This window comes from Corynebacterium sp. HMSC074A09 (genome assembly GCF_001811545.1).
Taxonomy (GTDB): domain Bacteria; phylum Actinomycetota; class Actinomycetes; order Mycobacteriales; family Mycobacteriaceae; genus Corynebacterium; species Corynebacterium hiratae.
Genome location: NZ_KV805175.1, coordinates 1 through 56,279, shown reverse-complemented (window position 1 = coordinate 56,279; position 56,279 = coordinate 1). Strand labels below are relative to the sequence as shown.

Below are 56,279 nucleotides of genomic sequence, written 5' to 3'. Positions count from 1 at the left end.
TCGTCCCGATTGACTTTGACGCGGTCGTCAAACCGGAAGGGCCGGTTTGACCCTCTTTGAGAAACTTCACGGACACCTCACGTGCGGTGAGGTCATCGACTAGGCGGTGGAGGTCGATAAGGGAGCGTGCCAGTCTGTCCATGCTTGTGATGGTGAGTTGGTCACCAGGGCGCAGGTAGTTGAGTGTCCCGTCGAGGCCGGGGCGGTGCGTGGAGGAGTCACTAGCAGTGTCGGTGAAGCAGCGAAAGACTTTTTCTTTTTCAATGCCGCTATTTGTCGCTCTAGGTTTTGGTCTTTGGAGCCCAGTTTAGGTAGGTATTTCGGCGCGACAAGGGTAATACGCTAAGAATGGTCGCTGCTTCAGAAGGACCTAGTTCTCGCTGCAATAGTTTCATGAGTGCCCCTTGATAGCTGAGAGTACCGGCAGGAGGGGGGCTTGATGCGCGAAGATCTCAAACACGCACCGCGTATCGAATACGAAGTCCCCCCCGAACTTTTGGGCTTCAGAATACCTGATAAGTCGGGAGGGTGAGTGGGATCATTCGTAGCGCAGCGCCTCAATCGGATCCAGCTTCGCGGCCTTGCCCGCGGGGTAGTAACCAAAGAAAAGGCCAATAGCCAGCGAGAAGAGCAGCGAGAGGATGACCGCCCACAGCGGCGGTGCCACGAGTGAGCCGATGGCGGCCGCGCCCGCCATGCCGGCGGCGGTGCCGATGGCGATGCCGATGAGACCGCCGATGAGGCAGACCACGATGGCCTCCGTGATGAACTGGATGCGGATATCACGGCGGCGTGCGCCAAGCGCCTTACGGATGCCAATCTCGCGGGTGCGCTCGGTAACGGTGATAAGCATAATGTTCATCACGCCGATGCCGCCGACGAGCAGCGAGATGCCGCCGATGGCCGCGAGAACCAAGCTCATCGTGGTGAAGATCTGGTTCAAGGACGCGAGGTCATCGCTGAAGTCAGACACCTTCACCATGTAGTCAGGGTTGTCTTTGTAGTAGCTATCGAAGACGCGCTGCAAGTTGCTGGCCACCGCGGCCTTGTCCAAGTCCGGGTTGCCGCGAACGGTGACCTCGCTGAACGCGGTGCCGGCACCGGGGGAATCGGAGAACTCGGCCTCCAGCGGGTAAGGAACGAAGGCGGTTTGGCTGGGGCCACCGCCCACCAGAGGTCCGGTTTGGGGCTCTTCAAAGACACCGATGACGGCGAGCTCAATCGGAGTGGCCTCCTGGCTTTCAAAGCTCACGTATTGGCCAATGGCGTCTTCAGGAGCGCCGAAAAGCTTGGTGGCTGTTTCCTTATCCAGCATCGTTACTGCCCGGCTGGAGTCGATATCATCCTCGCTGAGGAAGCGCCCGGCCACGATGGAATAGGACGAGCCTGAGACATAGTCCGGGTTGGTGGGGCGGACGAGGAGGTTGGCGGTCTCCTCTTGTTCGGCGCCTTCGGCGACGAACGCGCCGGAATAAGAGTTGTACTCGCCGATATTGATGCCGGCGATCTGATCCCCCATGACCTCCTTGGCGCGGTCTAGCATGTCCGGGGTGAGCATGGAGGACTCGTCCTCGACAAAGCCGCCGCCCATGAAGGGATCATCGGCTTCTTCCTCTTCGCCCTCCTCAGGGCGCTCCTTGACCTGGACGGTGAAGTTGTTCGCGCCGACCTTGTCCAAGTCCTTCTGCACGGAGGACTGCAAGGAGCTGCCCAGCGTGACGATGGCGATGACCGCGGCGATGCCGATGATGACGCCCAAGAGCGTTAGCGCCGAGCGCATCTTGTTGGTGCGCAGGCTGGTCAGCGCCATCTTGGTGGATTCAGCGAAATTCATGACAGCACACCGTCCTTCATCGTGACGGTGCGGCTGCACTCATCAGCCAATTCCGGGTTGTGGGTAATAAACAAGATGGTCTTTCCATGCGTGCGGTGCAGTTCGTGGAAGAGGTCCATGACCATGCGGCCGGTCTGCGAATCCAGCGCGCCGGTGGGCTCGTCCGCTAGGAGAATCTCCGGCTGGTTGGCCAAGGCGCGGGCCACCGCCACGCGCTGCTTCTGACCACCGGAGAGCTCATTGGGCAGGTGGTTCATGCGGTCGCTCATACCGACCATCTCCAGAAGCTCTTCCGCGCGCTGGGTGCGCTCGTGGGCCGAAACGCCCGCATAGACCATGGGCATCTCCACGTTCTTCAGCGCGGACATGCGGCCGATCAGGTTGAAGTTCTGGAAGATGAAACCAATTTTTTGGCCGCGGAAGGAGGCTAGTTTGTCGTCGCCAAGCGCCAGCGCATCCACGCCTGCCAGCTGGTATTCGCCGGAGGTGGGACGGTCGAGCAAGCCGATGATGTTCATCAGCGTGGATTTGCCGGATCCGGACTGGCCAACGACGGCCACGAACTCGCCCTCCTCCACGCTGAAGTCGAGGCCCGGGATGACGGTCAGCTCGCTGTCGAGGCCCTCGTTGAAGCGTTTGACGATTCCCCGCATCTCAATGAGGCGGCTCATGCGTTCTCTTCCGCAGCATTGGAGCCATCGACGGAGGCGGACATGCCGACCATGTCCTTGTGCGTATCCGCCTGGCTGATGACGGTCTCGCCCTCCTTGAGACCGGAGGAGATGGCGGCGGAGAAATCAGATTCGCTGGCGACCTTGACCTCGCGCGCCTGGATCGTGCCGTTGTCGACGACGAGGACGTTCTTCTTGCCGCTTTCTTCATAGATGGCGGAGAGCGGCACGGTGATGACGTTCTTATCCTTCTTCGTAATGATCTTCACTTTCGTGGTGGAACCGAGGCGCAGCCCCTCGCGGTTGCCATCGACACGGATGTGCACTGGGAATTCGGGCTTGGAGGAGCCAGTTGGTTTGCCGGAGCCGCCGCCTGCGCCAGCCTCGACATCGGGCTGCTCAGCGGTGGGGGAGATGAAGGTGACCTTGCCTTTGTATTCCTTGCCGGGGCTCGACGGCGAGGTGAACGAAACTTCATCGCCGACCTTGATGCGGGCGATATCGCCCTCCTTGACCGTGGATTTCACCAACAGGGAGGAGTCATCCGCCACGGTGAGGATGGGGCCTTCGGCGGGCATGCCGGCTTCGCCATTGACGGCGGTAATGACTCCCGCCAGCGGGGAGCGCAGGTCGGCCTGGGAGAGCCGGTACTCCAGTGGCCCATTTTCCTTGGCGTTGTTCGCGCTTGCCGACGCCGCCGATTCCACCGCGTGGTTCACCGCCTGGGACTGGGAGGAAATCTGCTGTTCGATGGCGAGGTTGCTGGCTTGCAGCGCGCGTTCGGCATCGGCAACCGCTTGGTAGGAGGCGGCGGTGGCGCGCTGTTGTTCGCCTAGCTCGCGGTCGATGCCGCGGAGGACGCGACCATAGGATTCCTCGGACTGCTTGAGCTGGCGCTCGGAGTCCTGCACGGCCTCATCGGAATCGAGGTATCTCAAGAAAGCGCTGGCGGTGTTGATTCCGGAAGGATCCTCGGTGGCGGTGCCGAGGGAGGCCAGTGCGGACTGGAAAGACTTGGACTCAGCATCGCGCACCCCGGAGCGTGCTTGTTCGACGGCGGCGCGGGCTTCGGCAATTTCGGGGCGGTCGCCCTTGGCGGCGAGGGCATCGTCGAGCTTGCGCTGTGCCTCGGCGTACTCGGTCTGCGCCGAGTTCACGGCGGACTGGGCGCTATTGACCTCGGGGTTGAGGCCTTGGTCGAGGGAATCCTGAAGCTGACGCAGCTGGAGCTGGGCATCCTCGATTTGGTGGACGGCCTCGAGCTTGCTGGCCTCCTGGGAGGTGCGCTGGGCCTCGAGCTCGCGCTCGGTTTCGGTGGTGTCCATGCGGCCGAGCAACTGTTGGGCTTCGACGCGGTCGCCCACCTTCGCGTCCAAGGACTGGATGGGGCCGGTCAGCGAGGTGGTCAGTGAGAGTTCGCGCTCGGCAGAAACCGTTCCGGAGGCGGAGACGGAACTGATCAGGTCTTCTTTGGTGGTTTTCGTGACATCGGTTGCGGTGAGCTGAATATCGGAAGACCCACTGGTTAGTGCGTACATTCCACCGCCGCCTGCGAGGAGAACCGCAGCGATAGCGCCAGCAGTGATGCCGAGAGCTTTCTTATTCATGAATCCCTTACTGTCAGGTTAACGCCGTCATTGAAATCGGGTTCAGATTAACTCTCGGGCATGTGTCTTGTCATGCGCAGTGGGGGGAATATAGGAGGTAGATCAGGGTCTACCCTTAGATGGTGCGAGGCTATGAGGTCTGGTGACGTTTCGATCAATTAAGGTCCCGAAAATGGGTGATTTTCTGCCACTATTTGATCGAAACGTATGTGGCATCTGACTTTTAGAAGGGCACATCGATGTAGATCTCCTCCGCCTTCGGCAAAGGCGGCAGTTTGGGTAGCTGATCGAGACCCTCCTGGACTTCCGGCGGGAGGGGAATCTGCGGAGGCTCGGGCAGTTCTAGCTTGGGTTTGGGCCGCTGCGGTGGGGCCGGGCGTGGCGCCGGTGCTGGTGCGGGCGCTGGCGCGCGGACGGTGACGGTTTCTACTTCGACGCGTGGCGTGGGTGTTTCGGCTACTACGGGTGCGGGAGCTGGTGCTTCGGCCGTAGGTTCCGGTTCAGCCGGAGCTGGCGCGATGGAGGTGGTGTCACCCAAGCGGTTGACCGGCTGGGGTACCGCATCAGGCTTCCAGGAAGGCAGCTGGGCCGAGGTGGTGGGGTTGGGCTCGGCTCGCGGAGCAGGTTCTGCCTGCGTGGCAGCGCAGGCAGAAAGCGGAAGGCAAGCAAAAATGACAAGAATACGGCGCGATGCCATGGGAATCCCCCTTAAGTAGTGCCTCCCACAGCGCACCCCAGCGCTTAATTAAAGAAAGGCAGAATCAACAGTGTGCTGCCAGCATAGCGTTCCCATGGCGGGTGCGCAGCGCGAGCGCGCTCAGGGTGCTCGCGAGGTGGTGGAGAGGAGGCTGCAAGACACGAGGGGACTCCAACTTTTGTATAGGGCTAAAACCGATACAATGTGGGCTATGCCTAACTCCAGCCAGCTAAACCAGCAGAATACGTCCCAGTCCGCCGAGTGGTTCGAGCGCGCCACCAAGGTCACCCCGGGCGGTGTGAATTCCCCGGTCCGCGCCTTCGGATCCGTGGGCGGCCAAGCCCGCGTTATCGCTCGCGGTGAGGGCTCCCGCCTGTGGGATATCGACGGCAACGAGTACGTCGACCTGGTCAGCTCCTATGGCCCGATGATCCACGGCAATGCCCACCCGGCCATCGTGGAGGCAGTGCAGAAGGCGGCTGCCGACGGCCTCTCCTTCGGTACCCCGACCGAGGGCGAGACGCTGTTGGCGGAGCACATCGTCAAGCGCACCGCTGTGGAGCAGGTGCGCCTGGTCAACTCCGGTACCGAGGCCACCATGTCCGCCGTGCGTCTGGCCCGCGGTTTCACCGGTCGTGCCAAGGTCCTGAAGTTTGAAGGCTGCTACCACGGCCACGTGGACGCGCTGTTGGCATCGGCTGGCTCCGGCGTGGCCACCTTCGCGCTCCCGGATTCCCCGGGCGTGACCGGCGCTTCGGCCGCAGATACCATCGTCGTCCCGTACAACGATCTAGATGCTGTCCGCGAGGCCTTTGCCGCGCACCCGGGAGAGATCGCCTGCATCATCGCGGAAGCTGCCGCCGGCAACATGGGCACCGTGGCCCCGGAGGAGGGCTTCAATGCCGCGCTCAAGGAGATCGCGCATGCCGACGGCGCCCTTCTCATCCTCGATGAAGTCATGACCGGCTTCCGTACCTCCTACAAGGGCTGGTTCGGCGTCGATGGGGTAGCGGGTGACCTGGTGACCTTCGGCAAGGTGGTCTCCGGTGGCCTGCCGGCCGCTGCCTTCGGTGGTCGCGCCGACGTGATGGCTTCGCTGGCACCGTCGGGCCCCGTCTACCAGGCGGGCACGCTGTCCGGTAACCCGGTAGCGATGGCCTCCGGTCTAGCATCACTGGAGCTCGCAAACGAAGAGCTGTACCCGCGCCTGCAGGCCAACGCGGACCGCCTGACCGGCCTGATAACGGCGGCGCTTGATGCCGCCGGCGTGGCACACCACATCCAGCGCGCAGAGACGATGTTCTCCATCCGCTTCGCCGAGGGCCAGGGTCGCAACTTTGCCGATATGCAGGCCGCCGATACCTGGCGTTTCGCCCCCTTCTTCCACGCACTGCTGGAGGGCGGCGTGTACGTCCCGCCGTCAGCCTTCGAGACCTGGTTTGTGTCTGACGCGCTCACGGACAAAGATTTTGAGGTAATCGAGGCAGCTCTCAAGCCTGCCGCCCAGGCCGCTGCCAGCGCGCAGCGCCCGCACTAAACCAACCATGTTGAGGGGATAGACACAGGCATATGTCCACCACCATCGTCCACTTCGTCCGCCACGGAGAGGTTTATAACCCGGATAAGATCCTCTATGGGCGCATCCCGGGCTATCACTTGTCCTCCCGTGGGCATTCCATGGCCGCACGCACGGCGAAAGCCTTCGAAGGCCATGACGTGACCTACCTGGCGGCCTCGCCGCTGCAGCGTGCGCAGGAAACCGCGATGCCGATTGCGAAGGTGACGGGCTTGGAGGTGGACGTCGATAAGGGCGTCATCGAGTCCGGCAACCGGTTCGAAGGCCTGCGCACCAAGGGCTGGAACTCGCAGCTGTGGAACCCGCAGCGCTGGCCGCTCATGGTCAACCCACTCAAGCCCTCGTGGGGCGAGCCTTTCGAGGAGATCGCCGCGCGCATGATGGATGCCGCTGAGCGCGCCCGCGCTAAGGCTGAGGGACACGAGGCCATCGTGGTGTCCCACCAGCTGCCCATCGTCATGGTGCAGCGCACCGTGCTGGGCAAGCGCCTGGCCCACGCGCCGTGGGACCGCGAATGCGACTTGGCCTCGGTGACCTCGCTGGTCTACCGCGACCGCGAGATCATCGATATCTTCTACTCCGAACCGGCGCAGGACATCTAATGGGACGCAGAACTATCCGCGCCGCCGCGGCCGGTGTCCTTGCTGTGTTTGCCTTGGCAGGCTGTGCGCAAAGCGAGGAAAACGCGCAGAACGCCGTGGCTTCCGGCGGCACCTTCGAGTTCATCTCGCCCGGCGGGCAGACCACCATCCGCTATGCGGAGGAAGACCGCAAGCCGCTCAAGGATTTCTCCGGTGAGGACCTGCGGGATGAGTCCACGACGATCAAGCTTTCGGATTTCAAAGACCAGATCGTCGTCCTCAACTCCTGGGGTCAGTGGTGCGCGCCGTGCCGCTCCGAATCGGATGACCTCCAGGCCATCCACGCGGAGCTGCAAAAGCGCAAGGTCGGCACCGTACTGGGTATTAACGTCAAGGACTTCAACCCGGAGATCTCCCGGGACTTTATGGCCGATAACGGCCTAGAGTACCCCTCCATCTACGACCCGCCCTTCAAGACGGCTGCGGCCCTCGGCGGCGTGCCCACCTCCGTGGTGCCCACCACCATTGTTCTGGATAAGCAGCACCGCCCCGCCGCGGTCTTCCTGACCGAGATCACGGAAAAGGATGTCCTCGAGGTCGTCGACGAACTGGAGAAAGAACAGTGATCCTTGCCGCTGACGGTATGGGGCAAAGCTTCGCCGATGCCGCCGTGTCCGGCCCGCTCCTGATCGGAGTGCTCGCCGCGGCCGTGGCCGGATTGGTCTCCTTCGCCTCACCCTGTGTGGTTCCACTGGTTCCTGGCTATATCTCTTACCTCGCCTCCGTGGTCGGCGGTGAGGTGAGCTATGACGAGGAGTTGGGGGTGGGCGTCGGCAAGCGCCGGCGTTGGGCCGTCGTCGGTGCCGCAGCACTCTTCGTGCTGGGCTTTACCGTCGTTTTCGTCCTAGCCACCGTGTCAGTCTTCGGCGCCATTTCGGCGCTGACGCTCAACGCGGATACCCTCATGCGCGCCGGCGGTGTCATCACCATCCTCATGGGTGTGGTGTTCATGGGCGTGGTGCCGGTACTACAGAAGGACACGCGCATGGCGCCGCGGCGCTGGACCACGTGGCTGGGCGCGCCGCTGCTCGGCGGGGTTTTCGCCCTGGGCTGGACCCCGTGCTTGGGCCCCACGCTGGCTGCCATCCTGTCTGTCTCCGCCGGCACCGAGGGAACCACCGCGCTGCGCGGCACCATCCTCATTATTGGCTACTGCCTGGGCCTGGGCCTGCCCTTCTTGCTCGTGGCACTGGGCTCCGCTAAGGCCATGCGCACCGTGACCTGGATGCGGGAGCACTCCCGGACCATCCAGATTCTCGGGGGCATCGCCATGATCCTCGTCGGCCTGGCGCTGCTGACCGGGCTGTGGGGAGATTTCATCAACGCCATCCGCCAGTGGACCGTGTCCTATGGCGCGACGCTGCTGTAAAGGAGATTTTTCGTGAGATATATCCGCAAGGCCTGGCACTGGCTGACCAGCATGCGCACCGCGCTGGCGCTGCTCTTCTTGCTGGCCATCGCCGCCATTCCCGGATCGCTCCTGCCGCAGCGCTCGCTCAATGAATCTAACGTCAACGACTTCATTGAGACCAACGGCAAGGTGGCGGAGATCTACGACAAGCTGCAGCTTTTCGACGTCTTCTCCTCCGTCTGGTTCCAGGCCATCTACGTCCTGCTCATGATTTCTCTGGTGGGCTGCATCATCCCGCGCTCCTGGGATCACTACAAGGCCTACCGCACACCGCCGACGCGCGCGCCGAAGTATCTGGAAAAGATGCCGCTCAACGCCACCGGGCATTCGGAAAAGTCCCCGGAGGAGATCGCAGCGGCCACCACAACCATGCTGAAGAAGTGGCGGGTCTCCGAGGTCTCGCCCGAGAAGGACCGCGCGGGTGCGCAATCCTTCTCCGCGGAGCGCGGCTATGCCCGCGAGCTGTGCAACCTCATCTTCCACATCGCGTTGGTGGCAATCTTGCTCACCATGGCAGCCGGGCGCCTGGTGCACTACGAGGGACAGGTCATCGTGGTCACGGAGAAGAACTCCCAGGGGCAGACCCAAGAGCAGGCGCAATCCACGGAGTTCTGCAACACCTCCACCTCCGTCTATGACTCCTTCCGCGCCGGCCCGCTATTCGACGGCACCGGCCTGCACCCCTTCTGCTTCTTGGCCCACGACTTCACCGCGGACTACCTGCCCAATGGCCAGGCGGAGATGTTCACCTCGAACGTGTCCTATGCCGCCGGCGACGACATCTTCACGGACCCGGAGACCTGGGAGGACTACCAGCTGCAGGTCAATCACCCGCTGCGCATTGACAAAAACCGCGTTTACCTGCAGGGCCACGGTTTTGCGCCGACCATGACGGTGGAGTGGCCTAACGGTGAGAAGCGCACGCAGACCATCCAATTTCAGCCCACTGACACCACGTTCTTCCTCTCGTCGGGAGTGATGCGCTTCGACCCGCCGGCGGGCATGTACCCGGACCTGTTTGAGCGCCGCCAGAACCAGATCGCCATCCAGGGCCTGTTTGCCCCGACCGCCGAGTGGTCCGGCGAGAGCGGCAAGCTGTTGCAGTCTTCCTACCCGGCGATGCTGGATCCGGCCGTGGCTATCGATATCTACCGCGGCGATGCCGGCCTGGACACGGGTACCCCGCAGTCCCTCTTCTCCCTCGATTCCAACCTGGTCCACACGGGCCAGCTGCAGAAGATCGACCGCGTCAACCTGAACCAGGGTGAATCGGTCACGCTGGACGACGGCACGAAGATCACCTTCGACGGTGCCTCCGAGTTTGCGAACTACCAGGTTTCCTATGACCCCTTCCAGAGCTGGGTTCTCGTGTCCGCGCTGGTCATGCTGGTATCCCTGGTTGGCTCGCTGGTGATCAAGCGCCGCCGCGTGTGGGTGCGCATCCGGCCGGGGGCCAATGGTGGCACCGATATTGAGATGGGCGGTCTTGCCCGCACCGACCGCGCGGGCTGGTCTGAGGAATTCCACAAGCTGCACCGCGAGCTCCTGGAACTGCCGGATCCCGATGAGGTGGAGGAGGACGAACTCTACTCCGCCGACTAAAGGTGAGAAAGCTATCCGTCAAAAGTTGGATACTCCCGCTGAAGGGGGGTACTCTGATGAGCACCATAAATCTCTCCGCTCATGCAGCCTCGTGCGTGAAGCACGGTGTAGGCACGATTGTGAAGGCAAGGTTTCCCACTCATGCAGGTTGATCAAAATCTGTCCAACTTTTCCGACATCGCGGTGCAAACCGCGTTCGTCGTTTATGCTCTCGCCTTGGTGTTGTCCCTGGTCTACTACGGCCGGATGCACAGCATCATCGAGGCGATGCGCTCCCGCACGACTGCTGTGGCGCAGCAGCGCGAACTCGCTAGCGTGGGGGCCTCGGCAGACAGTGCCGCGCTTGGCGACGTCCCCCCGACAGCCAGCACTGGCCCCGATGCTGACCTAGACGCGGATCTGTCGAAGAAGCGGGAGAACGCCGACAAGCTCGGCGGCATGACGCAGATGCTCCTGTGGTTGGGTATCGCCTTACACTTGGCGGCCATTGTGCTGCGCGGCCTGGCCACGGGGCGTTTCCCGTTTGGCAACCTCTACGAGTACGTGCTCATGGTGACCGCCGGCGCCATGGTGGTGGCGACCATCGCCATGCAGCGCAAGGAATGGCGCACTCTGTGGCCGTGGCTGCTCACGCCGATTCTGGCGCTGATGTTCTACGGCTCCACCAAGCTCTATGCGGAATCCGCTCCGGTGGTTCCGGCACTCCAGTCTCACTGGCTGCCCATCCACGTCACTGTGGTCTCGTTGGGTGCGTCCATCGGCGTGGTCTCCGGTATCGCTTCTTTGCTCAGCGTGCTGCGTGAGTTCCAGCCGAAGGGCAGTGAGTCCGGTTTCTTTGGTGCGCTTGCCCGCCCGCTTCCTTCTGCTAAGAAGTTGGACCGCTTGGCCTACCGCTTGGGCGTGGTGACGCTGCCGACTCTGGGCCTGGGTATTGTACTGGGCGCTATTTGGGCCGAGTCCACATGGGGACGCTACTGGGGCTGGGACCCGAAGGAGACCGTATCCTTCGCCACCTGGATCCTCTACGCCGCCTACCTGCACGCCCGCGCGACGCCGGCCTTCCGCAAGGCCGCGCCGTATATCAACATCGCGGCGATGCTGCTCATGATCTTCAACCTGTTCTTCATCAACATGGTTGTCTCCGGCCTGCACTCCTATGCGGGGCTGAACTAAATGGCGGATACCCCTAAGCCGCGGCACAAACAGGGCAAGCCGGCGGGCGATAACCCGCAGCTCATCGCTCTCGGTGAGGGCTTTGCGCAGCGCCGCCGAGAACTCGGTATCTTGCAGCAGGAGCTGGCTGAGAAGGCCGGGATTTCGCGCTCCACGCTGCACACCATCGAGCACGGCGGCTCTGGCGTGCGCTGGGAAAAGGTGATTGCGGTGGCTGAGGCCCTCGGCCTTGAGATGACCTTCGAGCCGAAGGCTTAGGCTTCGTCGGCTTTATTGTCTTTGTCCTCGGGGGCCTTGGGTTTCTGGGAACCTTGTGAACCCTGTGAGCGACGGCGGCGCTCTTCTTCTTGGCGCTCTGCCTCCCGCTCCCTGGCGCGGCGCTCTTTGAAGCGCTGCTTCTCTAGGTTCCACAGGAACTCTTCGTCATCGTCTGGGCCCTTGATTGCGGGGCGCTGCGGCTGCTGTGTCTGCTGCACCTTCTTATTCCAACTCGACGGACCAAAGGCCTTCCATACGAGGACCGCCGCGAGGACAAACAAGAGTAGTAGTATCAATCGACCCATGCGTTGTATTCTACGGAATGCCCGCAAAGCAAAAGTGAGAATTATGAGTCAGACAGAAAACACCACCAACGCCTCCCAGAACTCCGAACCGCCCCAGCCGGACCCGGCGCTCAAGCGCCGCTCCCGCGTCGCTTTGTGGAAGTACGGGGCTGCCCGCGTGGTGCTGTTCATTGTGCTCACCGCGGTGATTCAGCTGCTGGCCATGGCGGTTCTCGGGACCTTTCCGCTGCTGGTCTCCGCCCTGTTGGCGTTGTTTGTGGCGCTGCCGCTGTCCATGCTGATCTTCTCCACGTGGCGCATGGAAGCCACTCAGACGCTGGCGGAGTACTCCGCGCAGCGCAAGGCCCACAAGAAGTGGGTCCAAGAGGAGCTGGCTGGCCGCTAAATCGGTGGTTAAACCAGAGCCAGCGCTACAGCGTTGATAACCGCCCACACCAGCATCGCGCGGCCGGCCATGCCAAGTACTGGGATGAGTTTCGGGCCGCGTGCGCCGCGGTTGACGGTGCGGATAGCACCCAGCGCGAGAGGGAAGTAGAGCAGCGAAGCGAGCGCGGCCCAGGAATCGAAGGCTAGGCCGATGGTGAGTAGTACCGGCAGCAGCAAGAGGGTCATGAATAGCGTGCGGGACTTTTTATCACCCAGGCGCACCGCCAAAGTGATCTTGCCGGTGGCCTTATCGGAGGGGATGTCCCGGATGTTATTGGCCAGGTTTACCGCCGCACTCATACCGCCGATACCCACGGCTAAGGCAAGGCCTGTCCACGTGATGCGGCCGGCCTGTGTGTACTCGGTACCTAGGACCGCGACGAGTCCGAAGAACACGAAAACGGCGATTTCCCCGAACCCGCGGTAGCCGTAGGGGTTCTTGCCACCGGTGTAGAACCAGGCACCGGCGATACACACGGCGCCGACGAGGATGAACGAGGCGGCGTTGGCAGCTAGGGAGAGTGAGATGCCCGCGATAGCCGCCACGCCGAAGGAGGCGAAGGCGGCGAACTTGACGTGTTGCGGTTTGGCCAGCCCGCCGCCGGTAAGCCGCTGGGGGCCGGTGCGGTCATCATCGGTGCCGCGGATGCCATCGGAGTAGTCGTTGGCGTAGTTCACGCCGATGATAAGAGCCCAGGCCACGATGAGTGCCAGCAATGCGCGTCCCCAGTGCAGACCGTGGGCCGCGGCGGCGGCACCGGTACCAGCGATAACAGGAGCAAAAGCATTGGCCCAGGTGTGCGGGCGAGCACCCTGGAGCCAATCGGCAGGAGTGGCGGAATAGGCAGACATGCTCACTATTGTGCCACTGGTGTGGTGTGCTGCGGCAATGAGCTGGTGCGTTGGCGAAAGCGGTAGATGATGAGCACTGCAACGAAAATAACGGCATTGGTGACTGTCATTGCGGCAGAGGTAGCCGCGTCAAGGACATAGGCAACCCAAAATCCCACGACCGCGCTGATAGCGGCAACGCCACAGGCGGTCAACACCAGCGTGGGCACGCGCTGAGTAAGCAGCCGCGCGGTCATCGTCGGGAATACCATGAGAGCGATGACCAGCATGGCACCGGCAGCGTGAAAGGCGGCGGTGGCGGTGCAGGCAACCACGGTCATAAATATGATGTGAAGAACGCGCGTGGGCACCCCGCGTGCGGCACAAAAATCGGCGTCAAAAGTCGTGGCGGATAAACGCGGCAGTGTAAGGGCGAGGAAGAGAGCATTGATACCCAGCACTGCGGCCATGATGTAGCAATAGTTGGGATTGGAGAAGGCCGCGAGGTTGAGATCACCGACGAGAACGGCGTGGACATCAAGGTGCACGTGGCTCATGTGCGTAGAAATCAGGATGACTCCGGCGGCAAACAGGGCGGGAAAGACCAATCCGAGGGCGGAATCAGCAGTCACCAGCGGGCTGCGCTGTAGTGCGTCAGTTCCCAACGCCACCACCAAGGCGCCAGCGGCCGCGGTAACGAGCAAGATGGGTGAATCTAGATCTGCGGTAAAGAGGTAGCCGACGGCAATTCCGGGAAGGACGGCATGGCCGATGCCGTCGATAAGCATGGCCTGGCCTTTGAGGACAACAAAGGTGCCGGGGATAGCACAGGCCAAGGCCGTCAGAACGGCAAGGAGACAAGCGGTCGCGGCGAGGGTCATGAGGCTAGCTTTCTACTGGTGAGGCTGATAGTGACGAGCGCCGCCTGAGCCAGGACGATGACCGGACCGGTGGGCAGCGGGCCGTGCGCAATGGAGACATAGCAGCCGAGAGCAGCGGTGGCCGCGCCGAAGAACCCGGAGAGCGCGATGAAAGGTAGCAAGCGCGTGGTCCAGGGGCGGGCAGCGGCGGCAGGGCTGATGACCACGGCGACCATGAGCACTACGCCGACGACTTTGACGCCGAGCACCGTGATGGCGGTGAGGGCGAAGAAACTAGCCGCGTTGAGGAACGAGGTGCGGATGCCGGCTACCTGGGCAAAACTTGAATCAAAAGTGACTGCGGCCTGCCGGGTGTGAATGAGGAAAAGAAAAAGCAGCACGCAGCCACCGATGATGAGTGTGGACCGTACATCCGCGCGAGTGAGCGTGGAGGCATTTCCCAGCAAATAATCCTGGATTCCGGCCTTGCCAGGCAATGGTCGGCGGGAAATATACTGCATGAGCAGCATGCCCACCGAGAAAAATGTGGTTAGCGTGGCCGCCATCGCAGTGGTTTGCCCCAGGGGAGTTAACCGCGGGATGAGGTGAATGCACCCCACCGCGAGGGTTCCGGTGAGCAGGGCGCCGCAAGAAAGAAGCCAGACATTTCGCCCGTCCCAGCCAATGGCGGTGGCCACGAGGAAGGCGGTGAGCAGTCCAGGCAGGGAAGAATGCGAGATGGCATCGGCCAGCAGGCTGGTGCGGCGAACATATACCAGTGGGCCTAGCGCGCCAGCGCAGCCACCGATGAGCACGGTGCCCAGGAGTGCCTGGGTATAGGTGTAGTTCTGAAGAAGCTCGAGTGGGTTCATGATGGCAGGGAAAACATGTCGGCAATGGCGGACTCGGTAAGTACCTGCTCGGTGGGGCCAGCAGCAATGAGCCGGCCGTGGCCGACCATGAGGACCTCATCGCAAAAGTCGGCGACCTCCGCCAGGTTGTGATGCACCAGCAGGATGGTCACGCCGTTCTCGCGCAGTTCCTTGAGTACATCCATGATGGCGCGCTGACTCGCGGCATCGACACCAGCGAAGGGCTCGTCGAGGATGATGAATTCCGGCTCGCTAACGAGCGTGCGCGCCAACAACACGCGCTGGCGCTGACCACCAGACAGGGCGGAAATCGGCAGCTGCGCGTGTGCCTGCATTCCGGTGCGCGCAAGTGCTGCGTGGGCGGCGTCTTTGTCAGCGCGGCTGGGCCACTGCCACCAGCGCAGCCCGGCGGTGCGGCCCATCAGGGCGATGTCGAAGGCGGTGGCAGGGTAATTCCAGTCGATATCCGCATGTTGTGGCATATATCCGAGCCGCTGCCGAAAATGTGCCAGATCGACGCCATCGAAGGTCATCGACCCGCAGGCTAGAGGCGGAAGGAGCCCTACCAGCGTGCGGACCAGAGTAGACTTTCCCGACCCGTTCGCACCCACCAGCCCGGTGATAGTCGCGGGGGTGAGGGTGAAGGAGGCGTCGTGAAGCACCGGCGTGCGGGGATAGCCGGCGGTGAGGTTTCCTACGCTGAGCATTAGCTTAGTGCTTTCGCCACGGCGCTAGCGTTATGTTCGAAGGCTCCGAGGTAGGTATCGGTTGGGGCTTCCGGGCCGAGGGTATCGGCAAAGAGCTCTTCATCCGAGATGGTGACGGTCCAGTTGCGGGTTTCTACGGCTTCCTTGAGAGAAGTGATGGCCTGTGGGTTCGCCTGGTTATCTTGGAAGATAACGGGGACCTTCTTCTCCGCGATCGTATCCGCGAGCTCGGAGATCTCAGTGGCGGACTTGGTGGCTTCGGTGGTCACGAAGTCGGTGGCTTGGACTTCAAAGTCGAAGGTCTTGCCGAAGTAGTTGAAGGCGTCATGGCCGGTGATAAGAACGCGCGGGGAGGCGCTTTCGAGTTCCTTAGCGGCCTTGTCGTGCGCGGCTGCAATCTTGTCTTCATAAGCATCGGCGGCCGCGGCATAGTCTTCGGCATTGTCAGAGTCGATTTCGCCGAGTTTGGTGCCGATATGATCGACGACCTGGCTCCACAGCTCGGGGCTATTCCAGATGTGCGGGTCGTAGAGCTTTTCGCCCTTGTCACCTTGCTCGGGCCACGGCAGAAGGTCAGCAGTATCGAGCTGTTCGCCGACAGCTAGCTGCTTTTCACCGAGGGAGGAGAGCTGGTCCACCATTTGCGCCTCGAGGTGAAGGCCATTCCAGAGGACGAGGTCGGCATCCTGCATCTTTTCAATATCGCGCGTGGTGGGCTGGTAGGTGTGTGGATCGCCGCCGGGGCCGACCATGGTGGTGATGTCGGCGTCCGGGGCGATATTGGCGGCCGCATCAGCCAAGTAACCGGTCGTGGCGAAGATCGTCAGGTTATCGTTCTGGGCTTCGGTGGAGTCGCTGCTGGTGCAGGCGCTCAGCGTGCTTGCGACCACGAGGGAAGCGAGGGGAAGCGCAATAAGTTTCTTCACGGGAAACCTCTCTTATTAAAAGTGAATGTCGATGTTCAATGGATTGAACTTGAAAGAGCATAAGTGCTGAAACCGTTGGAAGCAATAGGCTGAACTACGATGGGGGTATGCACATCAGCGAGCTGCCCGAACGCACCCAGGATTACCTCAAGATCCTCTGGACCTATGAGGAGAAAGAGGGCGCTAATACCGCGATGCCGCTGGGGGACCTAGCTAAAGCGGCGGGGCAGAAGCTGCCCACCACGTCGGAGGCGGTCAAGCGCCTGGCCGCGAAGGGGCTGGTGGAACACGAACGCTACTTTGGTGTTCGGCTTGTTGAGGAAGGCCGGCGGCTGGCTGTGGCAATGGTGCGCCGGCATCGACTCCTGGAAACCTTCCTCGTGCGCACTCTGGGCTATACCTGGGATGAGGTGCACGATGAGGCGGAAATGCTAGAGCACGCGACGTCCGACAGGCTCGTTGAACGCCTCGATTCTTTCCTGGGCAACCCCGCCCGCGATCCGCATGGTGATCCCATACCTGCCCCGGATGGCACTGCCGAGCCGGTCTCGCGCATTACGCTTATCGACGTCCCCGCGCAGACCCCCGTCACCGTGGAGCAGGTCACTGACGCGGATGGCGAATTTCTGCGCTACCTGGATAAAAATGGAGTGCGGCCGGGAGTGGAATTGTCCGTCGTTGCCCCCTCGGTTGCGGGTGTGCTCGAGGTTGCCGTCGACGGCGGTGCGCACTTCCCCCTCGGGGAATCCGCTGCGCGCGGCATTGCCGTACGCAGCTTTGGCGAAGCGGAGGCTTAGCTGCCCCACGTGCGGGCGACGGCGAGGCGGTCAACCTTGCCGGGGCCGGTGGTGGGGAGTTCAGGCAGGCGCTTGAAATCCTTGGGGATGTGCCACCGGGGAAGGCCAACGTCATCGAGAGCCACGAGGATATCGCCGACATCCGCCCATCCGGTATAGGCGGCAACGATCATCTGCCCCAAGCGTGGGTGGGGGATGCCAACCACGCACACGCTCTCCACTCCCGGCACGCGCAGGATGTGCTGCTCGAGCTGCTCCGGGTGGAGCTTGAGCCCGCCGGTGTTCAGGATGTTGTCGAGGCGCCCGGTGACGGTGAGGTGGCCGTCGTGAAGCGCGCCGGCGTCGGAGGTAGCAAACCACGAGGTGCCGGATTCATCCACCATAAAGGCGTCTGAGTCCACGTTTCGGTAGCCCTGCGCAATCATGGGCCCGCCGAGGTAGATGCGGTTTTCCTCGCCGATGCGAACAAGAGCGCTATCGAGGGGACGGCCGTCGTAGACGCATCCACCGGAAGTTTCTGAGGAACCGTAGGTGGTGACGATATTGATGCGCAGCTTCTTCGCCGAATCCAATAGTTGCGGGTGGGTGGCAGCGCCCCCGACGAGGATGGCATCAAAGGTGCGCAGTGCCTCGATTCCCTCGAGAGAATCCATGGCCTTGGCCAGCTGCATGGGGGTCAGTCCCGTGTATGAGCGATCCCCGGTGGCGGCCAGCTCGTGCGCGGCGCGGGCGAAATTGGGGATGGAAAAACCTTCCGACAGGTCAAGGCAGAGCGGCTCTACACCCGCGACGAGCGAGCGCACCAATACCTGGATGCCGGCGATGTGGGAGGCGGGCATGGCGAGCAGCCATTGGCCGGTGCCGCCGAGAGCGCGGTGCGTGGCATCGGCGCTGGAGACCAGGTTGGCGGCGGTGAGCTGCGCGCCTTTCGGCGTGCCCGTGGACCCGGAGGTGGCCACGACCAGCGCTATCGAGGAGTCGATGGGTTCTCCTGCGTGCATGTGGTTGCGCAGCAGCTGCGCGCGTGTGCGGTCCTCTGCCGGGACGGGCAGGAACGTTGCCTGCCCGGCGATGGCCGCCTCCAAATCGGGCAGGATGGCGGCGGGGTCATGTGGATTGACGGGCAGGGGAGAGAGGATAGTCACGGTTAGCTAGGTTACCGCCCGCGGTGCTCATAGGGGTTGATGAGCTCATCCTCCTGATCGAAGGGGCGCTCGCCGTCCCTCTGAGCCTGCTGGATGCGGCGCAACATCCACACTCGCGACGCAATGACGGCAATGAGCGCGATGGCAGCGAGGGTAATGGCGAAATACAGCACTGTGGATCCTCCTCGAGGAATGACGATTAGTAGTAGTACGGGAAGTCATCCCAGTTGGGCTCGCGTTTTTCCAAGAAGGATTCCTTGCCCTCGACGGCTTCGTCGGTCATGTAGGCCAAGCGGGTGGCTTCTCCAGCGAAGACCTGCTGGCCCATGAGGCCATCATCGGTGAGGTTGAAGGCGAACTTGAGCATGCGCTGGGCGGTGGGGGACTTCATGTTGATTTCGCGCCCCATCTTGATGGCGGCGTCCTCCAGATCGGCGTGGTCAACCACCTCGTTGACCGCACCCATCTCGTACATGCGCTGTGCATCGTAGGTGCGGCCTAAGAAGAAGATCTCGCGGGCGTACTTTTGGCCCACCATCTTGGCCAGGTAAGCCGAGCCATAGCCGGCGTCGAAGGAACCGACGTCGGCGTCGGTCTGCTTGAAGCGGGCCTCCTGGCGGGAGGCAATGGTCATATCGCACACCACGTGCAGGGAGTGCCCGCCGCCGGCGGCCCAGCCGTTAACCACGGCGATGACCACTTTGGGCATGGTGCGGATGAGGCGCTGGACCTCCAGGATGTGCAGGCGGCCGCCCTCGACTTTCTCGCGGGCAGTGTCCACGGTGGATTCGTCGGCAGTTGCGTCATCATGCGCGTGCTCCGTGGCATAGCGGTAGCCGGAGCGGCCGCGGATGCGCTGGTCACCGCCGGAGCAAAACGCCCAGCCGCCGTCCTTCTGGGAAGGCCCGTTGCCGGTGAGAAGTACTGTTCCTACATCCGGCGTGCGGCGCGCGTGGTCCAGCGCGCGGTAAAGCTCATCCACCGTGTGTGGGCGAAACGCATTGCGCACCTCGGGGCGGTCGAAGGCGATGCGGACGATGCCGTCCTTGCGCTGGGGCTTTGGACCGTCACTGATGAGCCGGTGGTAAGTGATGTCCGTGAGATCCTCAAAGCCCTTGACGGGCTGCCAGAGCTCCGGCTTGAAAGGATTATCGGTGCTGTAGTTCTTCTGCTCGCTCATGGCACACCAGCTTAATTGGAAAGCGGTGCGCCGGAAGTATAGTCCCCATTCCCAACCCTCACCCACACTCTCCGCCCAGCGCGGCGGTGATAAACAATAAACAATACTGCGGGATTATCCCCGTCAATGTGCACGTGTACTCCGTACCAGCGCGGTACACCATACAGTGGGACGGAATCGAACCTCCCTGCCTTCTTGCGCTACGAAGGCGCCTGAGAAGCACTGGACTTTTCCCTGCCCAGAAGGGGTGCGCTCGCTGCGAAAAGTGTGGGCTACCGTCGCGCGCGTGGCGCGCGACATGACGTGCCGCAAAAATGCGACACAAAGCGAAAGCGCCGCAAGAATGCGGCACAACTAGCGGCAGACCTTATTTAGTTATCAGTTCCGTATTCCAGTTTAGCTGCTGGATGCGGGTATCCAGTTCGCGGTACTGGCGGGCCAGATCGTCGGCGCGCTCGCGCAGCTTCGGCACGGGCACGGTGGCCACGAACTTGATCTCCGAGCGGGAGTAGCGGTCCTGGCGCGCACCCGCGCGCTCGGCCAATCCCTGGTAGATGCGGCGCTTGCGCAGCAGACCATCACGCAGCGCCAGCGCTTCCATGAGCGTGATCTCATCGTCGAACGCGGTGGCCGTGTTCGTGGCGTTGATGGCGATGACGAGCTCGTCGATGCGCTTGGTCACGCCCTCGAGTTCGCGGAGGAGATCCGTGGGGTTCTCATCCGGTTCGTCGCCTTCCTGTATGCGGACCGTCGCCGCGAGGCGGTCACTCAGCGAGTTGAGGCGCTCCTGCGCCTGGGCGCGCTCGGCCAAGGCTTCAGCAAGTAGCATGGTTGCTCCTTCACCCTTGATGGGATTCATTGTCTAAGCAATTGTACGGCAGTCAGTAGGCTCCGCCTTAGAGCCGTGACGGTTCTAACAAATAGGGCCCCAAAACTTCGATGATCTGGGGCCTTATTTGATCGTTGTGTACGTTGCGCACGGTTGGTTGGTACGTTTTCGTAAATATGCCCGCAGTTTTTCGGATTTGGGGGACCTTATTTACCAAAACGTACCGCAGGCTCCGTGATTAACGTTGAGCCCGCGCGGAAACCGCTACCCAATAAACATGAACGCAAACAGCGTGTTGAGCACCGTCGCCACGATCATGGGTACAGAGGTGCGCTTGACCAGTTGGATGGGGTTGACCTTGATAGCGCCGGAGACAATGAGCACCGCGGCGTTGACCGGGGAGACCTGGCGCATCAGGTTGGAGGTACCCCAGATGGCGGTGAGCATCTGCGGGGCGTGGATGGAGGTCTGCGAAGCCAGATTGGGCACCACCTCAGAGAAGGCGAAGTAGGGCGCGGTACCGGAACCGGTGAGTGCGGCCATCGCGGCGGTGGCAGCGACGAAGACGAGGACGATGAGGACGGCGGCGCCGGAGGAGCCCTCGGCGGCGTCGATGAGCATGTCGATGACACCCATCTGCGTAATACCCTCCACCAGGACAGCAGCAGCCACCAGCAGGGCCACGACGCCCGCAGCACCTTCGCCCATGCCCTTGAAGAAGCTGGAGATGGAATCCACAGCACCGGTGACGGTGCGCTTGCGGATGGACTCGATGATCATCGCGATGAACAGGGAGACCACGGTCACCGGGAGGATGCCGCCCTCAAAGGGGATGACACCCAAACGGTTAAGAATGGCGGAGATAATGATGAGCAGCAACGGCATGAGCGGGAGCACGGCGTAGTAACCCGGCAGGGAGGCTGCGCGGGCGATGGCTTCCTCGGTAGCGTCATCGTGCATCGAATCGGCGCTGATCTCGCCGGAGCTTTCCGCCTTGCGGGCATCCGCCTTGTCGCAGTGGCGTTGCCACCACATGTGTACGAAGGCCGTGATGAGGAGCGTGGGCACCGTGGCGTAGGCAACGGCGCCGTAGACGAACTCGGTTGGCGTCATGTTGGTGAGATCGGCGCCCTGAATGAGGCCGGCCTCAAGCGGTGTGGGGACGATGGTGGAGGAGGTTACCACGATGGCGCCCACGGTCAGGGGCGTCAGGCCCGCGGCGATGAGCGCTGGCAGGAGAGTGGCCACGAGCAATAGGGATAGCGCTGCGGCCGAGGGGATCACCAGCGAGAGCAGCGTGCCCAGGATGAAGCCCACCGGAACCAGCCAGTAGGAGCCTTTGAAGCGCTTGAGCGGTGCGGAGAGCACCACGACCGTCTTGGCGTCCGCACCGATGTGCCGCATATAGGACACGAAGCCGAAGAGCACCATGATCGCCATGCCGATGCCGGAGAAGCGTGCTTTGAATAGCGCGTCCACGACGAGCAGCTGGTCATAGAAGGCATTGCCCGTGGCTTCGATTTCGGTGGTGCGGAAATCCGCGCGCCCGGTGAGAGCGGCGAGCATGAGCAGGACTACGCCAACGGCGAAGATGGAGGCCGCGGCGTGGACTTTCTTATAGATGAGATAGACAACTGCGGCGATGGCCAGCAGTGCGATGAGAAGGTAAAGCATCTGAGGATCCTTCTTCTGGTTATATCCACTTACCGTTATAACCTAACACCGGCTATGACAGGTGTCGCGCTGAGCCCCCCACACGTACGATGAACCTCATGCATATTGATGACGTCCTCGACCGCGCCCACGTGGTATCCCTTCCACTCGCCGTGAAATTCCGCGGCATTACTACCCGGGAGGCGCTGCTTATCGACGGCCCCGCGGGTTGGGGCGAGTTCGCCCCCTTCCTGGAGTACGGGGCGGAGGAATCCGCCCGCTGGCTCGCCGCCGGACTGGAGGCGGCTTACGAGGGCTTTCCGACACCCGTGCGCGAGTGGGTAGAAGTCAACGGCACTATCCCCGCGGTCCCCGCCGAGCAGGTGCCCGAGGTCATGGCGCGCTACCCCGGTTGCCGCACCTTCAAGATCAAGGTGGCGGAGAAAGGGCAGAGCTTGGAGGATGACATCACCCGCGTGGCTGCCGTCCGCGCCCATATCGAAGCTCAGGGCCGCGTGCCGGTTCTGCGTGTCGACGCCAACTGTGGATGGAGCGTCGAAGAAGCTGTTACAGCGGCAAAGGAAATGATGCCGCTGGATTACATGGAGCAGCCGTGCCAGACCGTGGAGGAGCTCAAGGAGGTGCGCACCCAGCTCATGCGCGCCGGGATTTTCGTGCGTGTGGCGGCAGATGAGTCCATCCGCAAGGTCAGCGACCCCTACCGTGTGGCGGAATTGCAGGCGGCGGACGTCGCCGTGGTCAAGCCCGCGCCGCTGGGTGGTGTGCGTAAGGTGCTCGAGGTGGCCTCCCACCTGCGCGAGCGCCACATGGACATCACGGTGGCCTCCGCCCTGGACACCTCGGTGGGCATCTCGATGGGCTTGGCCGCGGTGGCGGCACTGCCGCAGATCTATGACGACGAGGACATCGACGTCACCCCGGCCGCCGCGGGGCTGGCCACGGGGTCGCTGTTCCTGGAGGACGTGACGGAGCCACGCGAGCTTGTCGACGGTTTCTTGCGCGCCGAAGCCCTCGCCCCCGCCCCGGATCGCCTCAGCGCACTGGCGGCACCGGCGGCGCGGCGCGACTGGTGGTTCGAGCGTGTGCGCCAGTGCTGGCCGCACCTTTAAAAATACAGCTCACGGTCCATGTCCGGGGTGCAGCGTAGGCTGGCGGGCATGACCATTTCCGTGAGAGACGCGCACCTGCACAACCTTCGCAACGTCGACGTGGACCTCCCGCGCGGCCAGCTCGTGGCCGTGACCGGGGTGTCCGGCTCCGGCAAGTCCTCTCTTGCCTTCGGCACCATTCATGGCGAAGGGCAGCGCCGCTATCTGGAGTCCGTCGCGCCTTTCGCCCGCCGCCTCATCGCCTCAGCGGTGGACCCGCAGGTCGGCCGCATCGAGGGGCTGCCGCCGACGGTGGCGTTGCAGCAGTCGGCGTCGGCAAGCAGCGCGCGCTCCACGGTGGGCACGATCTCCGCCATGTCCAATTCCGTGCGTCTGCTCTACTCGCGCTGCGGTGACAACCCGGAGGGCCTGTACTCCGATTCCTTTTCACCCAATACCCCGGAGGGCATGTGCCCGGAGTGCCAGGGCACCGGCGTGGTGCATGAGCCCACGGAGGCCTCCATGGTGCCGGACCCCAGCTTGAGCATCGAGGATGGGGCGATTGCCGCCTGGCCCGGGGCCTGGGCGGGCAAGAATTTCCACGACATCCTCCAGGAGCTGGGCTATGACCTGGACTCGCCGTGGGAGCAGCTGCCGAAGAAGGACCGCGAGTGGATCCTCTTCACTGAGGAACGCCCGGTAGTAACCGTCAAGCCGCACCGCGGGGCGGATCAGATCCAGCGCAACTACGAGGGCACGTGGCGCTCCGTGGCTAGCTACCTGACCAAGACTTATGCGGAGACGAAGTCGGATACGCTTCGCGCCCGCGTCTTGAGTTTCATGGAAACCCGCCGCTGCGATGTTTGCGATGGGCGGCGGCTGACGGCGAAGGCGCTCAAGGTGACCTATGCCGGGCTGCCTATCGACCGTTTCAATGCCCTCCCGCTCAGCGAAACCTTCGAGCTCCTCAAAGCCCAGAAACCGCAACCGAATGACGCTGAGGACCTGCTCCTCAAGGCCCTCCTGCCGGCTTTCGAATCGGCCTTGGAACTCGGACTTGGGCACCTCAGCCTGGATAGGCCGACGGACACGCTCTCGGGCGGTGAGGTGCAGCGCCTGCGCCTGGCAGCGCAGCTGCGCTCCGGGCTCTATGGCGTGACCTATGTCCTGGATGAGCCCTCTGCGGGCTTGCATCCGGTGGAGCGGGGCGCGGTGCTCGACATGTGCCGTCGCTTCATCGCGGAGGGCAATTCGGTGCTGCTGGTGGAGCACGATATGGAGCTGGTCAAGCACGCCGATTGGATCGTGGACGTCGGCCCGCTCGCCGGTGAGCGCGGCGGCCAGGTGGTGTACTCGGGTCCTGTTGCTGACTACATTGCGGCCGCGGACTCCGCCGATACCCCGACTGCGCGTGCCTTGGCCCGCCCACGCCCCACGCCCAAGGCCGAAGCGCGCTCGGCTCACGGGGATATCGCGCTGCGCCAGGTGCACTCGCACACCATCGACGGCCTCGACGTGGACTTTGGGCTTGGCCAGTTCACGGCTATTACTGGGCTCTCGGGTTCCGGTAAATCCACGTTGCTGGCCGCGCTTCATGACACGCTCACGGGGCCAGAGTGTCCGGAGCAGGTCAAGCGCGTGGTCTCCATTACCCAAAAGCCAATCGGCCGAACCCCGCGCTCCACGGTGGCGACGTACACCAACCTCTTCGACAATGTCCGCAAGCTCTTCGCCGCCACGCCGGAGGCCAAGAAGAAGAAATGGACGGTCTCGCGCTTTTCCTACAACGTCAAACAGGGCCAGTGCCATACCTGCGGCGGTGCCGGCCAGATCGAGGTCGAGCTGGTTTTCCTGCCCGGCTCCTATACCCAGTGCCCGGACTGCCAGGGACAGCGTTATAACGATGACACCTTGTCCATCCGCTGGCAGGGCCGGACCATCGCGGACATCCTGGACCTCACGGTGGAAGAAGCCCTAGAGGTCTTTGCAGATGAAGCGCCGATCCTCCACGCGCTGCAAACCCTGGAAGCGGTAGGTCTGGGTTACCTGCGCCTAGGCCAGGGTGCACCGGAGCTCTCCGGCGGTGAGGCACAGCGCATCAAGCTCGCCACGGAGCTTCAGCGCTCCCGCAATTCGCACCGGGGCCATACCGTCTACCTGCTGGATGAGCCCACTGTGGGCCTGCACCCGGCCGATATTGACCTGCTCATTACTGAGCTGCACTCGCTGGTGGATGCCTCGCATAGCGTCGTGGTGGCAGACCACGACCGTCACCTCATCGCTGGCGCTGACCGCGTCATCGAGATGGGCCCGGGCTCAGGCGCGGAGGGCGGACAGATCGTGGCGGATGGTACACCGGCTCAGGTTGCGGCGGGTGAGACGCCCACCGGCCGGGTGCTAAGTGGCGCGGGTGCACGATAAGGTAAATCCCATGACCAACAACAACGGCGACAACGAGACGCGGCAGTTCGGCCGCGTCAACGGTGAGAACGAAACCCGCCAGTTCGGCGCGCCCCAGCAGCAGCCGCCACAGCGTCCCCAACAGCACTTCCCGGAGCCTGGCTCCCAGAACACGCAGGCTTTCGGCCAGCCTTATCAACAGGGCTATGACCAGAACTATCAGCAGCCGCAGTATGACCCGGTTCCGTCGAGCTACCAGGTGGAGGAGCCGAAGAAGGGTGGGGGAGCCCTGTCCTATGTCTTCGCGGCCATCGCCGCTATCGCCGTCGTTTTCGCCGGCGTGCTGTTCTTCCTCTGGTGCGGTGCGGCCGCGGATGCCAACAAACCCGCCCCGGAGCCGGTCACCGAGACCGTGACCACCGAAGTCCCCACTACGGTGACCACCACGAAGGAATCTCCGCGGGATCGCCTCCCCACTGAGATTCCTACTGAGCTGCCACCGGAGGTCCCGACGGAGCTGCCGCCGAGCATCCAAGATCAGCTGGATCAGGGCGGGTCTGACCTAGAGAGCTTGCTCAACGATCTCTTCGGTGAATTAGAGTCGGGCAACGGTGAGCCCGGTGCGGGCGGTGCAGAGAATGCCTAATACGCCTAATACACAGCCCGCGGAGTCTTCGCAGCCGGAGTCGATGCAGCTGGCTGAAGCACTAGCAGCTCAGCTCTCGCGGCACCTCACCGACGTCGTCCTCTGCCCCGGCTCACGCAACGCGCCGCTGTCTCTGGCGCTGCTCGCGCGCAGCGATATTCGCGTGCATACCCGCCTCGATGAGCGCTCCGCTGCCTTCGCTGCCCTCGGCCTCGCCCGCGTCCAGCGCCGGCACGTCGGTATCGTCATGACCTCCGGCACCGCGGTGGCCAACGCCTTGCCCGCGATGGTGGAGGCGCATTACTCGCATACCCCGCTGGCCGTCATCAGCGCGGACCGCCCGGCCCGCCTGGTGGGCACGGGGGCCTCTCAGACCATCGAGCAGCCAGGCATCTTCGGCGTGTACGCAGAGACCACCCAGGTGGAGAGCACGGGTGATATCCCGCGCGTCGCTGAGCGCTTTTTGAATGACCGCCAGGTGCACATCAACGTGGCTCTCGATGCCCCGCTGGTAGGGGAGGAACTGCCCGGAACCCCGACGGATTACACGCAGCACCGCGCGCGTACCCCGCGGTGGTCGAATCACGGTGAGGTGGCCGTTGATCTCAGCCGCAACACGCTCGTCATCGCGGGCGATGAGGCCTGGGAAGTCGAAGGCCTAGAGGATGTCCCCACCATCGCCGAGCCCACGGCACCCGCGCCCTATCACCCGGTGCACCCGGCCGCGGCCCACCTGTTCCGCCGCGCTCAGGTGTCCGCCAATGACTACGTGGTTAACACCAAGGTGGAGCAGGTCATCGTCGTGGGCCACCCCACCCTGCACCGCGGTGTGCTGGCACTGCTGAGTGATCCCGATATTGACCTCATCTGCCTGTCCCGCACGGAAGATTTCACCAACCCGCGCGGTGAGGCCGCGCAGCTGGGTACCACCGTCAAAACCAGCGGCGAGCCCACGCGCGAGTGGATGAAGATCTGCGAAGGCGCGGCACAGATGGCGGCCGACGGCGTTCGCGAAGTCCTAGCGGAGACCGCCGGTGAGGATGCCACGAAGCCCGAGATCGGCTTTACCGGCCTCCACGTCGCCGCCGCGGTGGGGGATACCCTGGCCGTCGGCGATACCCTTGTCCTGGGCGCCTCCAACGCGGTGCGGGATGCTTCCTTCATCGGCTTGCCCTTCGACGGGGTGGAGACCTACTCCCCGCGCGGGGCTGCCGGCATCGACGGCACCATCGCGCAGGCCATCGGTATCGCGCTGGCTACCCAGTCCCGTGAGGCTGATGCGCCCCGCGCCCCACGCATAGTGGCGCTCATGGGGGATGTCACCTTCCTCCACGACGCCACCTCGCTCATCCTCCCCGAGGACAACCCGCGTCCGGAGAACCTCACCATCGTCGTCTCAAACGACGACGGCGGCGGCATCTTCGAGGTGCTGGAACAAGGCCGCGAACCTTTGCGCGACTCCTTCGAGAAGGCGTTTGGAACGCCGCATGGGGTGGGCGTCGCCAAGCTGGCGGAAGCTTGCGGTGCTGAGCACCGAGAGGTGAGCTCGGCGCAGGAGCTGCTCGACGTTTTAGCAGAACTCAAGGAATACTCCACCGCCATCACCGTCGTGGAGGCGCATACCACGAGGTCCTCGCGCCGCGCGCTGCAGGAGGCGCTGAACGCCAAGGTAGGCCAGTAAATGCCGCGGCGCCGGGTACGCCAGCTGATCCTGGTGCTGTATGCCGCGGCATTAGTGGGCATGGCGGGAATGGTCATCGGCCCTTTCTTGAACGACCGCACCATCAACGCCAACCCCGGGCGCGCCCTGGCCACGGTGACGGATGTCGGCACCTTGCGCACCTTCGTGGATTTCCAGGATGCCGAAGGTATCTACCACACCCCACCCACCGGGCTGCTTTATCCCACCGGGCTAGGGGAAGGCCAGCAGGTCTGGGTGCTCTACGCCAAAAGCAACCCGGACTTGGTCAAGGTAGAAGGCCGCGAATGGACCCTGTCCATCATTCCGGCGCTGTCTTCGGCAGCCGTCGCTACCCTGTTAGCGGGTGCCCTGTGGTGGGCAAGCGGGAAAATTAACCGGAATTTAGCACGTGCTTTACCAACCGAGCACTCAGGAAAGGAATGATGGGGCGCATGCGTGTAGCCATCGTCGCGGAATCCTTCTTGCCTAACGTCAATGGAGTGACCAACTCCGTGCTGCGTGTCCTCGAGCACCTCCACGAGCACGGCCACGAAGCCATCGTCATCGCCCCCGGTGCCCGCAAGGGCCAAGAGGAGATCCCCGACTACCTCGGGTTCACCATCGTGCGCGTGCCCACCGTGCGCGTGCCGCTGGTGGATTCGCTCCCGGTCGGCGTTCCTACGTCTGCCGTGGACGAGGCGCTGCGCGAGTTCAAGCCGGACATCATCCACTTGGCCAGCCCCTTCGTTCTGGGCGCTGCGGGTGCCTTCTCTGCACGTCAGTTGCGCATTCCGGCAGTGGCGCTGTACCAGACCGACGTCGCGGGATTCGCCACCAAGTACCACGCCTCCGCGCTGGCCTATGGGGTGTGGGAGTGGCTGCGCACCATCCACAATGCGTGCCAGATGACCCTCGCGCCGTCCTCACTCACCATCGCCGATTTGGAGAAGCACCACATCAAGAACGTGCGCCACTGGGGCCGCGGCGTGGATTCCGAGCGCTTCCACCCCTCGAAGCGCTCGGAGGTGCTGCGCCGCGAGTGGGATCCCACAGGAAGCAAGAAGATCGTCGGCTTCGTCGGCCGTCTGGCGGCGGAGAAGGGCGTACACCGCCTGTCGGCCCTAAACGGTCGCGAGGATATCCAGCTCGTCATCGTTGGCGATGGCCCTGAGCGCCCGTTGCTGGAAGCGCAGCTGCCGAGTGCAGCCTTTACTGGAGCACTTGGCGGTGAGGAACTCGCTGCGGCTTATGCCTCCCTCGATGTCTTCGTCCACGCCGGCGAGTTTGAGACTTTCTGCCAGGCCATTCAGGAGGCGCAGGCTTCCGGTGTGCCGACCATCGGTCCGCGAGCGGGCGGCCCAGTGGACCTCATTGAGGAGGGCTATAACGGGCTGCTTCTCGACGTTTCAACGTTCGTCGAAGACCTCCCCAACGCCGTCGATGCGCTGCTTAATCCGGAGATCCACGAGGAACTGCGCGCCAATGCTCGCGAGTCCATCTCGACGAAGACATGGCCTGCGTTGTGCGAGCAGCTGCTGGGCTACTACGAAGAGGTCTTGGAGGATGTCCGCGAGGTACCCCTGACCATCTTGGGCCAGCGCCCAGAGCTGCCGCGTTGGGCCGCTCGCGCTCTTGGTGCACGCGTAGCCTAGACTTGGCTTTTGTGTCTAAGGCAGATCTGGATAAAAAGCCCTTCGATGTCGCGCGCATGTTTGACGCGGTGGGCAAGAAGTATGACATCACCAACACGGTGCTGTCCTTTGGCCAGGACGCGCGCTGGCGCCGTCTGACCCGCGAGCGGCTCAACCTTAAGCCGGGGGAGAAGGTTCTTGACCTCGCCGCCGGTACCGCGGTGTCCACCGTGGAGCTAGCTAAGTCTGGTGCGTGGTGCGTGGCCTGTGACTTCTCGCGCGGCATGCTCGCGGCCGGTAAGGACCGTGACGTGCCTAAGGTGGCCGGCGATGGCATGCGCCTGCCTTTTGCCGATAACACCTTTGATGCAGTGACCATCTCCTATGGCCTGCGCAATATCCACGACTTCGAGCTGGGCCTGCGGGAGATGGCGCGCGTGACCAAACCCGGCGGGCGCCTGGCAGTAGCGGAGTTTTCAAAGCCGGTTATCCCGGTCTTTGGCACCGTCTACAAGGAATACCTGACCCGCTTGCTGCCGCCGATTGCCAAGGTGGTCTCCTCCAACCCGGAGGCCTATATCTACCTCGCAGAATCCATCCGTGCGTGGCCGGAGCAGCACGAGCTGGCCGCCGCCATTAACCGCAACGGCTGGGAACAAGCAGGCTGGCGCAACCTGACCTTCGGCATCGTGGCGCTGCACTCCGCAGTGAAGCCCGCCTAGGGGCCTAAGCCCAATGGGCTTAGGCCGAAAGGTAAAACCCAAAGGCCTTAAGCCCAAAGAGGCGTATCGCGCCGCAGCGCAGAGACCGCCCCGCCGGCCAGCCGCCAGGCGCGGGCAAGCAGATCCTTGTCCTCCTCGGTGATGAGGTTGCCCATGAGGCGCGCTGCGGCCGGCATGAGCATGCGGCCCACCGGCCCACGCATGGCCACAGGTCCGGCCAGCGGCAGGAATTGTGGGTAGGTCAGCAGGCGCGCGGCGGTGCGGGCAAGTAGGAAGGCCTCGCCATACTCGGCGCGTAGCCGGTCTGGCCACGCCAAGGTGAGGTCCTTGGTGCCGAGCATCTCCACGGCGAGCGCCGCCGTTTCCAAGCCATAGTCGATGCCCTCGCCGTTGAGCGGGTTGACGCAGGCCGCAGCGTCACCGATGAGCATCCAGTTCGCGCCGGCAACTCCAGACACCGCACCGCCCATGGGCAGCATCGCCGAGGTGACGTTACGCAGCTCGCCCAGACCCCATTCCGAACGCTGCTGCTCAGCGTAGAAATCCAGCGCCTTCTTCGTGTTGAGGCGGGCCGGGCGGGCGGCCGTAGAGAGCGCGCCCAAGCCGATATTGACCCCCTGGCCCAGCGGAAAGATCCAGCCATAGCCCGGCTGCACCACGCCCTCGGGGTCCTTGAGCTCAACGTGGGAGTGCATCCATTCCTCGCCGTCCTGCGGTGAATCGGCATAAGCGCGTGCAGCAATGCCATAGACCTCCTCGCGGTGCCAGGTGCGGCCCAACTGCTTGCCAAATGTCGAGCGCACGCCGTCGGCCACGATGACCCACCGGGCGCGCACGCGGCGCTTGCCGACGGAGAACTCGACCAGCCGGTTGCCGTCCAGCTCCGGCTGCGTTGCCGTGCCGGTTATAAGCTGCGCGCCGACGTCTCGGGCGGCGTCAACCAGCAGCGCGTCGAATTCATAGCGCGGCAGCGCCGTGCCTTCGTGCGAGGGGTAGGCCTCAGGCCACGGAGCGGTCACGGTGCCGCCGAAGCCGTGTAGCTTGAGCCCGCGGTTGCGGTAGGACGCGTTGACCTCGATGCCGAGGAGCTCCAACTGGTGCATGGCGCGCGGGGTCAGTCCATCGCCGCAGGTCTTGTCGCGGGGGAAGGGGGAGGCGTCGACAAGCAGCGTCTCATGGCCGGCGCGTGCGGCGTGGATAGCGGCGGCAGCGCCGGCGGGCCCGGCGCCTACGATGGCGACGTCAACAAGGGTGGAATCGATCTGCTCCGACATGGGGACTATCATTGCACGGGATAGTGGCCACAAGTGTGTTGAGGGCCGTGCCATGGGCTACGGTAAGTAAACACTAGGATTTTTGAGCTTAAAGGAACACGTTTAATGTCACACGGCCAAACTCACGCCAAGCACGTGGACTTGGGGGATGCGCAGCTCACCGAGCGTATCAACGCCGGGATGGCTGCTGTAGAGGACCTGCTGAATACGGAGCTCGACCGCGGGCAGGACTTCATTAAAGACAAGGTGCGCCACCTCTCCCTGGCCGGGGGCAAGCGTTTCCGCCCGATGATGGCGTTGCTGGCTTCCGAGTTTGGTGAACGCTCGCAATCGCCCGAGGTGATTAAGGCGGCCACCGTGGTGGAAATGGTCCACGTGGCCACGCTCTACCACGACGATGTCATGGATGAGGCGGAGCGCCGCCGCGGCGTGGATTCCGCGAACTTTCGGTGGACCAACTCGGTGGCCATTCTGGCGGGCGATGCACTGCTCGCGCACGCCTCGCGGCTGATGAGCCAGCTGGATACCCACACGGTGGAGCACTTCGCGGAGACTTTCGAGGAGCTCGTCACCGGCCAGATGCGGGAAACCATCGGTGCTGGCGAAGCCAATGCCGTGGAGCACTACACGGCGGTGATCCGGGAAAAGACCGCGGTGCTGATCGCGTCCGCCGGCTACCTGGGTGCCTACCACGCGGGTGCGGGCCCGGAGCAGTGCGAGGCCCTGCGCCAAATCGGTGCGGCCGTGGGCATGATCTTCCAGATCGTCGACGATGTCATCGACATCTTCTCCGACTCCGAGGAATCCGGGAAGACCCCGGGCACGGACTTGCGCGAGGGTGTGTTCACCCTGCCGGTGCTCTATGCCCTGGAGGAGGAAGGCGAGGTTGGCGATGAGCTGCGCGCGCTGCTGACGGGCCCGCTTGAGGACGACGCCTCCGTACAGCGCGCCATCGAGCTGCTGTGGCAGTCGGGCGGCCGCGATAAGGCGCTGGCCGACGTTAACGCGTACCTGCGCGTGGTCGAGGACCAGCTCTCCCTGCTCCCGGAGTGCACGGCTAGTGAGGCTCTGCGCCAGCTGGCGGACTATACCGTTCAGCGCGTTGGTTAAAATACCCTCCTGCCTGGCGATTTGCATGTTGGGCGGGAGTTCGTAGTAAAGTACATAACCGCACTCAAGAGTGCTTGCCAGGTTGCCCGAGCGGCCAAAGGGAGCGGACTGTAAATCCGCCGGCATTGCCTTCAGAAGTTCGAATCTTCTACCTGGCACAAAATGAATCCCGCAGACACATCAGATGGGTCTGCGGGATTTTTCGATCATCCGGCGGCCCCGGCCCGGCGCAGGGCGGGGTTAAGCGCGGCTAATCCAAGCTGAACAGCTCTCGCTGAAAGTCCGTGGGGTTCTTCAACCGCTCACCCTCAGACAACGGCCCCGGCAGGGTAGTGCCTTCGGCGAATGGTGCACCCGGCAGATGATCGCGGCCGTGAGGCTGGGCCAACCCAGACAGATCCGGACCGGCCGGCACGATTTGGGTGGGATTAATTTCGCGGTGGACGATGTGGTAGTGCTGCTTGATCTCCGTGAAGTCGGTGGTATCGCCGAAGCCCGGGGTCTGGAAGAGTTCGCGCAGGTAGCCGTAGACATTCGGCATCTCGCTGATTTTGTTCCGGTTCGTCTTGAAGTGGCCGTGGTAGACGGCATCAAAGCGGATCAGGGTGGTGTATGCCCGGATATCGGTCTCGGTGATGTGCTCACCCATGATGAACCGGCGGTGGGCTAGTCGCTCTTCCAGCCAATCGAGGACCTCAAAGACATCCGCATAGGCCTCTTCGTAAGCCTCCTGTGATGCGGAGAAGCCTGCGCGATAGACGCCGTTGTTGAATTTTCTGAAGATGAAGTCGTTGATCTCATCCATCTCTTCCTGCTGCTCGGCCGGCGGCAGCAGGTTGGGCGCGCCTTCTCGCTGGTACTCGGTCCACTCGGTTTGGAAGTCTCGCACCATGGAGTTGAAATCATTGGTCACGACTTTGCCGCTGGATTCCTCCACGATGGCTGGCACCGTGATGCCTCGCGGGTAGTCAGGGAAGCGTGCGAAATACGCATCCTGCAGGCGGGGGATGCGCAGGACTGGGTCGAGCCCGTCGGGGTCGAGATCAAAAGTCCAGGAGCGCTTGTCGTGGGTCGGGCCCGCCAGGCCTAGGGAGATGACATCCTCCAGCCCCATCAAGCGACGGACGATGACCGCGCGGTGTGCCCACGGGCAAGCGCGCGCGGCGATGAGACGGTAGCGGTGGGGCTGCACCGGCCAGTCCAAAGTCTCGCCACTGCCACTCACGGAGGGCTGTGGATTGTCACCAGTGACTGACGCGAGGATGCGGTCACCGATGTAGTTGGTGTCTCGCTTGAATTCGCCGTCCGTCGAGGCATTCTGGGCGTCGCCGGCCCAGTCCTTCGGTGTCTGTTTCTGGGTACCAGAGCTCATGTGTCCTCCCTAGAGCAAATAAAGTATTTGATACGTCAACAATAGCTGGATTTGGCGCGCCTGGAGTGGGGGTGGTCTACCGCGAGAGTGGTGCAAGGGTGATGCGTGTGAGTTTAGGTGCCTGAAAAGTGCGCAAAAACCATTGTCGTACTGGCGATTTGTGTTGTTTAAGCGTTTCGGGTTAATCTTTTCAAGGCTTCAACGAGAGCACAGCGGAAGAAACTCCGTGACTCAAAGAGGCTGTGCCCCCTTAGCTCAGTCGGCAGAGCGTTTCCATGGTAAGGAAAAGGTCGACAGTTCGATTCTGTCAGGGGGCTCCATTCATGTTTCTGGAAGCTTTCAGAAAGTGAATATGGCGGTGTAGCTCAGTGGTAGAGCAAGCGACTCATAATCGCTGTGTCGCGAGTTCAATTCTCGCCATCGCTACCGGGAAAGAAAAGCGCCCGCATACGGGCGCTTTTTCACTACCGACTCCCAGCCTTATACGGCACGTGGTTTCCATGGGGAATCATCGTTCTGGTAGGGTTGTGCGTTGTCCCAAAAGGGCACGCAGAGGGGCGTGGCGCAATTGGTAGCGCAACGGTCTCCAAAACCGTAGGTTGCAGGTTCGAGTCCTGTCGCCCCTGCCACATCACTTCCAAGGAGGGAATCGCCGTGAGCGATGAAAAGCAGCCGAGCACCGGGGCTCCGCGCCCAACCGGCAAGCGTCAGCTCTCTGGCGCAGCGACCACCTCTACCGGCTCCTACACTGACAAGCGTGTTGTGCGCGTCGAGGACAAGAAGGAAGATTCCTTCGGCGGATCCGTCGGCTCCTTCCCGGGTGAGGTTGCCTCCGAGCTCAAGAAGGTTGTCTGGCCGACCGGCAAGGAAATGGTTCAGTACGTTCTGGTGACCTTCGCCTTCCTTATCGTCCTCACCGCTCTGGTGTGGGGTGTGGACGCGCTGACCGGTCTCGGAGTTGAAGCAATCCTCGCGCCTTAGTAAACTAATTACATACTTTCATCCCGCCGCCTTCCCGCTAGCTCGACTAGGGGAAACGGCGGGATACTTTTTGCCCTAGTCCGGCCGAGTACCCTGGTGGGGACTAGAAGAATAAATACCAATTTGGAGTAGCAGACAATGAGCGAAGAAAACACTGGCACTTCCCTTGAGCAGGCCATGATCGATAACGTCCAGGAACAGGCCGCTGAAGCGGTCGAGGCTACCGAGGAGGTCCAGCAGCCGCAGGAGGAACTCTCCGCAGAGGAGAAGGAAGCCGCCGAGAAGGAAGCTGCCACCAAGGCCGCCGAAGCCGCTCTCGGTGGCGGCTCGGACGAGGCTGAGGCTGAAGGTGAGGGTGCAGGGGAGGCGTCGGCAAGCGCTGACGCGGACGCTGCCGCAGCAGCCGACGCTGAGTACAAGTCCCGCCTGCGCGCCTTTACCCGCGAGCTGAAGAAGCAGCCTGGCCAGTGGTACATCATCCAGTGCTACTCCGGCTACGAGAACAAGGTAAAGACCAACCTCGATATGCGTGCTCAGACCCTTGAGGTGGAGGACTCCATCTTCGAGGTTGTCGTCCCGGTCGAACAGGCCATTGAAAAGAAGGACGGCAAGAAGAAGGTAGTTAAGCGCAAGCTGCTGCCGGGCTACGTGCTGGTGCGCATGGAGCTTAACGACGCTGCCTGGTCCGTCGTTCGCGATACCCCGGGCGTGACCTCCTTCGTGGGCAACGAAGGTAACGCCACCCCGGTCAAGATCCGCGACGTGGCTAAGTTCCTCATGCCGAACGATCCGACGGTCTCTCCAGAAGCTTCCGCAGCAGATTCCGAAGGCGAGCAGGTCGTGGCTATGCCGGAGAAGGAGGCCGCCAAGGCCTACGCGCACGACTTCGAGGTGGGCGAGGCCGTCACCATCCTGTCTGGTCCGCTGGCCTCCGTGTCTGCCACCATCTCCGAGATCGACCCGGAGACCGGCAAGATGCAGGGCCTGGTGTCCATCTTCGGCCGCGAGACCCCGGTGGAGCTGTCCCCGACGGAGATCGAGCGCATCTCCTAAAAAGCGATTTTGAGCTGGGCGCACGGTGTTCTAAACTTGAACGCCGTGCGCTTTCGCGCATGTTGAAACGTTCATCCTCCGGTGGCCCACAATGCGTGAGCATCCGGACGGGGCGCTGTTATTCATCGTGGCGGCACTCCGGTACCACAGGAAAGAGGTAATTCGATGGCTCCCAAGAAGAAGGTCACTGGCCTGATCAAGCTCCAGATCGAGGCAGGCGCTGCTAACCCGGCTCCGCCGGTCGGCCCGGCACTCGGTGCCCACGGCGTCAACATCATGGAGTTCTGCAAGGCCTACAACGCTGCGACCGAGTCCCAGCGCGGCAACGTCGTGCCGGTGGAGATCACCGTCTACGAGGACCGCTCCTTCGACTTCAAGCTGAAGACCCCGCCGGCAGCGAAGCTCCTGCTCAAGGCTGCTGGCATCAAGAAGGGCTCTGGCGTTCCGCACACCGACAAGGTTGGCTCCGTGACCTGGGATCAGTGCAAGGAGATTGCACAGACCAAGTTCGAGGACCTCAACGCTCGTGACATCGAGAACGGCGCCCGCATCATCGCTGGTACCGCTCGCTCCATGGGCATCACCGTTGACGGCGTCCCGGCTAAGTAAAAATTCGATTTAATGCGCGGCACGCCTAGTGCCGCGCGTGGCAGGGCCAGCTTCGGCCCGCTAACACCACATCAATCCAAGAAAAGGAATTGCACTTATGAGCACCAAGTCCAAGGCATACAAGGCTGCCGCTGAGCTGGTAGACCGCTCCCGCCTGTACCGTCCGATCGAGGCCGCCAAGCTGGCCAAGGAGACCTCCTCCAAGAACTTCGACGCCACCGTTGACGTTGTCTTCCGCCTGGGCGTTGACCCGCGTAAGGCTGACCAGCTGGTTCGCGGCACCGTCTCCCTCCCGCACGGCACCGGTAAGGACGTCCGCGTGGCCGTCTTCGCTGAGGGCGACAACGCTGAGGCTGCAAAGGCTGCGGGCGCCGACATCGTGGGCACCGAAGAGCTGATCGCTGCCATCAACGACGGCAACATCGACTTCGACGTTGCTATCGCTACCCCGGATCAGATGGCCAAGGTTGGCCGCGTTGCTCGCGTCCTGGGCCCGCGTGGTCTCATGCCGAACCCGAAGACCGGCACCGTGACCGCCGATGTGACCAAGGCTGTTGCTGACGTCAAGGGCGGTAAGATTTCCTTCCGCGTGGACAAGGCTTCCAACCTGCACGCCATCATCGGCAAGGCTTCCTTCGATGCTGAGAAGCTGGCTGAGAACTACGGCGCGCTGTACGACGAGATTATTCGTCTGAAGCCGTCCTCCGCTAAGGGTGTCTACGCTAAGAAGATCACCATCTCCACTACCTCCGGCCCGGGCATCCCGGTCGATGCTTCCGTGGAGAAGAACTACACCGACTAATTGATGTCTGTGTAAACGAATTTTAGGCCCCGGCTCTTGGATGAGCTGGGGCCTTTTTCGCGCTTTCTCTCTTTTGTTTATGCAGGTCACGGCCGGATATCTTTCTGACAGGTAATTGGCAGCTAAGTACGATGGCCTTTCAAGGAAAGTGCTGCATACTAATTCTTGTGCGTTTGAGAGAGGCGCATGAGAGATAGAGAGAACACCCTGAGTCTTGCAGGGCGGGCGGCGTGAGAAACCGCCTGATAAACAAGACCCCTTACAACGCGGGTTCCGGATTTCACCGGGGCCCGCGTTGTACTGTGTAACCCAAGTCAGGTACTCCACGCCGTGGACTTAAGCGGAGATGCATCAGGCCTAGGGCAAACGCGGACGCTGGATGTAGATGGTTCTAGTCAAAAGGTTTTCTTGGGGGCAAACAAACCATATGGAGGAGCGAAGAAGGTTCGTTTGGGGGCAGGTGAACCTTCTGACTGAAACCTCCTGACGGAAACCTTCTGATGGGAACCATGTGGCAGCGCACCGAGTTATTCACCGGCTATCCGCTGCCGGTTAAAAGGATTAGATGCGTGCGAAGTCCGCTTTAAGGCCGCGGCTTGCCCTTCATCCAGTACACGGACCAGATGACGTCTTCGCGCGGCACACCCCAGTCATGCACGGCTATCGAGCGCACTGCTTTGGCCAGGTCCCCTTCGCCGGATACCCACACCGAATCCGGCGCTGTATCCGCGGTGAAACGGGAGCCGAGAAGTTGTCTGGCGCGTGTGCAGTGTTCGTCGTGTGGAGCCAGGACCATGGTGAGTGAGCGGACCTTGCCGCGCCACGTCTCCTCCAAGCCGTCTTCAACTTCAGCGTCGTCTGTGATCATGGCAACGACGTCGACTGCACCCAAGGTTTCCGGTGAGAAGGCTTCGTAGTGCTCGAGGATGTGCCACAGCGCCGGTAGGGCAGAGGCATCTGCGAGTAACAGTTGTGACTTCCTAGGGGCCTGCCACAGTGCTTGCCCGGTATATATTCCGGCGGTATCCCCGGGTTGGGCATTGAGGATCCAGCGTGAGCCCGGGCCATTATCGCCATGGGTCACCACGTCGACATCGATGGTGCACGCTTCTTGGTTGAGCTTGCGAATTGTGTACCAGCGCAATGCTGGGCGAATGTCGTCGGGCAATCGGGTGACGGCGGCGCGAACATTGACATCGTCGACCGGGAAGGGCGAAAAATCCTGCTCGTCTTGGGGCATGAGGAGCCCAAAATACTCGTCAGGCCCGGCTAAGGGGTAGTCACTAAAAGCCGGCGAGTGAAAAGTTAAACGGTGCAGCCGCGGCTTGAGGCGGGTGTTCCCGGTGAGGGTGACGGGCAATAAGCGGTGATGCGTCAAGGGAATTGATCCTAGGTAGAGGCCAAATTTGAAACCATCATAACGTACAGGTTAGGCTAGCCTCAAATAATTTAGGGGTGCGAATGCTTGCATGCTCGTTCCCGTTGAAGGAAAGGTTTATTCCATGGTTGCTATCCACCGGCGCGCGAAAACCGTGCTCGCTATTGTCTCAGCGGCAGCGATTGCTTTAGCGGGGTGCTCCCGCGGAAGTGGCGAGGACAGCGCGGGTGCGGACAGTGCTGAGGAGGTGCGCGTTGCCAGCCTGGGGCTCGGTGATGCCGATACCGTGCTGGCACTCGGAATCACTCCGGTTGCTGTGGCCCCCTGGGGTGCGAAAGGGGATGGTGATCCCTCCGGAGTTGGCCCATGGGCGAAGGAGCTTTTGGGAGATGCCCAGCCCGAGGTGATCTATAACACCGCCTCCGGTTTCACGGCCGAGGTTCTAGAGCAGGTCACTGCCTCGGACCCCACACAGATCATCGCCGTGAACCAGGCAGTGGATCAGGAGGCGAAGAAATCCCTCGAGGATATCGCCCCGCTGACCGTGAAGCCCGAAGGTTTCGAGGACTGGCAGATCCCCTGGGATGAGCAAGTCAAGACCATCGCCTCTGCCTTGGATAAGGAAGAGGAGGGGGAGAAGCTCATTGACCAAGCAGAGGGCGCCTTTGAGCAGTTCAAGGACTCCCACCCGGAGCTGCAGGGCAAGCGCGCAGCCATCCTCATGCCCTATGACGGGAAGCTGGGCCTCTACACGGCAGAAGACGGCCGTGGCCAGTTCATCGAAGACCTCGGCTTTGAGATCCCCAAGGAACTGCAGGGTGATGGTTCCAGCTTCTTCGTGGACTATGCCCCGGAAAACTACTCCCAGCTCAACAATGTGGACTATCTGTTCGTCTTGGATTACAACGGTGCGGTCGATGAACTCAAGAAGGATTCCACATTCCAAGGCCTGGACGTGGTCAAGGATGGACGCGTCCGCTACCTCGACACGGACACCGGCAATGCGATGAGCGTGCCGAACCCGCTGACGATCCCGTGGGCCGTCAACAAGTTCGAAGAGCAGCTCTAAGTGCTCGCACTACCGAGGAAGGCTGACGCTATCCACGGCGTTGCGTACCCGCAACGCCGTGGCAAGGCAGACGCACTGGATTCGCGGGGGAGAAGCCGCGCACTGCTCACCACGGCCCTGGTTGTGTCGACCTTCCTCCTTTTGCTGTGCTCATTGGCGGTTGGCTCGAGGGCTATTCCGTTGCCGGATCTGGTGTCTGCCCTCCTCCGCGGAGGCGAAGCAGATATCGAGAACATCGTGTGGGATTTGCGTATCCCCCGCACGTTCGTGGCCTACTTCGCGGGAGCAGCAATCGCGGTATCGGGTGTAATCGCCCAGTCCTGGACTAGAAACCCCTTGGCGGATCCGGGCTTCATCGGTATCACCGCGGGAGCTTCGTTCCTGGTTGCCCTCGGGACGGCGCTAGGTGTCGCCACCTCAACCGGGATGCGGACAGCGCTCGCCCTCGTAGGCGCCGGCCTGGCCACAGCATTAGTGCTGGGTGTGTCCCGCAGGTTTCAGGATCCCCTGACGCTGGTCTTGGTCGGCGCAGGTGTTGCTGCTGCCTTGAGCTCTAGCGCCATGTTGATCGGCCTGTACTCCACGGATGTCCTCGACAGCATGCGCCGGTGGACCATTGGCTCCACGTTTGGGCGCGGTCCAGAAGATGTCGCCATCGCAGGTGTCGGATTGCTCATCGGGTTTATCATCGCCGCACGTGTGGCGCGCCCGCTCGATCTTCTGGCAATGGGGGAGGAATCCTCGGTTGCTCTAGGTGGTTCTCCCACGCTGGCGCGGCGCGGCGCTGCCTCGAGCATCGTTGTTCTAGCAGGATGCGCAACTGCGGCGACAGGGCCCATTGCCTTCGTCGGATTCGCCATCCCCCATCTGCTGCGCCGGTTCACGGGGCCAGAAGTTACCGCGATGATTGCCCCAGCCGCATTGCTCGGTGGTTGCTCCGTACTCGCTGCGGATATTCTCGGCCGCCTCATCGCGGGCCCCTCTGAGTTGGAGATGTCCATCGTCTTGGCCTTTGTGGGCGCACCATTTCTCATCTGGGCCGTACACCGCGGGGAGCACAAGCTATGAGTGGGCGGGTGAAGGGGGACGTCGTCAAGCAACTGCGTTCCCAGGAGCGGCAGCGCCGGGCATGGATATGGGCGGCCACCTGCTTCTTTGTTCTGGTCGCGGCAAGCTCCTATGTCCTCCTGCTGGGGCAGGGGCCCGTGGACTTGAGCCCGGGGCGGGTCCTGGAGATCCTCAACGGCGGCGGAAGCCGCAGCGAAATCCGCGTTGTCTGGGACCTGCGCATGCCGGTAGCTCTAGCGACCCTCATCGTGGGCGCCGCGCTCGGACTGGCAGGGTCGTGGACGCAATCCATGTCGCGCAATCCGCTGGCCTCGCCTGACATCCTTGGCGTGACTGGTGGCGCGTCCGTCATGGTGGTCCTCGGAACGGTATTCTCCCGGCCGTTGCTTGCCGACGGCCTCTCCATGTTCTGGTGGCGGGCCGGACTCGCGCTGTTGGGTGCGGTGCTAGCGGCCATCCTGCTGGTGGCGCTTGGGGGAATCGGCACGAGCAATCGCATCGTCATCGTCGGAATCGCGCTCTCCCTGCTGTTCCAAGCGCTGGTGGCGTATCTCTTACGCGCAGCCGAGCTCCTCCGCGCGGCGCAATCCCAGCTGTGGCTGGCGGGAACCACGGGTTTCGTGCGGATGGAGGTCATTCTTCCTCTGCTCGTGGGGCTGACTCCTTTCGTGGTTCTTGGCCTGTGGTGTGCTCGGGAGCTGCCGCTCCTTGCACATGATGATCTCTCGGCCCTTTCCCTCGGGGTCAACATCACGCGAACACGCGCGCTGCTGCTGGTGGCAGCTACGGGCATCTGCGCGGTGACCGTATCCGTGGCCGGTCCCATTGGTTTCATTGCACTTCTGGCCCCGCATGTGGGGCGCATTGTTGCCCGGACGCCCACGCCTGTGCCACTGGTCTCCTGTGCTGCAGGCGCTGCCTTGTTGAGCGCGTGCGCTGTCATTGCTGGAGCGTTGCCGATGGACGCTCCGGTGGGTGCAGTCTCCTCCATCATCGGAGGGTGCGCCCTGGTCATCTTGGTGTGGAATGCCGCACGGCGGAGAGGATAAAAGCGAGTGAAAGACAGAGAAATTACGGCCACTGGTATTCATGCTGGCTATAAGGATGGGGAAGACATCCTGTCGAGTGTTGACTTGGTGGCCCGCCCAGGCGAAATCACCACGCTTATCGGGCCCAATGGCTGCGGCAAATCCACATTGTTGAAGACCTTGTCTAAGATTCTTCGCCCGCGGCAGGGGAGCGTGCACATCGGCGAGCTGGACGTGCACGCCATGAGTCCGAAGGAAGCCGCTGCCCACGTGGCGCTTCTTCCGCAGCAGCCGACGGCGCCGGATGGGCTGCGGGTGGGCGAGCTCGTCGCGCGCGGCCGCTACCCGCACCTGGGCCGTGGTCGGGGACTGTCCGCGAAGGACCGCGACATCATCGCGCAGGCCTGCGTGGAGACTGGCATTACGGACTTCATCGACCGTGACATCGCGGCACTCTCGGGCGGCCAGCGCCAGAGGGTGTGGCTCGCGCTGGCCTTGGCGCAGGACACGCCAGTGCTGCTTCTCGACGAACCCACAACCTTCCTCGATCCAGCCCATGCCATCAGCGTTTTGCAGCTTGTGCGCAAGCAGGCCGACGCTGGGAAAACGGTCGTCGTCGTGTTGCATGATCTCATGCTGGCCGGGCAGTACTCCGACACCATGGTGGTCATGAACAACGGCGAGGTCATCGCGCAGGGAACGCCCCGCCAGGCGTTGCGGAAAGAAGTGCTGGCCGCAGCCTATGGCATCGACGTCGAGATCTGGGACGACCCACGCAGCGACGCCCCCGTCATCGTTCCGCGCGGAGTGCTCAGCGACTGACAACGTTCATGCAGGAACCCGCGTCGAAAGCTCTCAGCGGAGCGATTTGGAGTTATGACAGGTCGGGTTGTAAGGTACCTAGCGAAGTTTGAACGGCCCGCTGAGGCCGAGTCAAAGTTCACCGAAGACCGTCGGTCATCCGGATATCCGGATCGAAGGTTCCTCATCCTAGAGGGCGGCCCACGCAGGAGACACTTTGCGAATAAGCGCGGATTTCCGCGCGCGCCCTGTGCTCTTGCACGGGGCTTTTGTTATTTCGGTTGTCCATCGGGCAAGCGGAGTAGGGAAGGCCCCGGCGGAAAACACAAGAGATGTTTCGAAAGGAGGCGAAGTAGAAAATGGCAAACCCGAAGAACACCGCAGACCTGGCGGCACTGAAGGAGAAGCTCGAGGGTGCAAACTCCATCGTGCTTACCGAGTACCGTGGCCTGACCGTGGGTCAGCTCCAGGAGCTGCGTAACAACCTCGGCTTTGACGTTGAGTACTCCGTCGCCAAGAACACCCTTTTCAAGATCGCTGCCAACGAAGCTGGCATCGAGGGTCTTGACGAGCACCTGACTGGCCCGACCGCTATTGCGTTCATCAAGGGCGAGGCAGTGGATGCTGCGAAGGTCATCACCAAGTTCGCTGATGACAACAAGGCACTCGTTATCAAGGGTGGCTACATGGACGGCAACGCTCTGTCTGCCGACCAGGTTGAGGCCATCGCCAAGCTGGACAACCGCGAGACCACCCTCGCAAAGCTGGCTGGCGCCATGAAGGGTTCTATGGCAAAGGCTGCCGCCGTATTCAACGCTCCTGCAACCAAGATGGTCCGCACCGCTGCGGCCCTGCAGGACAAGAAGGCTGCGGAAGCTTAAGACGCCACTTACAGGCGCACAACTTAAATACACACACTTATCTGGCTGCCTAGTGCGGCTAGGAACAATGAGAAAGGATGCCAATCATGGCTAAGCTCACCAAGGACGAGCTCATTGAAGCTTTCAAGGAAATGACCCTCATCGAGCTCTCCGAGTTCGTCAAGGAGTTCGAGGAGGTCTTCGACGTTGAGGCCGCTGCTCCGGTTGCTGCTGTTGCTGCTGGTGCCCCGGCTGCCGGCGGTGCCGCTGAGGAAGAGAAGACCGAGTTCGACGTCGTTCTGACCGACGCTGGCGCTAAGAAGATCGGCGTTATTAAGGCTGTCCGCGAGATCGTCTCCGGCCTGGGCCTGAAGGAAGCTAAGGAGCTCGTTGAGGGTGCTCCGAAGGCTATCCTCGAGGGTGCTTCCAAGGACGACGCTGACGCTGCTAAGGCTAAGCTCGAAGAGGCTGGCGCTTCCGTCGAGCTCAAGTAATTCACCTGAATTACTAAAGCTTTCCTGCGCAGTACACTCGCTGCGCTCCAACAACCCCGTTCCGCTTTTTGCGCGGTGCGGGGTTGTTCCCGTTTTGTCGGGACCCCGATGGCCCAGCGGATTCTAAACATTTCGTGTCAGGTCTTGACACTAGGGTCAAAAAGAGACACTATTGGGGTGTGCAATTTCGGCGTAGAAGTCTCGAGCGGTTCCATCAGGATGGTGTGCCGCCGCGATATATTCCATCGGAATTGCGTTCGGTAGTGCGCCGCAAGTTACTTATGATTGGGCGGTCTGTAAATGTCACGGACCTTCGGATTCCACCAGCAAACCGGTTGGAGCGGCTCAAGGGTGACCTAGAGGGCTACTACTCAATTCGCGTCAACTCGCAGTGGCGCATCATATTCAAGTGGACACCCGAAGGAGCTGTTGACGTTGACTTTATCGACTACCACTGACGCGCATACTCATGTTGATGTTGTTCCTGTTCCGCATCCTGGAGAAATCCTTCTCCTAGAATTCCTCAAACCCTGTGGTATTACCCAGTATCGCCTGGCCAACGACATTGGCACTACCCGCTCTCAAGTCTCCAAAATTACCCGCGGTACGCTCGGTATCAGTGCCGATATGGCTTTGCGTTTATCGGCCTACTTTGGGAATTCCGCGGAGTTCTGGCTCGGACTCCAAGAGGAATACGATCTGTGGAAAGCTCGCCAGATCACGGATGTCAGCGCTATCGTTCCGTGGAATCACAAAGAAGAAGCCGACTCTCACTCATAGAAACAGTTGACTTACGCTTATGAGTGGCTAGGGGAGTCCTCTTTCTCCTTCGCGTCTGCTTGCGCAAGGGCGCGATCGGCTCGGCGCACAAAGATGAGGGCGGGCCCGATAGCGAGGAGCCCGGCGAGCGCATTGGCCCACAATCCAGTGGTCAAGGTCCAGCGATGAGACAACGCGGCCAGAGGGGTCGACCACACACTGGAGAGTGAGACGACGGTGCTCATTTGGATATTGGTGACTCGGCCAAATGTTTCTTCTGCCATAAGCCTGTGGAGTGCGGCATAGGTTACCGCGCCGGCGGCTGGGGCTGTAAGAACGGACAGTCCTAGCGGGATGATCATCAACAGGCTGGGGCTGAGCAGGGCGCCACAGGCGATTGATGCAGCAACCCAGACACACGTGCCTACCTGAAGGGCTGCGAAGGAGAACTTCTTCTGCAGCCAACCCGTCGACAAAGCACCCACAATCCCGATGAGGCCGATGGACGTGCGGGCTAGTCCCGTTACCCATCCAGGGTTGTTCCCCTCCTCCAGTATGAGGACGGCCATGAACAGTGAGCCGTTAATTGCGCAGTTCGACAGTGTTTGCATGGCAATGAGCCCGTGCAGCAGGGGCGAGCGAGCCACGATGGCTAAGCCTTCTTTCGTTGTGCGTAGGAGTTTGTTCTCTGCCTTCTTTGCGGGGTCTAGGCCAGCCCTGATGAACAGGAAGAAAACAATGGTGAGGAAATTTGCCAGGCCTACAAACACAAAGGGCAGTGCCAGATTGACTTCTAGAAGTGCGCCGCCCACGGTGGGGCCGATCAGTCCCGCAAATTGCAGGCGCGCTTGGATGAGCCCTTGTTTGGCGGCGAGTTGTTCTTCCTCAACGAGCTGGGGCAGACAAGGGTCGGAGCAAGCTTGACCTATTCGGTAAAAGAGCATCATGCTCCCGAGAAGCACGCCGAAGACGATGGGGGAGAAGCCGCCGGATAGGATGAGACCCGCTAACGCGAGGTTGAGTATCCCAGCCAGCGCGTTGGTCACAATGATGAGTGGCTTGCGGCGCCACATATCCGCAAGAGAGCCGCCGATGATGCCGCCTGCCAGTGCCGCAATTCCAGTGATGGTTCCATACAGGCCGGCAAGGGTAAGGCTATCGCTCAAGCGTAGAGTGACCACCGGAATAGCAAGCCCGGCTCCTACCCCGGCTATCTGAGCCACGAGGTCTGACCATAGGTAGAGGCCGAAGTCTCTGTTCTTGCGTTGGGGGTCATTCTTCATTGATTACTGCCAATCCCATGATGCGATCTTGAATGTGAGCTGGAGCACTTAGTTTAGGTTATTTAACACTCCTTTAGCCCCCCGTCAATGCCGCGTAAATGTGAAACGCACCCTCCGGGGAAATGTGTTTTGAGCAAACGAATCGGTAGGATAAGCCACCATGCTGCCCAAGTCCCGCATCTTCTCCGTCCTCCTGCTCGGCCTCGGCGTTGCGCTGATCGCGGCCGGCCTGACGGCGTCGAGCTTCTTGAGCTTTAGTCCGCGCCTGCCGTTGGATATCGAGGACACGACGTGGACTTTGCAGGATGACAACGCTACCGCGCAGGAGCTATCCGCGGAGGGCGTTACGCAGTATGAGGGGCCGATGACTTATCAGCTCAACCTGGACATCCAGGACCCAGCAGACAAGGAGACAGCGACTCTGCGGGTGGGGGAGTCCGCCATCCGCGGCGGCACGGGCAACGTGGAGGACCTAAGCTTTGCCCGCGTGTGGAACTATCCCGTCGATCGCCTCAGCGGTGAGGCCACGGGCCCGGCAGCGCTCTCCCACACCATGGGCTCACCGACGGCGGAGGTCCCGGTCGAGGGCTACTGGCTGAAGCTGCCCGCCGATGCCGAGCAGACTACCTACCCGGTCTTTGACCCGGTGCTGCGCAAGGCGGCCGACGCCGTCTTCGAAGAATCCCTCGACATCGACGGCCGCACGGTCTACCGCTACCGCCAGGAGATTGAGCCCACCAACGTGGCTACCCTCTACGCCGGTACCACGACCACCACGTTGAGCAACGAGGATGGCTCTACCGAGCAGGGCTACCTCTTCCATACCGCAACCCGGGACCTCTTTGTGGACCAGGCCACCGGACTCGTCGTGGGCATGGACATTGATGTGCGGGACTACTGGGCTGACCGCGAGGGCAACGAGCGCGAGGTCCAGTTCGCCTTCAACGGTGCGACTGATGAAGAATCCCGCGCGGAGCTGCTCCAGCAGGCCGAGCGCTTCCCGCGGAGTGCTGTGGGGCAGTGGGTGCGCTGGGGTGGCCTCGGCATTGGTGCCGTTCTGGTGCTGCTCGGGGCGCTAGGCGCTTTCCGACGTCCCACTAGCCGCCACTCCCGCTAGCCGCGCGTGCTAGAGGCCCGCGCGTGCGGATCTCCGAAGCGACACGCCGGCGGCGCGTTTCGCCTTTACAAGGCCGCCATTATGCTATAGGCTATTTCGTTGCGCTGGAATCTGGATCTTTAGTGCACATTTAGCCTTTCGAGCGGTGATGGTAAAACCGACTTGACAAGGTGATTTTGTGCATTCTAAACCCAGTCATTCCACAGCAGACCGAATGCTAAATCTACCAGCGGTTTTGCACCTCACCGGCCAGGGTGGGGAGGCAATCCGCCAGAGGTACTGGAAGGACCCATCTTGGCAGTCTCCCGCCAGACCAAGTCAGTGGCCAACATCCCTGGAGCCCCGAAGCGATACTCCTTCGCTAAAATCAGCGAGCCTATCGCCGTCCCGGGCCTCCTCGATCTACAACTCGATTCTTACGCGTGGCTCATCGGCACCCCCGAGTGGCGCGAGCGCGAGCAGGCAGAGCGCGGCGAAGACGCACGCGTGACGAGCGGCCTTGAGGATATCCTCGAGGAGCTTTCGCCGATCCAGGACTACTCGGGCAACATGTCCCTGTCCCTGTCGGAGCCTCGCTTCGAGCCGGTGAAGAACACCGTGGACGAGTGCAAAGAGAAGGACATCAACTACTCGGCGCCACTGTACGTCACCGCAGAATTTATCAACAACGACACCCAGGAGATTAAGTCCCAGACCGTCTTCATCGGTGATTTCCCGATGATGACCGAGAAGGGCACCTTCATCGTCAACGGCACCGAGCGCGTTATCGTCTCGCAGCTCGTGCGTTCCCCGGGTGTCTACTTCGACCAGACCATCGACAAGTCCACCGAGCGCCCGCTGCACTCCGTGAAGGTCATTCCTTCCCGCGGTGCGTGGCTCGAGTTTGACGTCGACAAGCGCGACACCGTCGGCGTGCGCATCGACCGCAAGCGCCGCCAGCCGGTGACCGTGCTGCTTAAGGCCCTGGGTTGGACCGAGGAGCAGATCAAGGAGCGCTTCGGCTTCTCCGAGCTCATGATGTCCACCCTCGAGTCCGATGGCGTGGCCAACACCGATGAGGCTCTGCTGGAGATCTACCGCAAGCAGCGCCCGGGCGAGCAGCCCACGCGTGACCTCGCGCAGGCACTGCTGGATAACTCCTTCTTCCGCGCGAAGCGCTACGACCTGGCCAAGGTGGGCCGCTACAAGGTCAACCGCAAGCTCGGCCTGGGTGGAGACCACGACGGTCTGATGACCCTGACCGAGGAAGACATTGCCGTCACCCTCGAGTACCTCGTGCGCCTGCACGCCGGTGAGCGTGAGATGAAGGCCCCGAACGGTGAGATGATTTCCATCCACACCGACGACATCGACCACTTTGGTAACCGTCGTCTGCGCACCGTTGGCGAGCTCATTCAGAACCAGGTTCGCGTGGGCCTGTCCCGCATGGAGCGCGTCGTTCGCGAGCGCATGACCACCCAGGACGCAGAGTCGATTACCCCGACCTCCCTGATTAACGTCCGCCCGGTTTCTGCTGCCATCCGTGAGTTCTTCGGTACCTCCCAGCTCTCGCAGTTCATGGATCAGAACAACTCCCTGTCCGGCCTGACCCACAAGCGCCGTCTGTCCGCGCTGGGCCCGGGCGGTCTGTCCCGTGAGCGCGCCGGCATCGAGGTGCGAGACGTTCACGCCTCGCACTACGGTCGTATGTGCCCGATTGAGACCCCGGAAGGCCCGAACATTGGCCTGATCGGTTCGCTGGCTTCCTACGCCCGCGTCAACGCTTTCGGCTTCATCGAGACCCCGTACCGCAAGGTTGTAGACGGCAAGGTCACCGACCAGGTGGAGTACCTCACCGCCGATGAAGAGGATCGCTTCGCTATTGCGCAGGCAGAGGTTGAGAAGGATGCCGACGGCACCCTGACCGGCGACCGTATTGAGGTCCGCCTCAAGGACGGCGATATCGGCGTGACCGACGCCGCCGGCGTTGACTACGTCGACGTCTCCCCGCGCCAGATGGTCTCCGTGGCTACCGCCATGATTCCGTTCCTAGAGCACGACGATGCTAACCGTGCCCTCATGGGCGCGAACATGCAGCGCCAGGCCGTGCCGCTGGTGCGCTCCGAGGCCCCGTACGTGGGCACCGGTATGGAGCAGCGCGCAGCTTATGACGCCGGTGACCTCATCATCACCCCGAAGGCGGGCGTGGTGGAGAACGTCACCGCGGACCTCATCACCATCATGGATGACGAAGGCCAGCGCGATACCTACATGCTGCGCAAGTTCGAGCGCACCAACCAGAACACCAACTACAACCAGACCCCGCTGGTATCCCTGGGTGAGCGCGTGGAGGCAGGCCAAGTGCTTGCCGACGGCCCCGGTACCCACAACGGTGAGATGTCCCTCGGCCGCAACCTGCTGGTTGCCTTCATGCCGTGGGAAGGCCACAACTACGAGGACGCCATCATCCTCAACCAGCGCATCGTGGAGGAAGACATCCTCACCTCGATCCACATCGAGGAGCACGAGATTGATGCTCGCGATACCAAGCTGGGCCCGGAGGAGATCACCCGCGAGATCCCGAACGTCTCCGATGACGTTCTGCGTGACCTCGACGAGCGCGGCATCGTCCGCATCGGTGCTGACGTCCGCGCGGGCGACATCCTTGTCGGTAAGGTCACTCCGAAGGGTGAGACCGAGCTGACCCCGGAGGAGCGCCTGCTGCGCGCCATCTTCGGTGAGAAGGCCCGCGAGGTGCGCGATACCTCCATGAAGGTGCCGCACGGTGAGACCGGTAAGGTCATCGGCGTTTCCCGCTTCTCCCGCGAGGATGACGACGACCTAGCCCCGGGCGTCAACGAAATGATCCGCGTCTACGTGGCTCAAAAGCGCAAGATCCAGGACGGCGATAAGCTCGCTGGCCGCCACGGCAACAAGGGCGTTGTGGGCAAGATTCTCCCGCCGGAGGATATGCCGTTCATGGAGGATGGCACCCCGGTGGACATCATCCTCAACACCCACGGTGTGCCGCGTCGTATGAACATCGGCCAGGTTCTCGAGGTTCACCTCGGCTGGCTGGCACACGCTGGTTGGAAGATCGATACCGAGGACCCGGCCAACGCCGAGCTGCTCAAGACCCTGCCGGAAGAGCTGTACGACGTCCCGCCGGAGTCGCTCACCGCAACCCCGGTCTTCGACGGTGCCACCAACGAGGAGATCTCTCGCCTGCTGGCTTCCTCCAAGCCGAACCGCGATGGTGACGTCATGGTGGACGAGCACGGCAAGGCCCGCCTCTTCGACGGTCGCTCCGGCGAGCCCTACCTGTACCCGGTTTCCGTCGGCTACATGTACATGCTCAAGCTGCACCACCTCGTCGACGAGAAGATTCACGCCCGCTCCACCGGCCCGTACTCCATGATTACCCAGCAGCCGCTGGGTGGTAAGGCACAGTTCGGTGGCCAGCGCTTCGGTGAGATGGAGGTGTGGGCAATGCAGGCATACGGCGCTGCCTACACCCTGCAGGAGCTTCTGACCATCAAGTCCGATGACGTGGTCGGCCGCGTCAAGGTCTACGAGGCCATTGTCAAGGGTGACAACATCCCGGATCCGGGTATCCCGGAGTCCTTCAAGGTCCTCCTCAAGGAGCTGCAGTCCCTCTGCCTCAACGTGGAAGTTCTCTCCACCGACGGCACGCCGATGGAACTGTCTGGCTCCGACGAAGACGACATGGACGGCGCTCCGTCCCTGGGCATTAACCTGTCCCGCGACGAGCGCTCCGACGCAGACATCGCCTAGCTTTTGGTCCGCCGCCCCAAGCGGCGGCGGGCATAACGAAACACCACCTACATACAAAGCCATCAACTTCCCCCTGACGGGGGATGAAAGGGAGACATTACGTGTTTGACGTAAATCTCTTCGACGAGCTCCGCATCGGGCTGGCCACCGCAGAGGACATCCGTCGCTGGTCCAAGGGCGAGGTCAAGAAACCCGAAACCATCAACTACCGCACCCTCAAGCCGGAGAAGGACGGCCTCTTCTGTGAGCGCATCTTCGGCCCGACCCGTGACTGGGAGTGTTCCTGCGGTAAGTACAAGCGCGTGCGCTACAAGGGCATCATCTGTGAGCGCTGTGGCGTCGAGGTGACCAAGTCCAAGGTTCGCCGCGAGCGCATGGGCCACATCGAGCTGGCCGCTCCGGTGACCCACATTTGGTACTTCAAGGGCGTTCCTTCCCGCTTGGGCTACCTTCTGGACCTGGCTCCGAAGGACCTTGAGCGCATCATTTACTTCGCCGCCAACATCATCACCTCCGTGGACGAGGAAGCTCGCCACAATGACCAGTCCACTCTGGAAGCAGAAATGCTGCTGGAGAAGAAGGACGTCGAGGATGACGTCGAGGCAGAGATCGCTGAGCGCGCTGCCAAGCTCGAGCAGGATCTGGCCGAGCTGGAGGCCGCCGGTGCAAAGGCCGACGCCCGCCGCAAGGTTCAGAACGCTGCCGATAAGGAAATGCAGCACATCCGCGAGCGCGGTGAGCGCGAGGTTGCTCGCCTTGACGAAATCTGGAACACCTTCATCAAGCTGGCTCCGAAGCAGATGATCATCGATGAGACCATCTACGAAGAGCTGGTTGACCGCTACGAGGATTACTTCACCGGCGGCATGGGTGCTGAGGCTATCCAGACCCTCATCCGTAACTTCGACCTCGAGGCTGAGGCCGAGGAGCTCAAGGAGATCATCAACAACGGCAAGGGCCAGAAGAAGATGCGTGCCCTCAAGCGCCTGAAGGTTGTTGCAGCCTTCCTGCGCTCGGGCAACGACCCGGCCGGCATGGTGCTCGACGCTATCCCGGTGATCCCACCGGAGCTGCGCCCGATGGTGCAGCTGGACGGTGGCCGCTTCGCCACCTCCGACCTCAACGACCTCTACCGTCGCGTGATCAACCGCAACAACCGCCTCAAGCGCATGATCGACCTCGGCGCTCCCGAGATCATCGTGAACAACGAGAAGCGCATGCTGCAGGAGTCCGTTGACGCGCTCTTCGACAACGGCCGCCGCGGCCGTCCGGTCACTGGCCCGGGTAACCGCCCGCTGAAGTCCCTGTCTGACTTGCTCAAGGGTAAGCAGGGTCGCTTCCGCCAGAACCTGCTGGGTAAGCGCGTGGATTACTCCGGCCGTTCCGTGATTATCGTTGGTCCGCAGCTCAAGCTGCACGAGTGTGGCCTGCCGAAGCTCATGGCTCTGGAGCTGTTCAAGCCTTTCGTCATGAAGCGCCTGGTGGAAAACGACTACGCGCAGAACATCAAGTCCGCTAAGCGCATGGTGGAGCGCCAGCGCCCTGAGGTGTGGGACGTCCTCGAAGAGGCCATTTCCGAGCACCCGGTGATGCTGAACCGTGCACCGACCCTGCACCGCCTGGGTATCCAGGCCTTTGAGCCGAAGCTCGTCGAAGGTAAGGCCATTCAGCTGCACCCGCTGGCTTGTGAGGCCTTCAACGCTGACTTCGACGGCGACCAGATGGCAGTCCACCTGCCGCTGTCCGCCGAGGCGCAGGCTGAGGCACGCGTGCTGATGCTGGCCTCTAACAACATTCTGTCCCCGGCTTCCGGTAAGCCGCTGGCTATGCCGCGTCTGGATATGGTTACCGGCCTGTACTACCTCACCATGGACAAGGGCGAGGACGAGATCGGTGGCGCGGGAGCTTACGCTCCCGCAGACGAAAACGGACCGGCCCAGGGCGTGTACTCCTCCTACGCGGAGGCCATCATGGCTCGTGACCGCGGCGTTCTGGGCCTGCAGGCCCCGATCAAGGTGCGCATCTCCCACCTACGTCCGCCGTCAGACATTGAGGCTGAGCAGTTCCCGGATGGTTGGCAGAAGGGCCAGGCTTGGCTCGCTGAGACCACCCTCGGCCGCATCATGTTCAATGACCTGCTGCCGTGGAACTATCCGTACCTCGAGGGCGTCATGGTCCGTAAGGGCGGCGCTGGCAACAAGATGCTGCTGGGTGACGTCATTAACGACCTCGCTGCGAAGTACCCAATGATCACCGTTGCCCAGGTACTGGACAAGATGAAGGACGCGGGCTTCTACTGGTCCACCCGTTCCGGCGTGACCATCACCATGCACGACGTTCTGGTTCTTCCGAACAAGACCGAGGTTCTCGAGTCTTATGAGAAGGAAGCAGAGCGCATCGAGCGCAAGTACTGGGAGCAGGGTGCCCTGACTGAGCGCGAGCGCTACGACCGCCTGGTTGAGCTGTGGAAGGACGCCACGGACACCGTGGGTAACGCCGTCGAGGAGCTGTACCCCGACGACAACCCGATTCCGATGATCGTGAAGTCCGGTGCTGCCGGTAACATGCGTCAGATCTGGACCCTGGCCGGTATGAAGGGCATGGTTGTGAACTCCAAGGGTGACTACATCACCCGTCCGATTAAGACCTCCTTCCGCGAGGGCCTGTCGGTTCTGGAGTACTTCAACAACTCGCACGGCTCCCGTAAGGGCCTGGCGGATACCGCTCTGCGTACCGCTGACTCCGGTTACCTCACCCGTCGTCTGGTGGACGTGGCACAGGATGTCATTGTCCGCGAGGAAGACTGTGGCACCCGTCAGGGCGTGCGCGTCCCGATCGGCGTCGAGGTTGCCGAAGGCTCCTACGACCTGCACGAGCTGTGGGAGACCTCCGCATCCGGCCGCGTCGTGGCTAACGATGTCAAGGATGAAAACGGCGAGGTTATTGCCGAGGCAGGCGCTGACCTGACCGAGGAGCTCAGCCGCAAGATCGTCGCCGCTGGCGTTCTGGAGATCAAGGTTCGCTCCGTGCTGACCTGCCAGACCCCGGCCGGTGTTTGTGCGAAGTGCTACGGCAAGTCCATGGCCTCCGGCAAGCTCGTCGATATCGGCGAGGCAGTCGGCATCGTGGCCGCACAGTCCATTGGTGAGCCGGGTACCCAGCTGACCATGCGTACCTTCCACCAGGGTGGTGTCGGTGGCGATATTACCGGCGGCCTGCCGCGTGTTCAGGAGCTCTTCGAGGCCCGCAACCCGAAGAACCGCGCTCCCATCGCCTCCGTCGACGGCACCGTGTCCCTGTCCGATGAGGGCAACTTCTGGACCCTGACCATCACCCCGGATGACGGTTCCGACAACGTGGTCTACGAGAAGCTGTCGAAGCGCCAGGGCCTGGCTCAGGTTCGCCGCCCGATGGAGTCCAACCCGGACGCCATGATCGAGCGCTCCCTGCGCGACGGTGACCACGTCAGCACCGGTGACCGCCTCATGCGTGGTGCGGCTGACCCGCACGACGTCCTGGAGGTTCTCGGCCGCCGTGGCGTGGAGAAGCACCTCATCGACGAGGTCCAGGCCGTCTACCGTGCACAGGGTGTGGCCATCCACGACAAGCACATCGAGATCATCATCCGCCAGATGCTTCGTCGCGGTACGGTCATTGAGGCCGGTTCCACCGAGTTCCTGCCGGGTACCCTGGTTGACCTTTCTGAGGCCAAGCAGGTTAACGCCGCTCAGGTTGCCGAGGGTGGCCAGCCGGCTCAGCTGCGCAGTGAGATCATGGGTATTACCAAGGCCTCGCTGGCTACGGAGTCTTGGCTGTCTGCTGCGTCCTTCCAGGAGACCACGCGTGTGCTTACCGACGCCGCTATCAACAAGCGCTCGGATCAGCTCATTGGTCTGAAGGAGAACGTCATCATCGGTAAGCTGATTCCGGCTGGTACGGGTATTTCCCGCTACCGCAACATCAGCGTGAAGCCGACTGAGGCCGCACGCAACGCTGCGTACTCCATCCCGACCTACGGTGATTCCATCTACGGCGACGATGGCTTCGGTGAGTTCACCGGCGCTTCCGTCCCGCTGGAGGAGGACTACACCTTCTAGGACCTGGTTCTTCAACGACCTAGTCCTTTAGTCCTTCGACACCGAGGGAAACCACAGACCCGCACTTCACCCCGCCAGACACTGGTGGGGACGAGGTGCGGGTCTTTTTCTATCGGTAGCACCGAACCGGGACGTCCCGCTCGGAGCCCCGCCCTGCGAGAAAATTTGGGTTCTCTTACAATAGCGTCAACAAAGCCACAAGAACCCCAGTGCTCATGCCCAGGAAAGGTACCGACCGATGACATTTCCAACCACAGGATTCGAAAAGCCTGCCCCGAAACCACGCGCGTGGACGGGCGTTGATGCTCTTGTTGTTGCCGGCTTTGTCATTGCTGGCGCGCTCCTATTGTGGGGAAGGGGAGCGTTTATTAATCGCTTGGTCATGGGGGAAGATGAGCCACTCCCAACGCATGTGTTGCTACCGCTGCTTTCCGGGACGGCGGCGCTCTTCCCCTTGGCCGGGCTATGTGCGGCCTTAACTGTCCAGAAACCGCTGGCCGCATTTGTGGGTTATGTCATGTCGGTCATGCTGGGTTATGCATTCAGTGGCGTCGTAGGCCCCAGAGCCGTAGTGGAGGTAGTAATCATTGGCGCGGTCATAGAAGCCGTTTTCTTCGGCTGCAAATACGCCCGCTTTGATTTTCTTAGCGGGAGCCTCGCCGGTTTTGCTGTGGTAGTGGTAAGCGGACTCGTGGGCATTATCGCCGGTGGTTTTGATGTGGAGCATCTTGCAGCCCAGTTTGGCTGGACGTTTATTAGGCTCCTGGTCACCTTGGTCGTTGTGGTGCCGCTGGCCTATGTCATCGCAAAGGCGGTGCGGGCGGTGCTTCGACGCCATGTCCACGGGTGGGAGAGTGATACACCTCCGAAAATCAAGTCTGTGTAAGACACGCCGTGAATGGGCGATAGTTTTAGCTTCTCGTTACCCCCGCTACACCCCATGGATAGGGGTGTAGCGGGGGTAATTTGCATGAGACTTAAATTACGAAAGCACGCCAACCTGTGAGCGGTATAAACATTGGAGTTACCTGCGGCCAGCAGTTTTAGGAATTTATGTTGATTAAACCGGCTATGACGTGCGAGTACACCGTTAACCGCTTCCGAATTTTGCTCTTGCGGGAAGTGGCGGGGGGGTGTTCCTATATAGTTTGTCAACCTCG

The 56,279-nt window shown here is 62.1% G+C and carries 53 protein-coding genes and 4 tRNA genes; 37 read left to right on the top strand and 20 right to left on the bottom strand.

Translation table 11 applies throughout. The features are described 5' to 3' along the window. The 5 genes from HMPREF2807_RS13625 to HMPREF2807_RS12725 all read right to left on the bottom strand — a co-directional run. Positions 1-265, bottom strand: a 265-nt coding sequence (locus HMPREF2807_RS13625; RefSeq protein ID WP_232751689.1) for a recombinase family protein, incomplete at its 3' end; no start/stop codon positions are given. Positions 266-538: 273 nt separating this feature from the next. After that, the gene (locus HMPREF2807_RS12740; RefSeq protein ID WP_070513419.1) at positions 539-1,834 is read right to left on the bottom strand and encodes an ABC transporter permease; all 1,296 of its coding nucleotides are present in this window, start codon (positions 1,832-1,834) and stop codon (positions 539-541) included. Beyond that, on the bottom strand, positions 1,831-2,505 hold the full coding sequence (locus tag HMPREF2807_RS12735; protein ID WP_070513416.1) for an ABC transporter ATP-binding protein: 675 nt from the start codon (positions 2,503-2,505) through the stop codon (positions 1,831-1,833). The genes HMPREF2807_RS12740 and HMPREF2807_RS12735 overlap by 4 nt, the downstream gene beginning before the upstream one ends. After that, a complete protein-coding gene (locus tag HMPREF2807_RS12730; RefSeq protein WP_070513413.1) occupies positions 2,502-4,112 on the bottom strand; it encodes a permuted SH3 domain-containing protein in 1,611 nt (536 codons plus the stop codon). Before HMPREF2807_RS12730 ends, HMPREF2807_RS12735 begins: the two co-directional genes overlap by 4 nt. 223 nt (positions 4,113-4,335) lie before the next feature. Next, the gene (locus HMPREF2807_RS12725; protein ID WP_010189769.1) at positions 4,336-4,809 is read right to left on the bottom strand and encodes a hypothetical protein; all 474 of its coding nucleotides are present in this window, start codon (positions 4,807-4,809) and stop codon (positions 4,336-4,338) included. A 202-nt stretch (positions 4,810-5,011) separates the two neighbouring features. Between HMPREF2807_RS12725 and hemL the strand changes: the two genes are divergently transcribed. The 7 genes from hemL (at position 5,012) to HMPREF2807_RS12690 (ending at position 11,470) form a co-directional block, all read left to right on the top strand. Next, complete coding sequence (gene hemL, locus HMPREF2807_RS12720; protein WP_070513410.1) at positions 5,012-6,346, top strand: glutamate-1-semialdehyde 2,1-aminomutase; 1,335 nt, start codon at positions 5,012-5,014, stop codon at positions 6,344-6,346. A 32-nt stretch (positions 6,347-6,378) separates the two neighbouring features. Next, positions 6,379-6,987 carry a histidine phosphatase family protein gene (locus HMPREF2807_RS12715; RefSeq protein ID WP_049154850.1) on the top strand — a complete coding sequence of 203 codons (609 nt, stop codon included), beginning with the start codon at positions 6,379-6,381 and terminating at the stop codon, positions 6,985-6,987. Then, positions 6,987-7,592, top strand: coding sequence for a TlpA disulfide reductase family protein (locus HMPREF2807_RS12710; RefSeq protein ID WP_046647790.1), 606 nt, complete (start codon positions 6,987-6,989; stop codon positions 7,590-7,592). The genes HMPREF2807_RS12715 and HMPREF2807_RS12710 overlap by 1 nt, the downstream gene beginning before the upstream one ends. Before the next feature lie 17 nt (positions 7,593-7,609). Next, the gene (locus HMPREF2807_RS12705; protein ID WP_046647905.1) at positions 7,610-8,395 is read left to right on the top strand and encodes a cytochrome c biogenesis CcdA family protein; all 786 of its coding nucleotides are present in this window, start codon (positions 7,610-7,612) and stop codon (positions 8,393-8,395) included. A 12-nt stretch (positions 8,396-8,407) separates the two neighbouring features. Further along, on the top strand, positions 8,408-10,039 hold the full coding sequence (locus HMPREF2807_RS12700; protein ID WP_070513407.1) for a cytochrome c biogenesis protein ResB: 1,632 nt from the start codon (positions 8,408-8,410) through the stop codon (positions 10,037-10,039). 141 nt (positions 10,040-10,180) lie between these two features. Next, positions 10,181-11,212 (top strand): c-type cytochrome biogenesis protein CcsB, encoded by a 1,032-nt coding sequence (ccsB, locus tag HMPREF2807_RS12695; protein ID WP_049154848.1) that lies wholly within the window; start codon positions 10,181-10,183, stop codon positions 11,210-11,212. Next, positions 11,213-11,470, top strand: coding sequence for a helix-turn-helix domain-containing protein (locus HMPREF2807_RS12690; protein ID WP_046647787.1), 258 nt, complete (start codon positions 11,213-11,215; stop codon positions 11,468-11,470). It abuts the gene before it with no gap. Here HMPREF2807_RS12690 and HMPREF2807_RS12685 read toward each other — a convergent pair. Continuing rightward, entirely contained in the window at positions 11,467-11,775 is a 309-nt protein-coding gene (locus tag HMPREF2807_RS12685; RefSeq protein WP_049154847.1) for a hypothetical protein, read from the bottom strand. The genes HMPREF2807_RS12690 and HMPREF2807_RS12685 overlap by 4 nt on opposite strands. A 43-nt stretch (positions 11,776-11,818) precedes the next feature. Here HMPREF2807_RS12685 and HMPREF2807_RS12680 point away from each other — a divergent pair, with 43 nt between their 5' ends. Next, positions 11,819-12,160 (top strand): DUF4229 domain-containing protein, encoded by a 342-nt coding sequence (locus HMPREF2807_RS12680; protein ID WP_046647785.1) that lies wholly within the window; start codon positions 11,819-11,821, stop codon positions 12,158-12,160. An 8-nt stretch (positions 12,161-12,168) separates the two neighbouring features. On the opposite strand, the gene HMPREF2807_RS12675 is transcribed toward HMPREF2807_RS12680, so the two are convergent. The 5 genes from HMPREF2807_RS12675 to HMPREF2807_RS12655 are packed head-to-tail and all read right to left on the bottom strand — an operon-like array spanning position 12,169 to position 16,397. Then, positions 12,169-13,053 carry a 1,4-dihydroxy-2-naphthoate polyprenyltransferase gene (locus HMPREF2807_RS12675; protein ID WP_046647783.1) on the bottom strand — a complete coding sequence of 295 codons (885 nt, stop codon included), beginning with the start codon at positions 13,051-13,053 and terminating at the stop codon, positions 12,169-12,171. Positions 13,054-13,058: 5 nt separating this feature from the next. Next, positions 13,059-13,913, bottom strand: a complete 855-nt coding sequence (locus tag HMPREF2807_RS12670; RefSeq protein ID WP_010189755.1) for a metal ABC transporter permease — start codon at positions 13,911-13,913, stop codon at positions 13,059-13,061. After that, complete coding sequence (locus HMPREF2807_RS12665; protein ID WP_010189752.1) at positions 13,910-14,764, bottom strand: metal ABC transporter permease; 855 nt, start codon at positions 14,762-14,764, stop codon at positions 13,910-13,912. Before HMPREF2807_RS12665 ends, HMPREF2807_RS12670 begins: the two co-directional genes overlap by 4 nt. Then, on the bottom strand, positions 14,761-15,471 hold the full coding sequence (locus HMPREF2807_RS12660) for a metal ABC transporter ATP-binding protein (protein WP_046647782.1): 711 nt from the start codon (positions 15,469-15,471) through the stop codon (positions 14,761-14,763). The genes HMPREF2807_RS12665 and HMPREF2807_RS12660 overlap by 4 nt, the downstream gene beginning before the upstream one ends. Continuing rightward, entirely contained in the window at positions 15,471-16,397 is a 927-nt protein-coding gene (locus tag HMPREF2807_RS12655) for a metal ABC transporter substrate-binding protein (RefSeq protein WP_010189749.1), read from the bottom strand. The genes HMPREF2807_RS12660 and HMPREF2807_RS12655 overlap by 1 nt, the downstream gene beginning before the upstream one ends. 107 nt (positions 16,398-16,504) lie before the next feature. Between HMPREF2807_RS12655 and HMPREF2807_RS12650 the strand changes: the two genes are divergently transcribed. Further along, positions 16,505-17,194: a metal-dependent transcriptional regulator gene (locus HMPREF2807_RS12650; protein WP_042529195.1), complete on the top strand. Its 690-nt coding sequence runs from the start codon at positions 16,505-16,507 to the stop codon at positions 17,192-17,194. On the opposite strand, the gene menE is transcribed toward HMPREF2807_RS12650, so the two are convergent. The 5 genes from menE to dcuC all read right to left on the bottom strand — a co-directional run bounded on the left by menE (position 17,191) and on the right by dcuC (position 22,022). Then, positions 17,191-18,339, bottom strand: a complete 1,149-nt coding sequence (menE, locus tag HMPREF2807_RS12645) for an o-succinylbenzoate--CoA ligase (RefSeq protein ID WP_070513404.1) — start codon at positions 18,337-18,339, stop codon at positions 17,191-17,193. The genes HMPREF2807_RS12650 and menE overlap by 4 nt on opposite strands. Positions 18,340-18,350: 11 nt before the next feature. Next, positions 18,351-18,512, bottom strand: a complete 162-nt coding sequence (locus tag HMPREF2807_RS14065) for a hypothetical protein (RefSeq protein ID WP_158397450.1) — start codon at positions 18,510-18,512, stop codon at positions 18,351-18,353. 26 nt (positions 18,513-18,538) lie between these two features. Next, positions 18,539-19,519: a 1,4-dihydroxy-2-naphthoyl-CoA synthase gene (locus HMPREF2807_RS12640; RefSeq protein WP_010189742.1), complete on the bottom strand. Its 981-nt coding sequence runs from the start codon at positions 19,517-19,519 to the stop codon at positions 18,539-18,541. Between the two features lie 367 nt (positions 19,520-19,886). Further along, positions 19,887-20,348, bottom strand: coding sequence for a DIP1984 family protein (locus HMPREF2807_RS12635; protein WP_049154842.1), 462 nt, complete (start codon positions 20,346-20,348; stop codon positions 19,887-19,889). A 264-nt stretch (positions 20,349-20,612) separates the two neighbouring features. Continuing rightward, positions 20,613-22,022 (bottom strand): C4-dicarboxylate transporter DcuC, encoded by a 1,410-nt coding sequence (dcuC, locus tag HMPREF2807_RS12630; protein ID WP_070513401.1) that lies wholly within the window; start codon positions 22,020-22,022, stop codon positions 20,613-20,615. 89 nt (positions 22,023-22,111) lie between these two features. Between dcuC and HMPREF2807_RS12625 the strand changes: the two genes are divergently transcribed. From HMPREF2807_RS12625 to HMPREF2807_RS12595, 7 genes are read left to right on the top strand one after another with little or no spacing between them, the layout of a single operon-like run. Then, a complete protein-coding gene (locus HMPREF2807_RS12625) occupies positions 22,112-23,131 on the top strand; it encodes an o-succinylbenzoate synthase (protein WP_175974027.1) in 1,020 nt (339 codons plus the stop codon). A 48-nt stretch (positions 23,132-23,179) separates the two neighbouring features. Continuing rightward, positions 23,180-25,531 (top strand): ATP-binding cassette domain-containing protein, encoded by a 2,352-nt coding sequence (locus HMPREF2807_RS12620; protein WP_070513399.1) that lies wholly within the window; start codon positions 23,180-23,182, stop codon positions 25,529-25,531. 10 nt (positions 25,532-25,541) lie between these two features. Next, complete coding sequence (locus HMPREF2807_RS12615) at positions 25,542-26,156, top strand: hypothetical protein (RefSeq protein ID WP_070513395.1); 615 nt, start codon at positions 25,542-25,544, stop codon at positions 26,154-26,156. Continuing rightward, a complete protein-coding gene (menD, locus tag HMPREF2807_RS12610) occupies positions 26,149-27,837 on the top strand; it encodes a 2-succinyl-5-enolpyruvyl-6-hydroxy-3-cyclohexene-1-carboxylic-acid synthase (protein ID WP_070513392.1) in 1,689 nt (562 codons plus the stop codon). The genes HMPREF2807_RS12615 and menD overlap by 8 nt, the downstream gene beginning before the upstream one ends. Beyond that, positions 27,838-28,281 carry a DUF3592 domain-containing protein gene (locus HMPREF2807_RS12605; RefSeq protein WP_049154838.1) on the top strand — a complete coding sequence of 148 codons (444 nt, stop codon included), beginning with the start codon at positions 27,838-27,840 and terminating at the stop codon, positions 28,279-28,281. It abuts the gene before it with no gap. An 8-nt stretch (positions 28,282-28,289) separates the two neighbouring features. Beyond that, entirely contained in the window at positions 28,290-29,489 is a 1,200-nt protein-coding gene (locus HMPREF2807_RS12600) for a glycosyltransferase family 4 protein (protein ID WP_070513501.1), read from the top strand. An 11-nt stretch (positions 29,490-29,500) separates the two neighbouring features. Next, complete coding sequence (locus HMPREF2807_RS12595; RefSeq protein ID WP_070513498.1) at positions 29,501-30,190, top strand: demethylmenaquinone methyltransferase; 690 nt, start codon at positions 29,501-29,503, stop codon at positions 30,188-30,190. 47 nt (positions 30,191-30,237) lie between these two features. Here the strand turns inward: HMPREF2807_RS12595 and HMPREF2807_RS12590 are convergent, their stop codons facing one another. Then, positions 30,238-31,476, bottom strand: a complete 1,239-nt coding sequence (locus tag HMPREF2807_RS12590) for a geranylgeranyl reductase family protein (protein ID WP_070513390.1) — start codon at positions 31,474-31,476, stop codon at positions 30,238-30,240. 93 nt (positions 31,477-31,569) lie between these two features. Here HMPREF2807_RS12590 and HMPREF2807_RS12585 point away from each other — a divergent pair, with 93 nt between their 5' ends. Next, positions 31,570-32,574, top strand: coding sequence for a polyprenyl synthetase family protein (locus tag HMPREF2807_RS12585; protein ID WP_046647769.1), 1,005 nt, complete (start codon positions 31,570-31,572; stop codon positions 32,572-32,574). Between the two features lie 76 nt (positions 32,575-32,650). Further along, positions 32,651-32,732: transfer RNA gene (locus tag HMPREF2807_RS12580), tRNA-Tyr, on the top strand. A gap of 92 nt (positions 32,733-32,824) precedes the next feature. Here the strand turns inward: HMPREF2807_RS12580 and HMPREF2807_RS12575 are convergent. After that, positions 32,825-33,946, bottom strand: a complete 1,122-nt coding sequence (locus tag HMPREF2807_RS12575) for a glutathione S-transferase C-terminal domain-containing protein (RefSeq protein ID WP_070513387.1) — start codon at positions 33,944-33,946, stop codon at positions 32,825-32,827. 244 nt (positions 33,947-34,190) lie between these two features. Here HMPREF2807_RS12575 and HMPREF2807_RS12570 point away from each other — a divergent pair. The 7 genes from HMPREF2807_RS12570 (at position 34,191) to rplA (ending at position 37,391) form a co-directional block, all read left to right on the top strand. After that, positions 34,191-34,266 (top strand) — tRNA-Thr (locus HMPREF2807_RS12570). Positions 34,267-34,300: 34 nt separating this feature from the next. Beyond that, a tRNA-Met gene (locus tag HMPREF2807_RS12565) sits at positions 34,301-34,372 on the top strand. Between the two features lie 127 nt (positions 34,373-34,499). Beyond that, positions 34,500-34,575: transfer RNA gene (locus HMPREF2807_RS12560), tRNA-Trp, on the top strand. Between the two features lie 25 nt (positions 34,576-34,600). Then, a complete protein-coding gene (gene secE / locus HMPREF2807_RS12555; RefSeq protein WP_046647902.1) occupies positions 34,601-34,927 on the top strand; it encodes a preprotein translocase subunit SecE in 327 nt (108 codons plus the stop codon). Positions 34,928-35,065: 138 nt separating this feature from the next. Next, on the top strand, positions 35,066-35,980 hold the full coding sequence (gene nusG / locus HMPREF2807_RS12550) for a transcription termination/antitermination protein NusG (protein ID WP_046647768.1): 915 nt from the start codon (positions 35,066-35,068) through the stop codon (positions 35,978-35,980). A 165-nt stretch (positions 35,981-36,145) separates the two neighbouring features. Further along, positions 36,146-36,589: a 50S ribosomal protein L11 gene (gene rplK / locus HMPREF2807_RS12545; protein ID WP_010189723.1), complete on the top strand. Its 444-nt coding sequence runs from the start codon at positions 36,146-36,148 to the stop codon at positions 36,587-36,589. A 97-nt stretch (positions 36,590-36,686) separates the two neighbouring features. Beyond that, entirely contained in the window at positions 36,687-37,391 is a 705-nt protein-coding gene (rplA, locus tag HMPREF2807_RS12540) for a 50S ribosomal protein L1 (RefSeq protein WP_070513384.1), read from the top strand. 583 nt (positions 37,392-37,974) lie between these two features. On the opposite strand, the gene HMPREF2807_RS12535 is transcribed toward rplA, so the two are convergent. After that, positions 37,975-38,751: a siderophore-interacting protein gene (locus HMPREF2807_RS12535; protein ID WP_232745281.1), complete on the bottom strand. Its 777-nt coding sequence runs from the start codon at positions 38,749-38,751 to the stop codon at positions 37,975-37,977. A gap of 142 nt (positions 38,752-38,893) precedes the next feature. Between HMPREF2807_RS12535 and HMPREF2807_RS12530 the strand changes: the two genes are divergently transcribed. The 8 genes from HMPREF2807_RS12530 (at position 38,894) to HMPREF2807_RS12500 (ending at position 44,869) form a co-directional block, all read left to right on the top strand. Next, positions 38,894-39,838, top strand: coding sequence for an ABC transporter substrate-binding protein (locus HMPREF2807_RS12530; protein WP_046647765.1), 945 nt, complete (start codon positions 38,894-38,896; stop codon positions 39,836-39,838). Then, on the top strand, positions 39,839-40,906 hold the full coding sequence (locus tag HMPREF2807_RS12525; protein WP_083306509.1) for a FecCD family ABC transporter permease: 1,068 nt from the start codon (positions 39,839-39,841) through the stop codon (positions 40,904-40,906). Continuing rightward, a complete protein-coding gene (locus HMPREF2807_RS12520) occupies positions 40,903-41,955 on the top strand; it encodes a FecCD family ABC transporter permease (protein WP_070513381.1) in 1,053 nt (350 codons plus the stop codon). The genes HMPREF2807_RS12525 and HMPREF2807_RS12520 overlap by 4 nt, the downstream gene beginning before the upstream one ends. 6 nt (positions 41,956-41,961) lie before the next feature. Then, entirely contained in the window at positions 41,962-42,756 is a 795-nt protein-coding gene (locus HMPREF2807_RS12515) for an ABC transporter ATP-binding protein (protein ID WP_070513377.1), read from the top strand. 338 nt (positions 42,757-43,094) lie between these two features. Beyond that, the gene (rplJ, locus tag HMPREF2807_RS12510; RefSeq protein ID WP_010189711.1) at positions 43,095-43,616 is read left to right on the top strand and encodes a 50S ribosomal protein L10; all 522 of its coding nucleotides are present in this window, start codon (positions 43,095-43,097) and stop codon (positions 43,614-43,616) included. A gap of 86 nt (positions 43,617-43,702) precedes the next feature. Then, positions 43,703-44,089, top strand: coding sequence for a 50S ribosomal protein L7/L12 (rplL, locus tag HMPREF2807_RS12505; protein ID WP_046647762.1), 387 nt, complete (start codon positions 43,703-43,705; stop codon positions 44,087-44,089). A 134-nt stretch (positions 44,090-44,223) separates the two neighbouring features. Then, positions 44,224-44,547: a type II toxin-antitoxin system RelE/ParE family toxin gene (locus HMPREF2807_RS13620; RefSeq protein WP_328287805.1), complete on the top strand. Its 324-nt coding sequence runs from the start codon at positions 44,224-44,226 to the stop codon at positions 44,545-44,547. Further along, entirely contained in the window at positions 44,525-44,869 is a 345-nt protein-coding gene (locus tag HMPREF2807_RS12500) for a HigA family addiction module antitoxin (RefSeq protein WP_230308966.1), read from the top strand. The genes HMPREF2807_RS13620 and HMPREF2807_RS12500 overlap by 23 nt, the downstream gene beginning before the upstream one ends. Before the next feature lie 17 nt (positions 44,870-44,886). Here the strand turns inward: HMPREF2807_RS12500 and HMPREF2807_RS12495 are convergent, their stop codons facing one another. Next, positions 44,887-46,131, bottom strand: coding sequence for an MFS transporter (locus tag HMPREF2807_RS12495; protein ID WP_046647760.1), 1,245 nt, complete (start codon positions 46,129-46,131; stop codon positions 44,887-44,889). Between the two features lie 160 nt (positions 46,132-46,291). Between HMPREF2807_RS12495 and HMPREF2807_RS12490 the strand changes: the two genes are divergently transcribed. The 4 genes from HMPREF2807_RS12490 (at position 46,292) to HMPREF2807_RS12475 (ending at position 56,005) form a co-directional block, all read left to right on the top strand. Then, positions 46,292-47,248 (top strand): cell envelope lipid trafficking protein PgfA, encoded by a 957-nt coding sequence (locus HMPREF2807_RS12490; protein ID WP_070513375.1) that lies wholly within the window; start codon positions 46,292-46,294, stop codon positions 47,246-47,248. 294 nt (positions 47,249-47,542) lie between these two features. After that, a complete protein-coding gene (locus HMPREF2807_RS12485; RefSeq protein ID WP_046647757.1) occupies positions 47,543-51,022 on the top strand; it encodes a DNA-directed RNA polymerase subunit beta in 3,480 nt (1,159 codons plus the stop codon). A 101-nt stretch (positions 51,023-51,123) separates the two neighbouring features. Further along, positions 51,124-55,119 carry a DNA-directed RNA polymerase subunit beta' gene (locus tag HMPREF2807_RS12480; RefSeq protein WP_070513372.1) on the top strand — a complete coding sequence of 1,332 codons (3,996 nt, stop codon included), beginning with the start codon at positions 51,124-51,126 and terminating at the stop codon, positions 55,117-55,119. A 238-nt stretch (positions 55,120-55,357) separates the two neighbouring features. Next, positions 55,358-56,005: an ECF transporter S component gene (locus HMPREF2807_RS12475; protein ID WP_070513369.1), complete on the top strand. Its 648-nt coding sequence runs from the start codon at positions 55,358-55,360 to the stop codon at positions 56,003-56,005. Positions 56,006-56,279: the final 274 nt, after the last annotated feature.

Excerpts from the sequence above, each read along its gene's own strand:
- HMPREF2807_RS12740 (WP_070513419.1), bottom strand. The coding sequence starts at position 1,834 with ATGAATTTCGCTGAATCCACCAAGATGGCGCTGACCAGCCTGCGCACC.
- HMPREF2807_RS12735 (WP_070513416.1), bottom strand. The coding sequence starts at position 2,505 with ATGAGCCGCCTCATTGAGATGCGGGGAATCGTCAAACGCTTCAACGAG.
- HMPREF2807_RS12730 (WP_070513413.1), bottom strand. The coding sequence starts at position 4,112 with ATGAATAAGAAAGCTCTCGGCATCACTGCTGGCGCTATCGCTGCGGTT.
- HMPREF2807_RS12725 (WP_010189769.1), bottom strand. The coding sequence starts at position 4,809 with ATGGCATCGCGCCGTATTCTTGTCATTTTTGCTTGCCTTCCGCTTTCT.
- hemL (WP_070513410.1), top strand. The coding sequence starts at position 5,012 with ATGTGGGCTATGCCTAACTCCAGCCAGCTAAACCAGCAGAATACGTCC.
- HMPREF2807_RS12715 (WP_049154850.1), top strand. The coding sequence starts at position 6,379 with ATGTCCACCACCATCGTCCACTTCGTCCGCCACGGAGAGGTTTATAAC.
- HMPREF2807_RS12710 (WP_046647790.1), top strand. The coding sequence starts at position 6,987 with ATGGGACGCAGAACTATCCGCGCCGCCGCGGCCGGTGTCCTTGCTGTG.
- HMPREF2807_RS12705 (WP_046647905.1), top strand. The coding sequence starts at position 7,610 with ATGGGGCAAAGCTTCGCCGATGCCGCCGTGTCCGGCCCGCTCCTGATC.
- ccsB (WP_049154848.1), top strand. The coding sequence starts at position 10,181 with ATGCAGGTTGATCAAAATCTGTCCAACTTTTCCGACATCGCGGTGCAA.
- HMPREF2807_RS12690 (WP_046647787.1), top strand. The coding sequence starts at position 11,213 with ATGGCGGATACCCCTAAGCCGCGGCACAAACAGGGCAAGCCGGCGGGC.
- HMPREF2807_RS12685 (WP_049154847.1), bottom strand. The coding sequence starts at position 11,775 with ATGGGTCGATTGATACTACTACTCTTGTTTGTCCTCGCGGCGGTCCTC.
- HMPREF2807_RS12680 (WP_046647785.1), top strand. The coding sequence starts at position 11,819 with ATGAGTCAGACAGAAAACACCACCAACGCCTCCCAGAACTCCGAACCG.
- HMPREF2807_RS12675 (WP_046647783.1), bottom strand. The coding sequence starts at position 13,053 with ATGTCTGCCTATTCCGCCACTCCTGCCGATTGGCTCCAGGGTGCTCGC.
- HMPREF2807_RS12670 (WP_010189755.1), bottom strand. The coding sequence starts at position 13,913 with ATGACCCTCGCCGCGACCGCTTGTCTCCTTGCCGTTCTGACGGCCTTG.
- HMPREF2807_RS12665 (WP_010189752.1), bottom strand. The coding sequence starts at position 14,764 with ATGAACCCACTCGAGCTTCTTCAGAACTACACCTATACCCAGGCACTC.
- HMPREF2807_RS12660 (WP_046647782.1), bottom strand. The coding sequence starts at position 15,471 with ATGCTCAGCGTAGGAAACCTCACCGCCGGCTATCCCCGCACGCCGGTG.
- HMPREF2807_RS12650 (WP_042529195.1), top strand. The coding sequence starts at position 16,505 with ATGCACATCAGCGAGCTGCCCGAACGCACCCAGGATTACCTCAAGATC.
- HMPREF2807_RS12640 (WP_010189742.1), bottom strand. The coding sequence starts at position 19,519 with ATGAGCGAGCAGAAGAACTACAGCACCGATAATCCTTTCAAGCCGGAG.
- HMPREF2807_RS12635 (WP_049154842.1), bottom strand. The coding sequence starts at position 20,348 with ATGCTACTTGCTGAAGCCTTGGCCGAGCGCGCCCAGGCGCAGGAGCGC.
- dcuC (WP_070513401.1), bottom strand. The coding sequence starts at position 22,022 with ATGCTTTACCTTCTCATCGCACTGCTGGCCATCGCCGCAGTTGTCTAT.
- HMPREF2807_RS12625 (WP_175974027.1), top strand. The coding sequence starts at position 22,112 with ATGAACCTCATGCATATTGATGACGTCCTCGACCGCGCCCACGTGGTA.
- HMPREF2807_RS12620 (WP_070513399.1), top strand. The coding sequence starts at position 23,180 with ATGACCATTTCCGTGAGAGACGCGCACCTGCACAACCTTCGCAACGTC.
- HMPREF2807_RS12615 (WP_070513395.1), top strand. The coding sequence starts at position 25,542 with ATGACCAACAACAACGGCGACAACGAGACGCGGCAGTTCGGCCGCGTC.
- menD (WP_070513392.1), top strand. The coding sequence starts at position 26,149 with ATGCCTAATACGCCTAATACACAGCCCGCGGAGTCTTCGCAGCCGGAG.
- HMPREF2807_RS12605 (WP_049154838.1), top strand. The coding sequence starts at position 27,838 with ATGCCGCGGCGCCGGGTACGCCAGCTGATCCTGGTGCTGTATGCCGCG.
- HMPREF2807_RS12600 (WP_070513501.1), top strand. The coding sequence starts at position 28,290 with ATGCGTGTAGCCATCGTCGCGGAATCCTTCTTGCCTAACGTCAATGGA.
- HMPREF2807_RS12590 (WP_070513390.1), bottom strand. The coding sequence starts at position 31,476 with ATGATAGTCCCCATGTCGGAGCAGATCGATTCCACCCTTGTTGACGTC.
- HMPREF2807_RS12585 (WP_046647769.1), top strand. The coding sequence starts at position 31,570 with ATGTCACACGGCCAAACTCACGCCAAGCACGTGGACTTGGGGGATGCG.
- HMPREF2807_RS12575 (WP_070513387.1), bottom strand. The coding sequence starts at position 33,946 with ATGAGCTCTGGTACCCAGAAACAGACACCGAAGGACTGGGCCGGCGAC.
- nusG (WP_046647768.1), top strand. The coding sequence starts at position 35,066 with ATGAGCGAAGAAAACACTGGCACTTCCCTTGAGCAGGCCATGATCGAT.
- rplK (WP_010189723.1), top strand. The coding sequence starts at position 36,146 with ATGGCTCCCAAGAAGAAGGTCACTGGCCTGATCAAGCTCCAGATCGAG.
- rplA (WP_070513384.1), top strand. The coding sequence starts at position 36,687 with ATGAGCACCAAGTCCAAGGCATACAAGGCTGCCGCTGAGCTGGTAGAC.
- HMPREF2807_RS12530 (WP_046647765.1), top strand. The coding sequence starts at position 38,894 with ATGGTTGCTATCCACCGGCGCGCGAAAACCGTGCTCGCTATTGTCTCA.
- HMPREF2807_RS12520 (WP_070513381.1), top strand. The coding sequence starts at position 40,903 with ATGAGTGGGCGGGTGAAGGGGGACGTCGTCAAGCAACTGCGTTCCCAG.
- rplJ (WP_010189711.1), top strand. The coding sequence starts at position 43,095 with ATGGCAAACCCGAAGAACACCGCAGACCTGGCGGCACTGAAGGAGAAG.
- rplL (WP_046647762.1), top strand. The coding sequence starts at position 43,703 with ATGGCTAAGCTCACCAAGGACGAGCTCATTGAAGCTTTCAAGGAAATG.
- HMPREF2807_RS12495 (WP_046647760.1), bottom strand. The coding sequence starts at position 46,131 with ATGAAGAATGACCCCCAACGCAAGAACAGAGACTTCGGCCTCTACCTA.
- HMPREF2807_RS12490 (WP_070513375.1), top strand. The coding sequence starts at position 46,292 with ATGCTGCCCAAGTCCCGCATCTTCTCCGTCCTCCTGCTCGGCCTCGGC.
- HMPREF2807_RS12475 (WP_070513369.1), top strand. The coding sequence starts at position 55,358 with ATGACATTTCCAACCACAGGATTCGAAAAGCCTGCCCCGAAACCACGC.